General features: G+C 37.0%; 59 protein-coding genes, 3 tRNA genes and 3 rRNA genes (1 of these 65 running past the window's edge). 61 read left to right on the top strand and 4 right to left on the bottom strand.

Going from position 1 to position 57,671, the window contains the following annotated elements:
* The 38 genes from rplV to TSYNT_RS03280 all read left to right on the top strand — a co-directional run.
* A protein-coding gene (rplV, locus tag TSYNT_RS03465; RefSeq protein WP_083497634.1) for a 50S ribosomal protein L22 crosses the window boundary here: on the top strand, positions 1-47 show its final stretch. Its footprint begins 292 nt before the window's first position; the window shows 47 of its 339 coding nt (coding positions 293-339); its start codon lies beyond the left edge, outside the window; it ends in the stop codon at positions 45-47.
* Positions 48-50: 3 nt separating this feature from the next.
* Entirely contained in the window at positions 51-740 is a 690-nt protein-coding gene (rpsC, locus tag TSYNT_RS03460) for a 30S ribosomal protein S3 (protein WP_059031763.1), read from the top strand.
* Positions 712-1,146, top strand: coding sequence for a 50S ribosomal protein L16 (gene rplP / locus TSYNT_RS03455; protein WP_059031762.1), 435 nt, complete (start codon positions 712-714; stop codon positions 1,144-1,146). Before rpsC ends, rplP begins: the two co-directional genes overlap by 29 nt.
* Positions 1,136-1,351: a 50S ribosomal protein L29 gene (rpmC, locus tag TSYNT_RS03450; RefSeq protein WP_059031761.1), complete on the top strand. Its 216-nt coding sequence runs from the start codon at positions 1,136-1,138 to the stop codon at positions 1,349-1,351. The genes rplP and rpmC overlap by 11 nt, the downstream gene beginning before the upstream one ends.
* A gap of 19 nt (positions 1,352-1,370) precedes the next feature.
* A complete protein-coding gene (gene rpsQ / locus TSYNT_RS03445) occupies positions 1,371-1,631 on the top strand; it encodes a 30S ribosomal protein S17 (RefSeq protein ID WP_059031760.1) in 261 nt (86 codons plus the stop codon).
* Positions 1,632-1,649: 18 nt separating this feature from the next.
* Positions 1,650-2,018, top strand: coding sequence for a 50S ribosomal protein L14 (rplN, locus tag TSYNT_RS03440; RefSeq protein WP_059031759.1), 369 nt, complete (start codon positions 1,650-1,652; stop codon positions 2,016-2,018).
* 62 nt (positions 2,019-2,080) lie between these two features.
* The gene (gene rplX, locus TSYNT_RS03435) at positions 2,081-2,404 is read left to right on the top strand and encodes a 50S ribosomal protein L24 (protein ID WP_059031758.1); all 324 of its coding nucleotides are present in this window, start codon (positions 2,081-2,083) and stop codon (positions 2,402-2,404) included.
* Between the two features lie 19 nt (positions 2,405-2,423).
* Positions 2,424-2,960 (top strand): 50S ribosomal protein L5, encoded by a 537-nt coding sequence (rplE, locus tag TSYNT_RS03430; protein ID WP_059031757.1) that lies wholly within the window; start codon positions 2,424-2,426, stop codon positions 2,958-2,960.
* Between the two features lie 19 nt (positions 2,961-2,979).
* Entirely contained in the window at positions 2,980-3,165 is a 186-nt protein-coding gene (locus TSYNT_RS03425; RefSeq protein ID WP_059031756.1) for a type Z 30S ribosomal protein S14, read from the top strand.
* A 32-nt stretch (positions 3,166-3,197) separates the two neighbouring features.
* A complete protein-coding gene (rpsH, locus tag TSYNT_RS03420; protein ID WP_059031755.1) occupies positions 3,198-3,596 on the top strand; it encodes a 30S ribosomal protein S8 in 399 nt (132 codons plus the stop codon).
* A 24-nt stretch (positions 3,597-3,620) separates the two neighbouring features.
* A complete protein-coding gene (gene rplF, locus TSYNT_RS03415; protein WP_059031754.1) occupies positions 3,621-4,160 on the top strand; it encodes a 50S ribosomal protein L6 in 540 nt (179 codons plus the stop codon).
* Positions 4,161-4,179: 19 nt separating this feature from the next.
* Positions 4,180-4,545, top strand: coding sequence for a 50S ribosomal protein L18 (gene rplR / locus TSYNT_RS03410; protein ID WP_083497633.1), 366 nt, complete (start codon positions 4,180-4,182; stop codon positions 4,543-4,545).
* Between the two features lie 15 nt (positions 4,546-4,560).
* The gene (gene rpsE / locus TSYNT_RS03405; protein WP_059031752.1) at positions 4,561-5,070 is read left to right on the top strand and encodes a 30S ribosomal protein S5; all 510 of its coding nucleotides are present in this window, start codon (positions 4,561-4,563) and stop codon (positions 5,068-5,070) included.
* Positions 5,071-5,094: 24 nt separating this feature from the next.
* Positions 5,095-5,535 carry a 50S ribosomal protein L15 gene (gene rplO / locus TSYNT_RS03400; RefSeq protein WP_059031751.1) on the top strand — a complete coding sequence of 147 codons (441 nt, stop codon included), beginning with the start codon at positions 5,095-5,097 and terminating at the stop codon, positions 5,533-5,535.
* On the top strand, positions 5,536-6,789 hold the full coding sequence (gene secY / locus TSYNT_RS03395; RefSeq protein ID WP_059031750.1) for a preprotein translocase subunit SecY: 1,254 nt from the start codon (positions 5,536-5,538) through the stop codon (positions 6,787-6,789). It abuts the gene before it with no gap.
* A gap of 12 nt (positions 6,790-6,801) precedes the next feature.
* The gene (locus TSYNT_RS03390) at positions 6,802-7,452 is read left to right on the top strand and encodes an adenylate kinase (RefSeq protein WP_059031749.1); all 651 of its coding nucleotides are present in this window, start codon (positions 6,802-6,804) and stop codon (positions 7,450-7,452) included.
* A gap of 4 nt (positions 7,453-7,456) precedes the next feature.
* Positions 7,457-8,203 carry a type I methionyl aminopeptidase gene (map, locus tag TSYNT_RS03385; RefSeq protein WP_059031748.1) on the top strand — a complete coding sequence of 249 codons (747 nt, stop codon included), beginning with the start codon at positions 7,457-7,459 and terminating at the stop codon, positions 8,201-8,203.
* A 12-nt stretch (positions 8,204-8,215) separates the two neighbouring features.
* Positions 8,216-8,515: a KOW domain-containing RNA-binding protein gene (locus TSYNT_RS03380; RefSeq protein ID WP_059031747.1), complete on the top strand. Its 300-nt coding sequence runs from the start codon at positions 8,216-8,218 to the stop codon at positions 8,513-8,515.
* 16 nt (positions 8,516-8,531) lie between these two features.
* Positions 8,532-8,750, top strand: a complete 219-nt coding sequence (gene infA / locus TSYNT_RS03375) for a translation initiation factor IF-1 (protein WP_059031746.1) — start codon at positions 8,532-8,534, stop codon at positions 8,748-8,750.
* A 24-nt stretch (positions 8,751-8,774) separates the two neighbouring features.
* Positions 8,775-8,888: a 50S ribosomal protein L36 gene (gene rpmJ, locus TSYNT_RS03370; RefSeq protein WP_059031745.1), complete on the top strand. Its 114-nt coding sequence runs from the start codon at positions 8,775-8,777 to the stop codon at positions 8,886-8,888.
* Positions 8,889-8,909: 21 nt separating this feature from the next.
* Complete coding sequence (rpsM, locus tag TSYNT_RS03365) at positions 8,910-9,281, top strand: 30S ribosomal protein S13 (protein WP_059031744.1); 372 nt, start codon at positions 8,910-8,912, stop codon at positions 9,279-9,281.
* Positions 9,282-9,306: 25 nt separating this feature from the next.
* A complete protein-coding gene (rpsK, locus tag TSYNT_RS03360) occupies positions 9,307-9,690 on the top strand; it encodes a 30S ribosomal protein S11 (RefSeq protein WP_059031743.1) in 384 nt (127 codons plus the stop codon).
* A 20-nt stretch (positions 9,691-9,710) separates the two neighbouring features.
* Complete coding sequence (gene rpsD / locus TSYNT_RS03355) at positions 9,711-10,337, top strand: 30S ribosomal protein S4 (protein ID WP_059031742.1); 627 nt, start codon at positions 9,711-9,713, stop codon at positions 10,335-10,337.
* A gap of 51 nt (positions 10,338-10,388) precedes the next feature.
* Positions 10,389-11,339: a DNA-directed RNA polymerase subunit alpha gene (locus tag TSYNT_RS03350; protein WP_059031741.1), complete on the top strand. Its 951-nt coding sequence runs from the start codon at positions 10,389-10,391 to the stop codon at positions 11,337-11,339.
* 12 nt (positions 11,340-11,351) lie between these two features.
* On the top strand, positions 11,352-11,684 hold the full coding sequence (rplQ, locus tag TSYNT_RS03345; RefSeq protein ID WP_059031740.1) for a 50S ribosomal protein L17: 333 nt from the start codon (positions 11,352-11,354) through the stop codon (positions 11,682-11,684).
* 38 nt (positions 11,685-11,722) lie between these two features.
* Positions 11,723-12,553, top strand: coding sequence for an energy-coupling factor transporter ATPase (locus TSYNT_RS03340; protein WP_174221083.1), 831 nt, complete (start codon positions 11,723-11,725; stop codon positions 12,551-12,553).
* The gene (locus TSYNT_RS03335; RefSeq protein WP_059031738.1) at positions 12,538-13,401 is read left to right on the top strand and encodes an energy-coupling factor transporter ATPase; all 864 of its coding nucleotides are present in this window, start codon (positions 12,538-12,540) and stop codon (positions 13,399-13,401) included. The genes TSYNT_RS03340 and TSYNT_RS03335 overlap by 16 nt, the downstream gene beginning before the upstream one ends.
* Positions 13,394-14,188 (top strand): energy-coupling factor transporter transmembrane component T family protein, encoded by a 795-nt coding sequence (locus tag TSYNT_RS03330; RefSeq protein ID WP_083497632.1) that lies wholly within the window; start codon positions 13,394-13,396, stop codon positions 14,186-14,188. Before TSYNT_RS03335 ends, TSYNT_RS03330 begins: the two co-directional genes overlap by 8 nt.
* Positions 14,189-14,201: 13 nt before the next feature.
* Positions 14,202-14,933 carry a tRNA pseudouridine(38-40) synthase TruA gene (gene truA / locus TSYNT_RS03325; RefSeq protein WP_059032315.1) on the top strand — a complete coding sequence of 244 codons (732 nt, stop codon included), beginning with the start codon at positions 14,202-14,204 and terminating at the stop codon, positions 14,931-14,933.
* Between the two features lie 65 nt (positions 14,934-14,998).
* On the top strand, positions 14,999-15,433 hold the full coding sequence (gene rplM, locus TSYNT_RS03320) for a 50S ribosomal protein L13 (protein WP_059031736.1): 435 nt from the start codon (positions 14,999-15,001) through the stop codon (positions 15,431-15,433).
* 17 nt (positions 15,434-15,450) lie between these two features.
* On the top strand, positions 15,451-15,840 hold the full coding sequence (gene rpsI, locus TSYNT_RS03315; RefSeq protein ID WP_059031735.1) for a 30S ribosomal protein S9: 390 nt from the start codon (positions 15,451-15,453) through the stop codon (positions 15,838-15,840).
* Between the two features lie 652 nt (positions 15,841-16,492).
* A complete protein-coding gene (locus TSYNT_RS03310) occupies positions 16,493-17,314 on the top strand; it encodes a heteromeric transposase endonuclease subunit TnsA (protein WP_059031734.1) in 822 nt (273 codons plus the stop codon).
* A complete protein-coding gene (locus TSYNT_RS03305) occupies positions 17,298-19,361 on the top strand; it encodes a Mu transposase C-terminal domain-containing protein (protein ID WP_059031733.1) in 2,064 nt (687 codons plus the stop codon). Before TSYNT_RS03310 ends, TSYNT_RS03305 begins: the two co-directional genes overlap by 17 nt.
* Positions 19,342-20,724: an ATP-binding protein gene (locus TSYNT_RS03300; protein WP_059031732.1), complete on the top strand. Its 1,383-nt coding sequence runs from the start codon at positions 19,342-19,344 to the stop codon at positions 20,722-20,724. The genes TSYNT_RS03305 and TSYNT_RS03300 overlap by 20 nt, the downstream gene beginning before the upstream one ends.
* A complete protein-coding gene (locus TSYNT_RS03295; protein WP_059031731.1) occupies positions 20,721-21,998 on the top strand; it encodes a TnsD family Tn7-like transposition protein in 1,278 nt (425 codons plus the stop codon). The genes TSYNT_RS03300 and TSYNT_RS03295 overlap by 4 nt, the downstream gene beginning before the upstream one ends.
* A gap of 437 nt (positions 21,999-22,435) precedes the next feature.
* Positions 22,436-22,687: a hypothetical protein gene (locus TSYNT_RS03290; protein ID WP_059031730.1), complete on the top strand. Its 252-nt coding sequence runs from the start codon at positions 22,436-22,438 to the stop codon at positions 22,685-22,687.
* 138 nt (positions 22,688-22,825) lie between these two features.
* Positions 22,826-23,029 (top strand): hypothetical protein, encoded by a 204-nt coding sequence (locus TSYNT_RS03285; RefSeq protein WP_059031729.1) that lies wholly within the window; start codon positions 22,826-22,828, stop codon positions 23,027-23,029.
* A gap of 142 nt (positions 23,030-23,171) precedes the next feature.
* Complete coding sequence (locus tag TSYNT_RS03280; protein ID WP_059031728.1) at positions 23,172-25,820, top strand: hypothetical protein; 2,649 nt, start codon at positions 23,172-23,174, stop codon at positions 25,818-25,820.
* Positions 25,821-25,868: 48 nt separating this feature from the next.
* On the opposite strand, the gene TSYNT_RS03275 is transcribed toward TSYNT_RS03280, so the two are convergent.
* A complete protein-coding gene (locus tag TSYNT_RS03275) occupies positions 25,869-26,540 on the bottom strand; it encodes a hypothetical protein (protein ID WP_059031727.1) in 672 nt (223 codons plus the stop codon).
* A 512-nt stretch (positions 26,541-27,052) separates the two neighbouring features.
* Between TSYNT_RS03275 and TSYNT_RS03270 the strand changes: the two genes are divergently transcribed.
* The 12 genes from TSYNT_RS03270 (at position 27,053) to hydF (ending at position 43,116) form a co-directional block, all read left to right on the top strand.
* Positions 27,053-27,970 carry a ParM/StbA family protein gene (locus TSYNT_RS03270; protein WP_059031726.1) on the top strand — a complete coding sequence of 306 codons (918 nt, stop codon included), beginning with the start codon at positions 27,053-27,055 and terminating at the stop codon, positions 27,968-27,970.
* 5 nt (positions 27,971-27,975) lie between these two features.
* Complete coding sequence (locus TSYNT_RS03265; RefSeq protein WP_059031725.1) at positions 27,976-28,257, top strand: hypothetical protein; 282 nt, start codon at positions 27,976-27,978, stop codon at positions 28,255-28,257.
* A gap of 1,344 nt (positions 28,258-29,601) precedes the next feature.
* Entirely contained in the window at positions 29,602-29,796 is a 195-nt protein-coding gene (locus tag TSYNT_RS03260) for a helix-turn-helix domain-containing protein (RefSeq protein ID WP_059031724.1), read from the top strand.
* A 67-nt stretch (positions 29,797-29,863) separates the two neighbouring features.
* A complete protein-coding gene (locus TSYNT_RS03255) occupies positions 29,864-33,079 on the top strand; it encodes a DNA methyltransferase (protein WP_059031723.1) in 3,216 nt (1,071 codons plus the stop codon).
* 14 nt (positions 33,080-33,093) lie between these two features.
* Positions 33,094-36,297 (top strand): DEAD/DEAH box helicase family protein, encoded by a 3,204-nt coding sequence (locus tag TSYNT_RS03250; protein WP_202859718.1) that lies wholly within the window; start codon positions 33,094-33,096, stop codon positions 36,295-36,297.
* A gap of 418 nt (positions 36,298-36,715) precedes the next feature.
* Positions 36,716-37,051 carry a hypothetical protein gene (locus TSYNT_RS03245; protein WP_059031721.1) on the top strand — a complete coding sequence of 112 codons (336 nt, stop codon included), beginning with the start codon at positions 36,716-36,718 and terminating at the stop codon, positions 37,049-37,051.
* 176 nt (positions 37,052-37,227) lie between these two features.
* A complete protein-coding gene (locus TSYNT_RS03240; RefSeq protein ID WP_059031720.1) occupies positions 37,228-37,581 on the top strand; it encodes a hypothetical protein in 354 nt (117 codons plus the stop codon).
* Positions 37,582-38,009: 428 nt separating this feature from the next.
* Complete coding sequence (locus TSYNT_RS03235; RefSeq protein ID WP_059031719.1) at positions 38,010-38,423, top strand: hypothetical protein; 414 nt, start codon at positions 38,010-38,012, stop codon at positions 38,421-38,423.
* A 221-nt stretch (positions 38,424-38,644) separates the two neighbouring features.
* Positions 38,645-39,238 carry a site-specific integrase gene (locus tag TSYNT_RS03230; RefSeq protein ID WP_083497631.1) on the top strand — a complete coding sequence of 198 codons (594 nt, stop codon included), beginning with the start codon at positions 38,645-38,647 and terminating at the stop codon, positions 39,236-39,238.
* Positions 39,239-39,319: 81 nt separating this feature from the next.
* A complete protein-coding gene (locus tag TSYNT_RS03225) occupies positions 39,320-39,982 on the top strand; it encodes a hypothetical protein (RefSeq protein WP_059031718.1) in 663 nt (220 codons plus the stop codon).
* A gap of 849 nt (positions 39,983-40,831) precedes the next feature.
* Complete coding sequence (gene hydE / locus TSYNT_RS03220; RefSeq protein WP_059031717.1) at positions 40,832-41,881, top strand: [FeFe] hydrogenase H-cluster radical SAM maturase HydE; 1,050 nt, start codon at positions 40,832-40,834, stop codon at positions 41,879-41,881.
* Positions 41,882-41,886: 5 nt separating this feature from the next.
* The gene (gene hydF, locus TSYNT_RS03215; protein WP_059031716.1) at positions 41,887-43,116 is read left to right on the top strand and encodes a [FeFe] hydrogenase H-cluster maturation GTPase HydF; all 1,230 of its coding nucleotides are present in this window, start codon (positions 41,887-41,889) and stop codon (positions 43,114-43,116) included.
* A 20-nt stretch (positions 43,117-43,136) separates the two neighbouring features.
* Here the strand turns inward: hydF and TSYNT_RS03210 are convergent, their stop codons facing one another.
* Positions 43,137-44,525, bottom strand: coding sequence for an MATE family efflux transporter (locus tag TSYNT_RS03210; protein WP_059031715.1), 1,389 nt, complete (start codon positions 44,523-44,525; stop codon positions 43,137-43,139).
* Positions 44,526-44,778: 253 nt separating this feature from the next.
* Between TSYNT_RS03210 and TSYNT_RS03205 the strand changes: the two genes are divergently transcribed.
* On the top strand, positions 44,779-45,666 hold the full coding sequence (locus TSYNT_RS03205) for a DMT family transporter (protein ID WP_059031714.1): 888 nt from the start codon (positions 44,779-44,781) through the stop codon (positions 45,664-45,666).
* 131 nt (positions 45,667-45,797) lie between these two features.
* Entirely contained in the window at positions 45,798-46,478 is a 681-nt protein-coding gene (locus tag TSYNT_RS03200; RefSeq protein ID WP_059031713.1) for a phosphoribosylaminoimidazolesuccinocarboxamide synthase, read from the top strand.
* An 80-nt stretch (positions 46,479-46,558) separates the two neighbouring features.
* Here TSYNT_RS03200 and trxB read toward each other — a convergent pair whose 3' ends face one another.
* The gene (trxB, locus tag TSYNT_RS03195) at positions 46,559-47,476 is read right to left on the bottom strand and encodes a thioredoxin-disulfide reductase (RefSeq protein ID WP_059032311.1); all 918 of its coding nucleotides are present in this window, start codon (positions 47,474-47,476) and stop codon (positions 46,559-46,561) included.
* 153 nt (positions 47,477-47,629) lie between these two features.
* On the opposite strand from trxB, the gene argF reads away from it, so the two are divergent.
* Positions 47,630-48,595 (top strand): ornithine carbamoyltransferase, encoded by a 966-nt coding sequence (gene argF, locus TSYNT_RS03190; RefSeq protein ID WP_059031712.1) that lies wholly within the window; start codon positions 47,630-47,632, stop codon positions 48,593-48,595.
* Between the two features lie 47 nt (positions 48,596-48,642).
* Here the strand turns inward: argF and TSYNT_RS03185 are convergent, their stop codons facing one another.
* The gene (locus TSYNT_RS03185) at positions 48,643-49,875 is read right to left on the bottom strand and encodes a patatin-like phospholipase family protein (RefSeq protein ID WP_059031711.1); all 1,233 of its coding nucleotides are present in this window, start codon (positions 49,873-49,875) and stop codon (positions 48,643-48,645) included.
* A 374-nt stretch (positions 49,876-50,249) separates the two neighbouring features.
* Here TSYNT_RS03185 and greA point away from each other — a divergent pair, with 374 nt between their 5' ends.
* The 8 genes from greA (at position 50,250) to TSYNT_RS03145 (ending at position 57,643) form a co-directional block, all read left to right on the top strand.
* Entirely contained in the window at positions 50,250-50,726 is a 477-nt protein-coding gene (greA, locus tag TSYNT_RS03180; protein WP_059031710.1) for a transcription elongation factor GreA, read from the top strand.
* A gap of 17 nt (positions 50,727-50,743) precedes the next feature.
* Complete coding sequence (gene lysS, locus TSYNT_RS03175; protein ID WP_059031709.1) at positions 50,744-52,213, top strand: lysine--tRNA ligase; 1,470 nt, start codon at positions 50,744-50,746, stop codon at positions 52,211-52,213.
* 343 nt (positions 52,214-52,556) lie between these two features.
* Positions 52,557-54,081, top strand: a 16S ribosomal RNA gene (locus tag TSYNT_RS03170).
* A gap of 68 nt (positions 54,082-54,149) precedes the next feature.
* Positions 54,150-54,225, top strand: a tRNA-Ala gene (locus TSYNT_RS03165).
* Positions 54,226-54,244: 19 nt separating this feature from the next.
* Positions 54,245-54,321 (top strand) — tRNA-Ile (locus TSYNT_RS03160).
* A 108-nt stretch (positions 54,322-54,429) separates the two neighbouring features.
* Positions 54,430-57,391, top strand: a 23S ribosomal RNA gene (locus TSYNT_RS03155).
* Positions 57,392-57,435: 44 nt separating this feature from the next.
* Positions 57,436-57,547: ribosomal RNA gene (gene rrf / locus TSYNT_RS03150) — 5S ribosomal RNA — on the top strand.
* Together the 16S, 23S and 5S rRNA genes with 3 tRNA genes alongside form the textbook arrangement of a ribosomal RNA operon.
* Positions 57,548-57,568: 21 nt before the next feature.
* A tRNA-Asn gene (locus TSYNT_RS03145) sits at positions 57,569-57,643 on the top strand.
* The last annotated feature ends 28 nt before the right edge of the window (positions 57,644-57,671 follow it).

Here is a 57,671-nt window from a genome sequence, read left to right as displayed (position 1 = left end):
AAAAAACCAGCCATATAACTATAGTTCTTAAAGAAAAGGAGGGATAAATTTTGGGACAGAAGATACACCCTCATGGGTTGAGAGTCGGAATAATTAAAGATTGGGATTCAAAATGGTATACTAAGAAGGACTTTGCCGATCAGCTCCTTGAAGACTACAAAGTAAGAAAATATATTAAAAATAAGCTATTTACATCAGGCGTATCAAGGATCGAAATCGAAAGAGCAGCTAATCGCATAAGAATAACCATAAACACTGCAAAACCGGGCATGGTAATTGGCAGAGGCGGAAGCGGAGTAGATGAACTCAAAGGCGAGATAGAAAAAATGACCGGCAAACAGGTTTCTATAAATGTAATTGAAATTAAAAATCCTGATATGGATGCACAGCTCGTTGCTGAAAATATTGCTTCACAGTTGGAGCGACGCATATCTTTTAGAAGAGCTATGAAGCAAGCTATATCACGGGCCTTAAAGTCTGGGGCAAAGGGTATCAAAACAATGGTCAGCGGCAGACTCGGCGGTGCAGAAATTGCAAGGTCTGAGATGTATCACGAGGGGACCATTCCACTTCAAACTTTAAGAGCCGACATTGATTACGGTTTCGCTGAAGCCCATACTACTTATGGGAGAATAGGCGTTAAAGTTTGGATATATAAAGGCGAAGTCCTTCCAGTAAAGCATAATCCCGAGGAAGGGGGAGAAGTAAGCGATGTTAATGCCGAAGCGAGTGAAGTATAGAAAACAGCAGCGTGGAAGAATAAAAGGATACGCACATAAAGGTAATAAAGTGACATATGGCGAGTATGGGCTTCAAGCGTTAGAGCCGGCATGGATAACCAGTCAGCAAATAGAAGCGGCACGTGTTGCCATGACTCGTTTTATTAAAAGAGGCGGCAAAGTTTGGATAAAGGTATTTCCTGACAAGCCTGTTACAAAAAAACCTGCTGAAACACGTATGGGAAGCGGAAAAGGCTCACCTGAGATGTGGGTTGCAGTTGTAAAGCCGGGCCGTGTTATGTTTGAACTTGCCGGAGTATCGGAAGAAATTGCTAAAGAGGCCATGACACTTGCCTCTCACAAGTTGCCTATAAAAACAAGGATAGTAAAACGCTTAGAATTGGGCGGTGATTTAAATGAAGCTTAAGCAGATTCGCGACCTTAGCGATCAGGAATTATTAGAGAAAGAAAAGGACTTAAAGGGCGAACTGTTTAACCTCCGATTTCAGGCAGCCACCGGCCAGCTTGATAATCCTATGAGGATTCGCGAAGTAAGGAAAACTATAGCGCGGATAAAGACAGTCCTTACAGAAAGACAAAATGAAAAGCTAAGAATGGGCAGCCAAAAATGATTTAGAAGGAGGGATATAGGTGGCCGAACGTAAAAACCAGCGAAAAGTCCGGACCGGTGTAGTAGTAAGCGATAAAATGGATAAGACCATAACAGTTGCCGTAGAAAGACTGATGAGGCACCCACTATATGGGAAAACCATAAAAAGAACAAAGAAATTTAAGGCTCATGACGAAAATAACGAATGCAAAGTAGGCGACATTGTGACAATTATGGAAACAAGACCCTTAAGTCATGACAAACGCTGGAGATTGGTAAAAATTGTGAAAAAAGCCCAGTAGAGAAGGGAGGTTTTTGGCATGGTGCAAGTTCAGACAAGACTTAATGTGGCTGATAATACAGGTGCGAAAGAAATAATGTGTATACGAGTATTGGGCGGTTCAAAGCGCAAATTTGCATCTATCGGTGACGTTATTATAGCATCAGTTAAGAGTGCAACACCCGACGGCGTTGTTAAAAAAGGAGACGTCGTGAAGGCTGTTGTTGTAAGAACAAAAAAGGGATTACAACGCAAAGACGGTTCATATATAAGATTTGACGAAAATGCTGCAGTTATTATAAGCGATGACAAAAATCCTCGCGGTACACGTATATTTGGACCGGTTGCCAGAGAGCTTAGAGAAAAAGATTACATGAAAATTATTTCCTTAGCCCCGGAAGTGTTATGATATATTCTAGGAAAAGATAGAAGACCGCGAAACGCAAAGCTCGGTATGAGGAGGTGTGTTCTTTGGAAAAAGTCCATATAAAAAAGGGTGATACCGTTTACGTTCTATCGGGAAAAGATAAAGGTAAAAAAGGAAAAGTAATTAAAGTTTTTCCGAGAAAGAAAAGTGCCATAGTCGAGGGAGTGAATATGGCGACAAAGCACCAAAAGCCCACGGCCGGCATGCCTCAGGGCGGAATAATGAGGATGGAACTGCCTATAAGCACTTCGAAACTAATGCTTGTGTGCAATAAATGCAATAAACCTACCAGGTTTGGTCATACAATTCTTGCCGACGGATCAAAAGTTCGAGTATGCAAACGCTGCCAAGAGGTTATAGACAGATAGACAGGAAGGAGGTAGTCTCGTGTCAAGATTAAAGGATAAGTACTTAAATGAAGTTGTACCTGCGCTGATGCAAAGATTCAGTTATAAAAATATCATGGAAGTGCCCAGAGTCGAAAAGATTGTTATAAATATGGGTATCAATGATGCTCGTGAAAATGCAAAGGCAATTGAATCAGCTACCGGCGACTTAGCAATGATAACAGGCCAAAGACCTGTAGTCACAAAAGCCCGCAAGTCAATAGCGGCATTTAAATTGCGTGAAGGTATGCCTATAGGAGCTAAAGTTACCCTTCGAGGCCAGAAAATGTACGATTTTCTAGATAAACTTTTTAATATAAACCTTCCAAGAGTAAGGGATTTTAAGGGAGTATCTGCTGATGCTTTTGACGGTAGAGGAAACTATACCTTAGGAATCAGGGAGCAGCTGATATTTCCTGAAATTGATTATGATAAAATAGATCGCGTCAGAGGTATGGATATTACAATAGTAACTACGGCGAAAACTGATGAAGAGGCTCGGGAACTTTTAAAGCGTCTTGGTATGCCTTTTGCATAAACAGGAAGGAGGAAAGAGTTTGGCTAAAAAATCTTTAATTGCCAAGCAAAAACGTGAACCTAAATTTACAACGCGCAAATACAACAGATGCAAGATTTGTGGCAGGCCTCATGCATATTTGCGCAAATACGGTGTATGTCGTATATGTTTTAGAGAGCTTGCACATCGCGGTGAAATACCGGGAGTTAAAAAGGCCAGTTGGTGAGCGCAAGTCCGATATGAAGGGAGGTTGTTTCATTGGCTATGACAGATGTTATTGCAGATATGTTAACTCGTATTCGTAATGCTAGCGACGTGGGTCATCCTGAAGTGGAGGTTCCATGTTCAAATATGAAAAAAGCTATAGCTCAAACCTTACAAAATGAGGGCTATATAAAGGGTTTTGAGATTATAGACGACGGTAAGCAGGGAATTATAAAAATTTACTTAAAGTACGGTCCGAACAAAGAAAAAGTCATAACAGGTATTAAAAGGATATCGAAACCCGGACTTAGGATATATGCAAACAAGAATGAAATTCCACAGGTTATGGGTGGAATGGGGACAGTAATTCTTTCTACGTCCAAGGGAATTATGACTGATAAAGAGGCGCGAAAGGCGCAAGTCGGCGGCGAAGTAATCTGCTACGTATGGTAAGATGAATGACTAGGAGGTGAAGACATGTCTAGAATTGGCAAGATGCCGGTTGATATACCTAGTGGGGTTGAAGTTGCCATAAATGGTAATCAAATAACGGTAAAAGGTCCTAAAGGCAGCTTAAGCCGTGTTTTGCACAAAGATATGATTATAAAAAAAGAAGACTCAAAAATCATTGTTGAAAGGCCGTCAGATGAGAAAAATCACAGGGCGCTTCACGGATTAACCCGTTCACTAATAAATAACATGGTAATGGGTGTCGTAAATGGCTTTGAAAAAAGGCTGGCATTAGAAGGTGTAGGCTATAGGGCGGCAAAACAAGGAGATAAACTGGTTTTGACTGTCGGATATTCTCACCCAGTAGAATTTGACCCACCTGAAGGTATAGAATTTGAGGTGCCGGCAGCAAACAGGATAGTAGTCAAAGGCATAGACAAGGATTTAGTAGGCCAAATCGCAGCAAATATCAGAGCTGTGAGGGAACCGGAGCCTTACAAAGGCAAGGGCATTAGATACGAAAATGAAGTTGTAAGGCGTAAAGAAGGCAAGACCGGAGCAAAATAAGCGATAGGAGGGAATGAATGTGCTTAAAAAGGAATCTCGCAATGTTGCCCGTAAGAGAAGACATGCAAGAGTTCGAAAAAAGACCTTTGGCACAAGCGAAAGACCGCGCTTATGTGTATATAAGAGCGAAAAACATATATATGCGCAGATTATTAATGATGAAACAGGCCATACTTTAGTTGCAGCTTCGACACTGGATCCTGCGATTAAGGACAACGTTTCCGGCGTAAACATAGAGTCGGCCAAATTAGTCGGCGATCTAATCGGTAAAAAAGCTCTAGAGAAAGGCATAAAAAGCGTTGCATTCGACCGCAGCGGTTATATATATCATGGCCGTGTAAAAGCCCTGGCTGATGCCGCAAGAGAAGCCGGGTTAGATTTCTAGAAAGGAGGCAAAACTTTGCAGCACAAGGATAATAATATAGAAGAAAATGAGTTTACAGAAAAAATTGTTTCCATAAATCGAGTTGCCAAAGTTGTAAAGGGAGGAAAAAACTTCCGTTTTGCAGTACTTGTAGTGGTCGGAAATAAGAAAGGCAAAGTGGGAGTGGGCACCGGAAAAGCTCAAGAAATACCTGAAGCTATCCGCAAAGGTATCGAAGATGCTAAAAAGAATCTAATTAATGTTCCGGTATTAAATGGCACTGTCCCTCATGAAAGTATTGGGACTTTTGGAGCCGGCAAAGTCCTCTTAAAACCGGCACCCGAAGGAACCGGAGTTATAGCAGGCGGACCGGTAAGAGCAGTTGTAGAATTAGCAGGAATCACCGACATAGTAAGCAAATCATTGGGTTCTGCCAATGCCAGAAATATGGTAAATGCAACCATAGAAGCACTAAAACAAATGAAAAGAGCGGAAGAAGTAGCAAGACTTCGCAATAAAAGCGTAGAAGAAATTCTCGGATTATAAAACCTAAAAGAGGAGGTGCAGCCAATGAGATTGCATGATCTTTATCCTGCCGAAGGCGTCAATAAAAAAAGTAAAAGAGTTGGCAGAGGAATCGGCTCAGGCCACGGCAAGACTTCCACAAGAGGCCATAAAGGACAGAACGCTCGCAGCGGCGGCGGTGTAAGGCCGGGATTTGAGGGCGGTCAAATGCCTCTTTACAGACGTATTCCGAAGCGCGGTTTCAATAATATATTCAAAAAAGAAATCTCAGTAGTGAACGTGGAAGATCTTAACGTTTTTGAAGAAAATACAAAAGTTACTCCGGAACTTTTAATCGAAAAAGGAATTATAAAAAAGGTTAAAGACGGAGTAAAGGTGCTCGGCAATGGAGACTTGAAAGTTAAAGTAGATGTTCAAGCAAACGCTTTTTCAAAATCAGCGCAAGAAAAAATAGAGGCGCTTGGTGGGAAGGCAGAGGTGATCTAGATGTGGGATGCCCTGAAAAATGCCTGGAAAATACCGGATTTAAGGAATAGAATAAAATTTACTATCTTCATGCTAATATTATTCAGACTTGGAACCTTTGTACCGGTGCCCCGCATGGACCCGGCTGCAGTCAAACAAATGGTTGAAAAGGGTGCCTTACTTGGGTTTTTTGATATAATATCAGGCGGTGCATTCAAACAGTTTTCAGTCTTTGCAATGAGCATTACACCATACATTAATGCTTCCATTATAGTTCAGCTTCTTACTATAGTTATTCCAAAGTGGGAAGAGCTGGCAAAAGAAGGGGAAGCGGGACGTAAGGTACTTGCTCAATATACGAGGTATGGCACTGTTATTTTGGGGCTTATCCAGGCTACAGGACTTTCAATAGGCTTTAGAAGCGCCATGAAACCCGGTATCCTCAGCAATATAGTAGTGATACTGAGTCTTACGGCAGGAACGGCATTCTTAATGTGGCTAGGTGAGCAAATTACTGACAAGGGAATAGGCAACGGTATTTCACTGCTTATTTTTGCCGGAATTGTATCAAGACTGCCTTCCAGCATTTTTCAAGTTTATTCTCTACTAAAAGTTGGAACGCTTAACATTATAATGCTAGCGATATTCCTTATATTTGCATTGGCAGTAATCGTAGCGGTTATCGCGGTTCAAGAAGCAGAGCGCCGGGTGCCGGTGCAATATGCTAAACGAGTAGTAGGAAGAAAGGTTTATGGCGGCCAGTCCACTCATATACCGATTAAGGTAAATGGTGCCGGCGTTATACCTATAATTTTTGCTATGTCGATATTAATGTTTCCCAGCACTTTAGCCGGATTTTTCCCAAATAACAAGATAATGGTAAGCATAGCACAGTTTTTAAGCCCCAGCGGATGGCTCTACGCCCTGCTCTACGCCGTGCTAATTATATTCTTTACTTACTTCTATACAGCGATAACATTCAATCCTGTAGAAGTTGCTGAAAACATGAAAAAATATGGTGGGTTTATACCTGGAATAAGACCGGGAAGGCCTACAGCCGAGTATTTAAATCGTATAATGACTAGAATAACATTGGTCGGATCAATATTTCTTGCAGCTATCGCTTTGATGCCATATTTAATAACAGCTATTACAGGAGTAAACATTTCCTTTGGAGGTACAGCCCTTTTGATAGTTGTGGGTGTCGCACTTGAAACCATGAAGGCTATAGAGGCTCAAATGCTTATGAGGCACTACCAAGGATTCTTAAAATAGGAGTGATCAGCGTTGAGAATTGTTTTGCTGGGTCCGCCGGGAGCAGGCAAGGGAACGCAAGCAAAAAAGATAGCAGACAAGTTTGGCATACCCCATATCTCTACCGGAGATATACTAAGGAAAGCTATAGCAGACAAGACCTTATTGGGCAAGCAAGCTGCTGAGTACCTTGAAAAAGGACTTTTAGTGCCTGACGACCTTGTGATAGCTATGGTAAAATCAAGGTTGGATATGGAAGACTGTAAAAACGGTTTTTTACTTGATGGATTTCCAAGAACCGTAAAGCAGGCTGAAAGTCTAGATGATTACATGCAAGAAAAGGGTATACAATTGGATATTGTGCTGAATATAGAAGTAAAGCAAGATACACTTATCGAAAGATTTACCGGCAGGCGAGTGTGCGAGCAATGTGGTGCAACATATAATATAAAATCCAGTCCGCCAAAAGAACCGGGACTTTGCGACAAGTGCGGCGGAAGGCTTATTATCCGTGATGATGATAAGCCTGAGACAGTAAAAAAGCGTTTAGAGGTATATGAGACATCGACCGCTCCGCTTATCGGCTACTACAAGGAGAAAAATTTACTGATTAATATAGACGGATCCGGGTCAATTGACGATGTTTTTGAAGATATTTTAGAACATCTAAAAAAGGTGAATTAAGGTCATGATTATAATTAAATCCCAGCGCGAAATAGAGCTTATGAGAAAAGCCGGAAAGATTACCGCGCTGACACTAGAAGAAGTTAAAAAACATGTACGTCCCGGAATTACTACATTGGAGCTTAACAGAATCGCCGAAGACTTTATTTTAAGCCACAATTGCCTCCCGACTTTTAAAGGATATCACGGATTTCCGGCAGCTATATGCACTTCCGTAAATGAGGAAGTGGTACACGGAATTCCGGGGCCAAGAGTGCTTAAAGAAGGCGATATCATAAGTATAGATGTAGGCGTGATATTTGAAGGCTATAATGGCGATGCAGCTCGAACCTTTCCTGTAGGTCAGGTAGAAAAAGAGGCCCTTAGACTCGTAGAGGTTACTAAGCAGAGCTTTTTTGAAGGGATTGCTTATGCAAAACCAGGATACAGGCTTTCGGATATATCCCATGCGGTGCAAAAATACGTAGAGGCTAATAATTTTTCGGTAGTGAAAGATTATGTGGGTCATGGCATAGGAAGAGATATGCATGAAGATCCACAAATACCAAATTTTGGTCCGCCCGGAAAAGGGCCTAGACTTAGACGCGGGATGACTCTTGCAATAGAGCCCATGGTCAACATGGGAGGATATGAAGTATATACGTTGGATAATAACTGGACGGTAGTAACGGAAGACGGCAGCCTTTCGGCTCATTACGAAAATACCATTGCAATTACTGACGGTGAGCCCGAAATACTGACTATGATTTAGGCAGGTGTTTATATGCCGCAGCTCATGTTGGGACAACTGGCAAGATCTACTGCCGGTCGTGACAAGGGGCGGTTAATGGTAGTGATTGATATAATAGACGATGAATATGTCTATGTTGCGGATGGGGATTTGCGCAGGGTAGAAAACCCCAAGAAGAAAAAAATAAAGCATTTGCAGCTTATGAACAAGCGACTTGACTTTGTGGCGGAAAAACGCAATAATAGGCGAAAAATTTATAATGACGAAATTAGAAAAGCCCTGAAAGAAATTGCAGATGGCAGCTTTGACAGCCAGACATCTGCGCATATGTAAGGAGGCGTGTGCGACCTTGTCGAAGGAAGATGTTATTGAAGTTGAGGGTACCGTTTTAGAACCACTCCCCAACGCAATGTTTCGGGTAGAACTGGATAACGGTCATGTTGTTCTAGCCCATGTTTCCGGAAAAATTCGCATGAACTATATTAGGATTTTGCCCGGAGACAGGGTTACTGTGGAGTTATCTCCATATGATCTGACCCGGGGCCGCATCAAATACCGCTTCAAGTAGAAAACGGTAAAAGGAGGAAATCCTATGAAGGTAAGACCATCGGTAAAGAAGATGTGCGAAAAGTGCAAGATAATTAAACGCAGAGGCAGAGTAATGGTTATATGCGAAAATCCAAAACACAAGCAAAAACAGGGCTAAACAAAAGGAGGTGTGTGGTAAGTGGCGAGAATAGCCGGAGTTGATTTGCCAAGAGAAAAGCGTGTAGAAGTAGCACTCACTTATATATATGGTATTGGTGATACAACAGCGAAAAAGATCTTAAAAGAAGCTAACGTAAATCCGGATACCCGAGTAAAAGATTTAACCGAACAAGAAATAAGCAAACTTAGAGATATTATTGAAAAGCAGTATAAAGTTGAAGGCGACCTACGAAGAGAAGTAGCAATGAATATTAAGCGCCTTACGGAAATTGGCTGCTATAGAGGTATTAGGCATCGCCGGGGACTACCGGTGAGAGGTCAGAGAACAAGAACAAATGCAAGAACGCGCAAAGGCCCCAACAAGGCAGTAGGGGCAAAGCGTAAGGCATAAATAAAATATGCGGAGGTGAAAAATCATGGCAAAACCTACGAAAAAGCGCAAGGAAAAAAAGCGCATAGAAAAAGGGAGTGCACACATTCACTCAACTTTTAACAATACAATAGTAACGATTGCAGATGAGGCAGGCAGGCCCATAACTTGGGCTAGTGCCGGATCAGTCGGATTTAAGGGCTCGCGTAAAGGAACACCGTTTGCAGCTCAAATGGCAGCAGAGGCAGCTGCAAAGCAAGCCATGGATTACGGAATGAGGTCTGTTGAGGTATTTGTAAAAGGACCGGGTGGTGGCAGAGAAGCTGCTATTCGTTCACTGCAGGCTGCAGGCCTTGAAGTAAACATGATTAAAGATGTAACACCTATTCCTCACAACGGTTGCAGGCCGCCGAAGAGAAGAAGGGTTTAATATGGAGGTGGATAAACACAATGGCTAGATATAAAGACGCTGTTTGCAGGCTGTGCCGCAGAGAAGGCATGAAGCTATATCTTAAAGGTGATCGTTGCTACAGCCCGAAGTGTGCCATGGATAGGCGCGGGTATGCTCCGGGTCAGCACGGACAATTGCGACGTAAGCCTTCAGAATACGGACTACAGCTTAGAGAAAAGCAAAAAGCAAGAAGAATATATGGAATCATGGAAAAACAATTTGCTAACTACTATGAAAAAGCCGTCAGCCAAAAAGGCGTTACCGGTGAAAATCTTCTAAGGCTTCTTGAAACAAGGTTAGATAATGTTATATACAGAATGGGCTTTGCCGCATCAAGACCCCAGGCACGTCAGTTGGTAAGATACGGCCATGTAGAAGTAAATGGTAAGAGAGTTACAATACCATCTTATCAAGTAAAAGAGAAAGACGTTGTTGCAATTCGAGAAAAAAGCCGTAATCTTGACTTTTTCAAAGAAATAGCCGAACAAGGTGCATCTAAAGTAGTGCCGGCTTGGCTTTCAGTGAATTTTGATACTCTAACAGGCGAAGTTCTATATTTACCTAAGAGAGAAGACATTGATGTTCCAATTCAGGAACACTTAATAGTCGAGCTTTATTCCAAGTAATTAATTAACCCTCATCGGAAACCAATAATTTTAAGGAGGGTACTTTATTAGATGATAGATATTGAAAAGCCGAGGATTGAATTGATAGAATCAAGTGAAGATGATACCTATGGGAAAATCGTTGTAGAACCTTTAGAAAGAGGTTACGGAACGACTCTTGGCAATTCCATGCGCAGAGTCCTTTTGTCTTCTTTGCCCGGAGCTGCTGTAACATCTATAAAGATTGATGGAGTGCAGCATGAATTTTCTACTATTCCGGGAGTTGCTGAAGATACTACTGAAATTATAATGAATATAAAAGGACTTGCAATTTTACTACATGGAGACGAGCCAAAGCTGCTTCGCATCGAAGCCCAAGGAGAGTGCGAAGTAAAAGCAAAAGATATTATTGCTGATGCAGATGTTGAGATAATGAATCCGGATTGGCACATTGCTACTTTAGAAAAAGATGGCAAGCTTTTTATGGAACTTACGCTTGAGAGAGGCAAAGGCTATGTTACAGCCGATAAAAACAAAAAGCCCAACCAACCCATTGGAGTAATAGCAATAGATTCTATCTTTACCCCGGTACACAAAGTCAATTTTAATATAGAAAACACGCGCGTAGGACAAAGAACTGATTATGACAAACTTATTATGGAAATCTGGACAAATGGCACAATAAAACCTGAAGATGCGGTAAGCGCTGCGGCTAAAATATTAATTGAACATTTTAGCCTTTTTACCGGTCTTACCGAAAAAGTTCAGGTAAGCGACGTGCCGCAAGAAGAAGAAAAAGACGATAAAGAAAAGATACTTGAAATGCCTATAGAAGAACTGGATCTTTCAGTTCGCTCATACAACTGCTTGAAACGCGCCGGAATTAACACAATATATGAACTTACGCAAAAAACGGCAGAAGATATGATGAAAGTGCGAAATCTCGGTAAAAAATCGCTGGAGGAAGTGGAAGCGAAACTCAGCGCTTTCAATCTTTCGCTAAAACAACCGGAAGAACAGTAAGGAGGCGAAGAGATGAGAAAACTTGGCAGACCAAGCGGACATCGCAAAATGATGCTTAAAAATCTAACCACCGACCTTTTAAAATATGGCAGAATTGAAACTACGGAAGCTAGAGCGAGAGAAGTCCGCCGTGTAACTGAAAAAATAATAACACTTGCCAAAAAAGACGATTTGGCGTCAAGACGACTAGTTCTTAAGCAAGTATTAGATGAAACTACAGTAAAAAATCTATTTGAAAATATTGCACCAAAGTATAAGGATCGAAATGGTGGTTATGTGCGCATAATAAAATCAGCTCCGCGAAGGGGCGATGCTACTCCTACCGCTATCGTAGAATTGGTGTAGGCAAGTTACAATATTTACATGCAAAGGGGGCGGTGAGGATAGCCGCCGAAATAGTTGCAGTGGATGTTTATTATCAATACGCCGTCAGCAGCGATTTAGCTTTAAAAGACATAAACTTAAAGATTAATCCAGGCGAATTTGTGGCAATTATAGGGCCTAACGGGTCAGGCAAATCCACACTAGCTAAACTTTTTAACGGTCTTTTTGTGCCAACACAAGGGGATGTTTTTGTTGCCGGTTTTAATACAAAAAACCAGGAAGATATTTGGGAAATCAGGCGAAGAGCAGGAATGGTGTTTCAAAATCCTGACAACCAAATCGTTGCAACAATAGTGGAAGAGGATGTAGCTTTTGGACCGGAAAATCTTGGTATTCCCCCTGAGGAAATACGCCGACGTGTTAAAGAAGCCCTGGAAATCGTGGAGCTTACCGAGTATGCTGACAAAGCTCCCCATCTTTTATCAGGCGGACAAAAGCAGCGCGTGGCTATAGCGGGGATAATTGCAATGAAACCAGATTGCATAATCCTCGATGAGCCTACCGCTATGCTGGATCCGGTGGGGAGAAAAGAAGTAATATCAACCGTTAAAAGGCTCAACAAAGAAGAGGGCAAAACCGTAGTTCTTATCACTCATTTTATGGAAGAAGCAGTACAAGCTGATAGGATTCTCGTCATGGAAAAGGGTAAAATTGTCATGGAAGGCAAGCCCAATGAGATATTCAGCCAAGTAGATAGACTAAAAAAAATCGGCCTTGACGTACCTCAAGTTACAGAGCTTGCATATAAGCTGTCAAAAGATGGCATTCCTATTAGAAAAGATATCCTATCAGTAGAAGAAATGGTGGATTGCTTATGTCGATTGATGTAAAGAATTTAACGCATATATACATGCCCAATACACCTTTTGAGTCTGCGGCGATCCAAGATATAAATTGGAGCGTAAAGGACGGGGAGTTCTGGGGCCTTATTGGTCACACCGGCTCAGGCAAATCCACCCTTATACAGCACTTGAACGGTCTTTTGAAACCTACTTCAGGACAAGTTTTAGTAGACGGCGTAAATATATATGATAAGGGCGTAAGCTTAAAATCTATCCGGCAGAAAATAGGACTTGTTTTTCAATATCCGGAACATCAGCTTTTTGAAGAAACTGTTGAACGAGATGTGGCATTTGGTCCGAAGAATATGGGGTTAAGGGAAGATGAAATTTCAACTAGAGTTAAAGAGGCCTTAGAACTTGTTGGCCTTTCCTACAAGGAAATTAAAGATAAATCTCCCTTCGAACTTAGCGGAGGACAAATGAGGCGAGTTGCAATAGCCGGAGTCCTTGCCATGAAACCCGAAACCCTTATATTGGATGAGCCTACAGCAGGCCTTGATCCTAAAGGGCGAGATGAGATTTTAGAAGAGATTGTAAGACTGCGAGATAAAGAGAAGATAACAGTAATACTTGTCTCTCACAGCATGGAAGATGTGGCAAAGCTTGTTGACAAACTAGCTGTTATGTATCGCGGCCGGATAGTTTCCCAAGGCCCGCCCAGAGAAATATTTCAAGACTATAAAGGTCTGGTAGAAATAGGCCTAGGCATACCTCAGATAACAGAGCTGATGATAAAGCTAAAAGAAAATGGCAAAGATGTTGCAACTGATATTTTGACAGTAGATGAGGCAAGAGCAGAAATTATCAAGAAAGTTAGGAGGAAGGGCCTTGCGTGAGATAACGATAGGACAGTACATTCCGGGAAACTCCATAATCCATCGCCTGGATCCCAGAACAAAGATAATAATAACTCTTGCTTACATGATTCTGCTGTTTGTTATCAATAATTTTTACGGATATATTTTTCCGGTTGCATTCATAATCTTGGCTACTGTGCTTTCCGGTATCCCTGTAAGATATCTGCTTAAAGGCTTAAGACCCCTTATATTTATAATTGTACTTACTTTTGCGCTAAATATGTTTATGACACCAGGCCGCGTAATCTACCAAATAGGACCTCTTGATATAACATATGAAGGTATATCCCAGGCATCTTTTATGGCGATTCGCCTTATCTTACTGATTATCGGCACGTCTATTTTAACATTAACTACATCACCAATTGCTCTAACTGATGGTATAGAACTGTTGCTTTCGCCTTTTAAAAGATTTGGAATGCCCGCTCATGAATTAGCTATGATGATGACCATAGCCTTAAGGTTTATACCTACGCTACTAGAAGAAACCGATAAAATTATGAAAGCGCAAATGGCAAGGGGAGCAGACTTTGAAAGCGGCAATCTTATAAATCGGGCAAAGAATTTAGTTCCACTGCTTGTGCCACTGTTTATAAGTGCTTTTAGGAGAGCAGATGAACTAGCAATGGCTATGGAAGCTCGGTGCTATAGAGGCGGAAAAAACAGGACCCGCATGAAAGAATTGAAGATGACATTTCTTGACATAGCAACATTTATAGTTTTTGCCTTGATTGCCGGTGGCAGCGTTGCTACCAGATTCATATAGCAGGTGCGGAAAAGTGAACGTAAAAATATTGTTGGAATATGAAGGAACATGCTACAGCGGATGGCAGAGACAGAAAAATGCACTGTCAATACAAGAAGTGTTGGAAAAAGCAATTCAGTCTATTACAAAAGAAAAAGTGCGCGTTATAGGCTCTGGCAGAACTGACAGCGGAGTCCATGCCTTAGGGCAAGTTGCAAATTTTAAAACTTACACAAAAATACCCATAGAAAAATTGCCATATGCAATAAACAGCAAATTGCCGGAAGATATAACGGTTAAACATGCCCAAATAGTGCCTGAAGATTTTCATGCTAGATTTTCGGCAAAAAGCAAAGTCTACTCATATTCGATATACAATGCCAAATTTCCGTCACCCCTTCTAAGAAGGTATGTGTATTTTTTTCCATTACCGTTAAACTTAGAAGAAATGAGAAGAGCGGCTGACATACTTATAGGAGAGCATGATTTTAAATCGTTCATGGCATCAAATAGCAGCGCTAAATCTACAGTGCGCTGTATTAAAAGATTTGAAATTTTAAAAAGAGGAAATCTCATCACACTACAAATTGAGGCAAATGGCTTTTTATACAATATGGTAAGAATAATTGCAGGCACCTTAGTCGATATTGGCATAGGTAAAACAAAGGCAGAGGACATGATTTCCATTTTAAATTCAAAGGACAGGTCAAGTGCTGGAAAAACTCTTCCGGCGCAGGGACTATGTCTGATGAAAGTTATATATTAATGGCAGTCTTGACATGAAAAAATGCCTATTATACAATAACCTTATGGTAAAAGGGAGGGGAAAAGATGAGCACATTTATGGCAAAAAAGGAAGAAGTCAAGCGGGATTGGTATGTGATAGACGCAGCAGGCAAACCCCTTGGCAGAATTGCGGCACAGGTGGCTACAATTTTAAGAGGCAAGCATAAACCTATATATACACCCCACGTAGATACAGGAGACTATGTTGTTATAGTAAATGCGGATAAAGTAATTTTAACCGGCAAAAAAATGGAAAATAAGGTATATTACCATCATACAAATTATCCCGGGGGCATTAAGTCGGAAAGCTTTGAATCACTTATAAACAGAGCCCCTGAACAAGTTTTATATAAAGCTGTTTGGGGTATGCTACCACATAATACATTAGGGCGCAAAATGATAAAGAAATTAAAGATTTACAGTGGCGACAAACATCCTCATGAAGCTCAGCAGCCTAAAGCTTTGAATATTGAGATATAGAGAAGGGAGGTTTATAAATGAAGCAAGCAGTCCTTGCTACCGGTAGAAGAAAAACATCAGTTGCAAAAGTTTGGATTATGCCGGGAACTGGCAAGATAATCGTAAATAAGAAACCAATCGATGAATACTTCGGATTTGAAACGCTAAAAGTCGAAGTAAAGAGACCATTAGAGAAAATCAATGGATTAGATGAATTTGACGTTATTGCAAGCGTAAAAGGCGGAGGTTATACAGGTCAGGCAGGCGCAATCCGCCATGGCATAGCCCGCGCTCTTTTAAAAATCGATGGCGATTTTAGGCCTATTCTTAAAAAGGAAGGATACTTAACAAGAGATCCTCGTATGACGGAAAGAAAGAAATACGGTCTTAAAAAAGCTCGCCGCGCTCCACAATTTTCAAAGAGGTAAGAGATGTCGACTTACAAAAGAGTCGGTTCAAAATTACAAAGTTTGTTCACGAAAGATACAGAGCGTCAGACTGGGAAACCAGCCTGGCGCATTTTATTTGTGCAAAAAGAGATCCCCCCGCCACAAACATTCCCGAAATCCAACAACCAATAATCCCCCGTAGCCCAGTAAAATCAATATATATAAAAATATAAGTAAATACCTCCCCTATGCATATCGCACTTACATCTCATATAATTGTTCCAATTTTTCCACGAGCAAACTTTGTCATTCTTCACTGCTCACGAGCAAACTCGCTTGTCATTTTCTCATTTTTTATATCTTTTTTTATATTTTTTAAGGTAATAAAACCAGCGAGCAAACTTTGTCTCTCAAAGTAACTTATGGGCGAGAAGCATTGCAACCACTCGCTTACCAGACGAGCAAACTTTGTCACTACGTGAGCAAACTTATTTGTAACTGAACATAGTAATAAATAAAAAATGGCACAAAAATAAGGGTAAATTTCAGAAAAAAATTTCATAGTAACCAAACGCCAATATTCAGCCGTTTAATAGGTTTTCTATATAAAATAAAGCATTATCCCTGTTGAAAATCCCAGTATACTACGTTAACATCACATCCAAGAAGTATGAAAGAAAGGAAGGTTTATATGGCCAAAAGAGATACTTCTTGGACTATGGCAAAGTATAAAAGATTCCTGTCTGAAAACCGTGGTGCAGGTCAATTAGCCTCCTATAAGCCTTGGTTATCCATACAAGACTTCCCGTCAAATGGTAGGGTGTCACGCATAAAAGGCTGGAAGACAAACAGAATACATCATTTCTTTTCAGATATTCAAACCAGATGTTTTTATATGTTTGAATGGGATGATGAAATAGTAGATATTAGAGAACATTATCCACTTTTAGATTTAGTAGAGGTGGTAAAAGACAATAAAGACCTTAAACAAGAGTTTTTTACTAATAAAGAGCCTCCATATATACTAACAACTACATTTCTACTAACTTTACGAAATCACAAATATATTGCAAGGACAGTAAAATCATCGAGTGAGTTAGGGAAAAAGTCGGTGCTAGAAAGACTGGAAATAGAAAGAAGATATTGGGCAGCAAAACAAATTGATTTTGGCATAATTACCCAAAAAGAAATACCTACTAAAATGGTAAAAAACATAGAGTGGATACACTCAAGTTTGTATACCTATGAAGAAAGAGGCTTAACAGAAAATTCATTAGAGAATTATTGCAACATTCTAATTGATAAATTTAGAGATAATAAACATTCAATCAGAAAAATAACTTCTGACTTTGATAAAGAAAATAATGTATCAGATGGAACAGGCTTATTCATTTTTAAATACCTTCTAGCATCTAAACATATTTACATTGATATGAATGAATTAATAGATATAACAGAAAGTCGTCCTAAAATTATTATTGATTGGGGTGCTAGGTATGCTTCCAATCAATAGTGTAATCTTATACGAAACAAGTCAAGGCAAAATATATTACCGAATACTGTATTACTATAAAGATATCATCTATCTAATTGATATTTATGGTAACTCAATGCCTATTACAGTTTCAGAAACATTTATTCAGAGTGGGTTAAATGATGGCACTATACATGTTTTGGAGAATGAACCATATATGATTATCAAAGATGAAGAGGCTATCCCACCTAAACATAAGGCCATAAGAGATAAGGCCTATAATGCCATTAAAGAGATTGTTGCAATTGAGCCTGATATTTACATTGCTGAAAAGAGGGCTAAACTTGTCAGAGAATACGTTTATAATGTGCATGAAGCAACTGTAATGAGATATTTAAAACGGTTTTGGCAGAGAGGTATGCACAAAAACTCTTTACTTCCTGATTATCATAATTGTGGCGGGAAACAAGGAAACAAGGAAAAAAATAATACTTTTGTCATTACACCCGAAACGATAAAGATTTTTAATACAGCACTTAATAGGTTTTATTACAATTCTTCAAGAAAGACTTTAACATTAACCTATGAACTTATGATCAAGGAATACTTTAGTGAAAATGGGGTGGTAAATGATGCCATTCCTACATTAAGGCAATTCAGATATTGGTTTAATAAGGAGAGAAGCATTAAAAAAGAAGTATCTACTCGTCAAAGTCCAAAGCAATATGAATTACAACATAGGGGGCTTACAGGATCTTCTACTGAAGAAGCATTTGGACCAGGAGCAATATTTCAAATAGATGCAACAGTAGGAGATGTTTATTTAGTATCCCAATATAATCGGAATTGGATTATAGGAAGGCCTGTTATTTATACTGTTATGGATGTGTTTTCACGTTGTGTCGTAGGAATTAATATATCTTTGGAAGGGCCTAGTTGGATTGGAGCGAGTATTGCATTAATTAATGCTGCGTCAGACAAAGTATCCTTTTGCAGGAAGTACGGTATAGAGATTGGCAATGATGAGTGGAATTACTGCAGCACCCTGCCTGAAGCAATTATTGCAGATAGAGGAGAATTGGAAGGGGAAAACATAGAATCTTTAATATCAGCATTTGGAATAAAAATATTAAATACTAGCCCTTACAGAGGTGACATGAAGGGTATCATAGAGAGGTATTTTAATACTATAAACCAACATACCAAGCCTTTCATGCCCGGTGCAATTAAAAGTCAATATCGTGAAAGAGGAGAGCAAGATTACAGACTTTCAGCAGCCCTTGATTTAAGGCAGTTTACTCAAATTATAATAAAATGTGTATTGTATCATAATAATCATCACTATTTATCTAACTATACCAGAAGCGAAGATATGATTGCAGATGGTGTAGAACCAATACCCAAGTTAATCTGGGAATGGGGTGTTGCTAATAGAACAGGAAGGTTAAGAACTGTTGATGAAGATTTATTGAAATTAAATCTACTGCCAAGAGACAAAGCAACTGTGACACAGCACGGGATTAAGTTTAAAGGGATGCTATTTGGTTCTAAAACCTCATTAAAAGAACGATGGTTCGAGAAAGCAAGAAACAATGGATCTTGGAAAGTTGACATATCATATGATCCAAGGGATATGAGTTTTATTTATATCAAGTATGAAGATGGGAGAAAATTTGATAAGTGTTTTTTATTAGAACATCAGTCAAGATATAAAGAAAAATCTATTGAAGAAGTAACTTATCTAATGGAATATGAAAAAATGCAGGCAAAAGCCTCAAAAAAAGCAGAATTGCAAAATAAAATAGACTTATTAAATGACATAGAAGAAATAATTGAACAAGCGAAAGAAGAGACAAAAAATGAAGTTGAAGAAGGCATAAGCAAAAAGAGACGCATTCAGAATATCAGAGATAATCGCAATTTTGAGAAGCAGCAGGAGAGGAAACAAAATATTATCGAAATAAGATCAGAAGAACCAAATATAGTAGTTGAAGAAAAAGCCTATGGTAATGCCGAGCAAAATTTGGTCGAATTACTATTAAAGGCACAGAAGAAGGGAAAAGACCGTGCTGGATTTGATACATAATGCCCAATACAAAGAGCAGATTATTTCAGAATATAAAGGTAATCCATTTATAGAGGCATTGCCTCAAATCACATCTTCTGAAGAGGTAGTATCAAAGTTAGCAAATTTTCCTCCCTATAATAAAGAAGAAAGACAGTTAGATAATCAATATAGAGCCCATCTAGTGGGACGTCTTTATGATGTCTTTCAGCCGCTAATGATTCATTTAGATTTGGAAAGCAGAATTAGTAGGGTTATAAGACAGGGTTATGTAGCAAGAAATGTATTGGAGAAGTCATTTGTTTCAAACAATTATCGTAGCACTGCAGGCTCCTTTACTTTACTTGGAGTATCAGGTATGGGGAAAACAACAGTTGTGAATAGAATATTATCAATGTATCCACAAGTAATCGTTCACTCGAAATATAAAGATATCCCACTATCACGATATCAGGTAGTATATTTAAGACTTGAATGCTCCTACGATGGAAGCATTAAAGGACTTTGCCTATCATTTTTTAGCAAGGTTGATGAGATATTAGGGACAGACTATTATTCACGATTTGGTAGTGGTAAACTTTCAGTTGATAATATGCTCGTTGCCATGAGTAATATTGCTAAAAATATTTCATTAGGGCTTTTAGTAATTGATGAGATACAAAACCTTAGCAAGTCTAAGTCTGGAGGAGCCGATAGGATGCTGAATTTTTTTGTTACTCTGGTTAACACTATTGGCTTACCAGTATTATTAATAGGAACTCCTGAGGCTATGGGAGTATTGCAAGGGAAGTTCCGACAGGCAAGAAGGGGTTCAGGACAAGGAGATTTGGTATTTGAAAGGTTAGATAATGATATTAACTTCAAACTACTTGTAAACGCAATATGGGGCTATCAATGGACGAAAAGGCCTACTGCTCTGACTGATGAATTAATAGATACCCTATATGATCAATCCCAAGGAATAATTGATATAACAGTGAAACTTTATGCCCTTGCTCAAACAAAGGCAATTTCAAGTGGGGTTGAGATTATAACTCCTGAATTAATCAAACAAGTTGCTGACGAAAGTTTAAGGTTGGTAAAGCCAATGCTAAATGCATTAAGAACAGGTAATGTAATGGAAGTAGCAAGATATCCTGATATATATACTGGGAATATTGATATAAGTTATGAATTGCCTAATCGGAATAGGTTTATAATACCTACCACTTCCAGGCCATCTGTAGTAGAAAACAATGAAAAGCAAATAAAAGTTAAAACCAAGAAGATACCTCCAAGTGCAGAAAATGATATTAGAGTTATGGTGCAGAATAAGGGGGAAGGGCTAACGGCTTATGATATATTGAAAAATCATGGGTTAATTAAAGGATTTGAAGTTATATGATGACTTTTTTTCCTACACCGTATCCAGATGAAATACTATATAGTGTTTTTGCCAGATATCATGAAAAAAGTCCAAATTTTAATGGAAGTGAAACTGCCAGGGATCTGTTTAATGTAAAGCGTATAGTTTGTAGCCTGGAATTCCCAACATTATTAGCAAATTTAGTCCGAAATATGCCTTTAAACAGTCCTTTTGATGTAGATAGGCTAATACTTGAACATACCTTATTTCCGTATTATACAGTCTTTTTAAGCCTTGAGAACAGGGGAATAATTAGACGGTATATGTTGCATGGGGATGTTGAAATATACAACAAAATAACAGGAATAATAAACCCACTGGCTGAAAATAAATTTCTAAGATTTTGTCCAAAGTGCAATAAAGAAGATATGGAGAGATATGGCGAATTATATTGGCATAGGGTTCATCAGATAAGAGGCATCTATATTTGTCCTCACCATAAAATACCTATTTATAATAGCAGTGTATCATTTGAGGACAATAAATATAAATATATAGCAGCAACGGAAAGAAACTGTGTTGTTGAAACTGAGGTTGTGTATGAGCCAAAGACCTATGAAAAATTACTGATTATTGCAGAGGATATGAACTGGATTTTGAATAATCCTGAAATTAAAACAAAAATAAAAGAGCAGTATCTAAATCAGTTAAAGATATTAGAGTATGCTACAGTGAATGGAGGTTTACGCCAGAAAAATCTTATTACTGATTTTGAAACCTTTTGGGGCAGTGAGATACTTCAGATGACTCACAATACAATTAGGAAGACTAATAACAGTAATTGGCTTTTAAAAATGGGATGGAATAAAGCAACTATCGAAGATCCATTAAAACATATATTATTTATGAGATTTTTAGGTCTATCACCAGAAGTGTTATTTAATCAAAATGTAGGATACCTACCTTTTGGGAAAGGACCATATCCGTGTTTAAATCCTGTTTGCAAACAGTATAAAAAACATATAATTGAGAATGTAGAAATAAAAAATAATTATAAAACCAAGAGTCCAATAGGATATTTTACCTGTCCAGAATGTGGTTTTTCTTATTTGCGACGTGGTCCAGATAAGAGTATAGAAGATAGATACAGGTATTCTAGGATTGTGGATTTCGGGGATTATTGGAGAGAGGAATTAATACGGCTATTAAAGTATAACAGCGTGCCAACGGTTGCAAAATTAATGGGGACAAGCCATACTACTGTTTACGATTTTATAAAGCGGTTGAATGTTACAAAGCAATTAAATCAGTAATAGAATAATTGGACATATATATTGAAAAATATCGATATGAACATTTGACAAATAAAAAATGTTAAGTTATTATCTAAGCGTAATATACTACAGATTTACTATGTGATAATAAAACTTTTATCAATAGGTTGATAAATAACTTTACAAGATATGTAAATAAACTGTAATGCTATTTATAAAGAAATTGTGGTAATATATCTAATACATAAAGTATATATTATTTATTTATCGATTAGGTACAGAAAATTAAATAATTAATAATCATAGAATTCTAACAGAGCAAAATTAATTCAGTGTTTTTGCAGCACTGGCATTTTGCTCTGTTTTTATTTTCTAAAAGGAGGTGTGACCTAGTATGAAAATAAAAATATTAATGAATTCTAGAGGAAATATTGTCTATGAAAAAAGAAACTAATATTTCTTAAGGAGGTAATAGAATGCGTGATAAGATAAGTGTTGATGATTTACTTCTCTATATAATGAGAAGAATGCAAGATATAGAAAATTGTGCAAAAGTTATTAGTGATAAAAAAGATAAAAAGTTTCTTATTCTCAAAAAAAGATATGATAAAATATCAAATCAAATGGAAATTATTGACTCTATATATTGTGAGTATATTATGTATATTCAAAATCTAACTTCCAATATAATCTCAGAGGAAAAAACAATCAGTAATATTGAAACTTAAGTTAATTATTTATAGAGAAAAAAGGGACAAAAGCATTATCATTATACAAATGTAAGACTTTTATTCAAAAGCAAAGGAGGAAAAATAGTAGTTATTATTGCAATAAACCCTCCTAATGTAAGAAGGGAGGTGACCTTAGTGACAGAAAAATACAGGTGTGAAGTTCCATATATAGAGTCCTACTTTGATGATGATTTTATCGACATAAATCCGTATACAGGAGAAGAAATGGGAGTTTATAACCCATATACTGGAGAAATTATTCCACTAAGAAAGATGAGAAGACGTAAACATAGCAATCCTTATGAATATGAAACTCAGGGATTTGAACCATATGAATAAATCAAATCAGGGGCAACAATAAAACTAATAAAAAGACTTAATATAACATAAAGAAAGTATCTTAATAAAGCACATTTAAAATACATACCAAAACACTAAAATACAGCATGCCCCTTTGTTTAATAACAAAGGAGGCATGAAAATGATGATTAAATTATGTTTAGATACTCAAAAGTTTAGTAAGAAGCCGACAGAAGAAGAGATTGCAAAAATAGCAGCACGAATTGGATGTCATGTCAAAGAAATTTCTGTAAAGGATTTTGCTAAAAGCATAATAATACCAAATGGCAAAACTTATTCACCATCTGTTTTTAAAAATGGGCAGAGAAGTATTAAGAACTGGATAAGTCAACAAATATTTGTTGTTGATATTGAAAATGATTCGCTGGAAAATGTGTTAGATACTTGTGAAAGGGTTAATCTATTCCCTTCATTTATATACACGCCCTTTAATTCAGATAGTGGGTTTAAAATGGTTTTCGTTATGGATGAGGTGATTCAGGATATCAGGGTTCGCAACCTAGTAATTAGATCACTGTTGGAAGTTTTTCCACAGGCTAAAACAGAAACAAGGGATCCTTCGAGAATAATATACGGTGGCAGGGAAGTTATTTATGAAAACTTTTCATATGTAGAATCAATACCGAATCTTATATTTGCTGCATGTTCAGTAATTAGAAATAGTACTAATGCATCGAGAAACATGTATAATTTTTGCAGAGATATTGGAATTGACATGGAGAATGGTTATCCAAAGTTTTTTACGTTTCATGATGAAAAAGATATGCCTGAAGTTAATAGTAGCAATGTTTATGTATCAATGACTAAAAAGTGTAAGTCCTTTATTAATAATATATATAATAGTACACTTTTTAGTCATATGGGGTATGTAATCTATTTCTGTTACAATAATACGCAGGATTGTTTTTTTGAAAAGGAAAATGACTTTGCCCCCCGTTTTGATATTAAGAAGGAAAATACTGAGACATATCTTATAAAGGATTACCCCTTTGAAAACCTATATAAAAATTGTCAATTATACCGGGAAGCAATAGATGGCGAGTATTGGTTACACCACAATGAAATGTTTGGTCTCATGTCCAACCTTTTGAAAATAAAAGGTGGAGTAACGAAAGTAGATAAGATTCTAAACAGCCGTGAAGAATATAAAGTGAAAAACTATAGTTGGTTGGTTATGAAGAATCAAATTCTTAAGGGTAAATATGCTCCTTCTAGGTGCGAAAGTTATTGTCCATTTATTAAAGACTGTAAACATGGAATTAATATGATAGAACAAGGAAAATTATTCAAGGGAAGAATTCAAGTAGTTGGTAAAAGAAAAACTAAAAGTATAGAAGAGGCAAGAAAAGAATTATCTAATATTGTTAGTAAAATAATTGCCTCTCCACAAAAGGGGATTTATGTTATAAAGGCACCGGCAGGGTTAGGGAAAACTGAAGAATACATAAATGCTTGTATAGATAATAAATTGACGATAGCAGTGCCTACACATAAATTAAAGGACGAGGTAAGCGAGAGATTGACAAAAGCAGGAGTACACCATTATGTTGTACCACAACTTCCTGATATTGAACCTGAAAAACGCAATAAGTTAGATAGGCTCTATGATACAGGCTCTTTTAAAGGAGCAAATATGTATTTAAGACAATTAGCAAAGGAAAATGAAGTCATAGCACAATATATTAAGGACTTGAGGCGAGTAAAAAAATCTGAGAACCAAACTATCTTAACTACTCACCAAAGAATATTTTTTGAAAAGGACTTCAATGATACTCTAATAATAGATGAAGATATTGTTCTAAATGGAATGTTCCCAATTTCATCTATGTCAATACAAGACATGGCTATACTTAGCCAACTGGTGTATTTAGATCCGGAATTTTCGCCTTTAAAGAAGTTAACCGATTTTATGTTTAAGTTAATTACCGAAACACCTGAAGGAATGGTACTAAAGACACCAAACTATTTTATGCTTTGTGCAAAAGAAGTTGAAAAATTAGTTGTAAAAAATGACCTAATAACGACAAATGTGCTAGGATTTTTAAATTCAAGTCATTTTGTCAAAGTGACTGGGCGAAATGGTAATGAGCAGGTACTTTTTATAAACAAAAGAGATTTGCCTGATAAAAAGGTAATTATTTTTAGTGCAACTGCCAATGAAAAGATTTATAAAATGGTTTTCGGTCAAAATATGAAATTTTATGATATTGGGGATGTGGAACACATAGGAGAGATTTGGCAAGTTCCTATAAGAGCCTTTAGTAAATTATCCATTCATAGAAATAATAAAGAAATGATGGATATTGCAAATGCTTTAATAAATAGATATAACCCCAATAGTAAGGTTATCACTTATAGGGGCTATTTTAATGATATAAGTGAACCAAGTATGTCATTTTGGAATAGTGCGGGGCGTGATAATCTAAAAGGTCAAAATATCACTGTAATAGGAACTCCCCATATTAACCCCTATAGTTATCTGCTATTTGCAAGTGTTTTAGGCCTTGATGTAAGGCTAAATGAAAGCAAGGTAATGTATCAGCCTGTTTCAAGGGGAAACTACAACTTTTACTTCAATACTTACAGCAGCAATGATTTATTACGGGAAATCCAATTTTATATGATAGAGTCTGAACTTGTTCAAACTGTAGGAAGGGCTAGGGCTATAACGGAACATTGTAAAGTTCTGGTCTTAAGTAATTATCCCGTCCCTGGAGCAGAGTTCATTTCACTAACACAAAGAGAGGTAAAAAAATTTATCAGGATATAGTTTAACTATTTGGGATTAATATAGTCCCCAAGGTATCAGGGGACTATATTAATTATTCAAGGCTTCAGTTTTACTAAAACATTTTATTAGTTCTTGTACAAAATCGAAGGTTCGATCCCAAAGAGCAAACAACATTTCTTTTGTTTCTTCAGGAACTTCATCAATTTCCTTGTCTTTCAACTGATTGTAGGTTTCTTCAATCCATAGCCTTTCGTCTTTGATGGAAGACAGATTTTTTCTAGTGTTAAAAAGGCTTTCAGGTGAATTAATCTTTCTGTCACAGGCCTCATTAATGAGATAATTATAGTAAAAAACTGAAGTGAAGAATTTACCACTTAGAATAACGGCATGAAAATATACGTCTTCTTCATCAGTTTCATAAAAACCAGAATTAATAAGTTTTGTAACCCATAATATATTGCGAACCAGTTCTTCTTGTTCCCAATAATCGATTTTTAATCGTTTTAAATATCGATGGAAGATTTTTTTCGCCCTTGTATAAGTCTTGTTATAATGCTTGATAAATTGTGACCACTCTTTTTCACAATGAACAGAGAAGCCTTCACCCATTTCTATCTGATTTATCAAATCCTGCATAGATGATAATAAGATAATGCAAGTTTTTAGGATGAAGAAATCATGTGAATCATAATCTTTTTCAGTTAGGTTGCTATTGAGTATAGCATTTTGCAAATCCTCTAAATTTAATGGAAATGCCAAAAACATACCTCCTTTATTTTTTAGTGTACATCATCCTAGCACAGACAATGGAGGATATCAACCATTATATGTAAATATATAGGGCTCCATTTACCGTTCATGCATGCTATAATATGAGCAACACTCTCCTTCGAAGTTAATATAGATACTGAACCCCTGCAGATTGTTTTTGTAGTGATGCCTTTGGCAGATAAACCGGAAAACAACGCAGGGGTTTTTACTTTTTTGGGAAAGTGAAACCAGATAAAAATTAATGCAAAAACAAGGAATCCAATATCGTTTGTTGAAATATAGCATGACAAATTTTATTTACTCTAGACAGTTAGGGAAAAATGTTGCAGGTGTTCTAAGCCTGTAATTCATTTTTCCTTTTATTTTTCGAAGAAAGGAGGATGCAAATACATTGTAATTACTTGAGGAGGTGACATCTCATTATTAAGAACCCCACAGGAACTAAATATTATTGATAGTTCTTGTGGGGAACCATTTATCAAAAATAGGAGGGAAAATCTATGGGTTATATTATAGGAATAGACCACGGAAACAAGGCAATAAAAAGCATTGTTAATCAGTATAATTCGGGCTTTACTGTTTCAAGCACCATACCTATTACAAAAGAAAGACTATTGGTATTTGAAGGCAAGTATTACTCTATCTCAGGTGAAAGATTTCCTGTAATGGTTGATAAGACTGTAAACGACAACTTCTTTATTCTATCATTGCCTGCCATTGCAGAAGTACTAGAGAAGAAGTATCAAGGGGTTAATAAGGGAGAGATCATTTTAGCATGTGGCTTGCCTATTATGTATTATGGAAAACAAAAGGATAAATTTAGAGAGTATTTTATAAGAGATAATATATCATTTACCTATGGAGGGAAGCAATATGAAGTGTCAATTAAAGATGCATATGTTTATCCTCAGGGCTATGCAGCGATAATGCCTCATTTTACTCACTATAAGGATGTATCAAGACTTAATGTTGTAGATATTGGCGGATATACCATTGATGTTTTCACTGTTGAAAAAGGGCTTTTAAACATTAAATCTTGCATAAGTTTAACTACTGGGATTGTAACTCTATTAAACTCCATAAAACAGGAAATCCTGTCTTTAGGGATAGAAATTCATGAGGAGCAGATTGAGGATACAATTCTAGGAGAAAACATCTCATTTTTTCAAAATGAAAATATTAAGGCATTAATTGAAGACAAAACACAAATATACGTTGAAGAACTGTTGGATAGATTGAAAGAGTACGGCTTTGAGATGAAAATAAATCCGACAATATTTGTTGGAGGAGGTTCATTGCTTTTGCAAAAACACATTGAAAATAGTCCTAAAATAGGATATGTAGAAGTTTTAGATAGTTTTGCAAATGTAAAAGGCTTTGAACTTCTGGCAAAACAGGCAGTTAGTAGGGACAGGTGATATTCTTGGATGAAATTAAAAGATTGAACCTATCTTTCAACCTACAAAGAGAAAATGATCGGATTGCTTACAATATTATCAGGTCAAAAAGACAGAAAACTGCCTATATTATCAAAGCCGTATTAGCCTATGAAGGTGTCACCCAAGAGGAGAGGGAACTAAAAAGGATTAAAAGGGCACTTAGAGAAGTTATCAAAGAGATGAAACTTACAGCAGATAAGCATTGCGATTTTACAGAAGGAAGCCAAATTCCTGATGAGGTCTTCCAAATATTTGACAGTATCTAAAAACTGGCCATTGACAGGCCGGTTTTTTCTATTTTAGGAGCGGAAATAGCAATTAGGCCCATGATATAATGGAGCAAAAAAAGGGATGAGAAAAATAGAAAAATGGTTTTTAGAAAAGGATAAAATACTAATATTCCCCAATGGACAAACTATACCAAGCCATTTAAAATATTGGAGAATTCTATGGTTTAATTTATACACTGGAGAAGACTTTTAGTATTGAATTAAAAAAGGATAGTAGGATTATGGCATATCAGGCATGTAAGACAAAACAAGCGTTCATATCGTAAAAATAGCGACATCAACAAGAACATGTGTGATTGTAGGAGGTGATATTAGTTCAAGGTTTTAATAATAACGTTTATTATTTCAATCTTCCTTATAGTAAGTGCTTCCATACAACTTTATAATATGTTAGGAAATAAATCTTTAATTATTTTTGGTTTGGCAGCAATATCATTAATTAGATTGATAAAAGTAGCATTAGAAGGTGAAAAAACAGATAAGTAATAGTATTGTGCATTCACAATTATTAACAGATATTAACCAATAATAATCATTATTAACCATTATTACTGGTTGTTATCCATTATTAAACCTTAATAAGTTTATATAAACATGTTTCATAACGGTTAATAATGGTTAATAACGGCTAACAATAGTTAATAATAGTTAATAACCATTGTTAGTGGTTATTAATGGACATAAACTGTTAAGGGCTATTACTAACATTTATTAATCTTCTGAAGCATATTGGAGTTGATTTTCCTAACTATTAAATTCTGTCCGAAAAAAATCGCTATAGAGGATGACTATGTTATAAATAAAATAAATAAAAAGAATAAAATAAAAAGTAATAGAAAGAAAATGATATAAAATTACAACAGGGTTATTTAGGGCTAAATCAGTATAAATCGGTTAAAATAGACTTTTTTAAAAATAACCATTTTGTTTTTAAACGCAAAACGGTTATTTTTTTTGCTCAATTTTCGATGTGTTCCTAAAACAAGTAGAAGATTACATCATAAAAAACTCACTAAACCAAATAAAATAGATTTAATAAGGAAAAAGAAGAAAAAAATTGAATAAAAGAGATAAAAAATCTAATCTCCTAGTAATCGCAGGAATTCAACTATAACAATATATGAAGATTGTATTCATTTAATCATAATAAAAATATAACATGAAAAACAAACATAATAGTCCATTTTAGGTAGATTGTGTTCTGGAGAATTTTAGTAGATTTATTTAATCTCTACTTAATAATAGTGTTCATATAAAATTGACTTTGTTCGCACTTGGGAATATAATAAAATTAGTAACTTTCATCTGTGAGGGATTTCTATGGAATATATGTCTGCACGAGAAGCGGCTAACTTATGGGGGATTAGTAAAAGACGTGTACAAAAATTATGTAGCAAAGGTAGAATTGAGGGGGCTATAAAAGTAGGCATTGTATGGGCGATCCCAAAAGGAGCAAAAAAGCCCGTTGATGCAAGGTATAAGTCTATTACCAAAAAGACAAAGAATGACGGATGATTTTTGCAAATAGTTAATAATGAAATAGGAGATTATTAGTTCAAATTAATATATAGGAGGCATGAGAATGAGTGATAAATTAAAAAGATTTACAGATTTGCTTAAAGAGATGTTTGAAATGGATAAAGAAGATTTAGATTTCGGAATTTATCGTATAATGAAACTACGTAAGAATGAAATTGAAAATTTCATTGATAATGATTTACCAATTAAAGTTAAAGAGATCTTATCATCTTATGCAAAAGATAACTCGGAAATTAGGAAAAAAATGAAAAAAATTGAGGAATCATGTAATGAATTAGGAGTATCTATTGAAGAATTACCTGAAACTAGTGAGAAGAAAAAGGAGTATATGGAATTAAAAAAATCCTTAGAAAGTGGCAAAAGTTTGGCAGAAATTGAAACAGATGTATATTCAAAACTTTATGACTTCTTTAGCCGATATTATGATGAAGGAGATTTTATATCTAAAAGAAGATATAAGGAAGGGGTATATGCTATTCCTTATGAGGGGGAAGAAGTTAAACTATACTGGGCAAATCATGATCAATACTATATAAAGACAAGTGAGTATTTTAAGAATTACTCATTTGTTTCTCAAGGGATAACAGTAAATTTTAGATTAGTGGAAGTTTCTACGGAACAAGATAACAATAAGGAAGCCAAAGATGAAAAACGCAGGTTTGTTTTGTTAGATGAAAATTTCCTTGAAGTAGGTAATGATGAGATCAATATGTACTTTGAATTCAAAGTACATACTGCTAAGCAAGATACTCTTGTAAAATCTGCTTATGAAAAAATCAAGAGTGAAATTTCAAAATTAGATAGTAAATACTTAAATGCACTACTAATTCCAGCACCAACTGAAAAGGATAAAAATAGAACTCTTCTAGAGAAACATCTTACAACTTATGTTGCTAAAAATACGTTTGATTACTTTATTCATAAAGACCTCAAAAAGTTCTTAAAGCGTGAACTAGATTTTTATATTAAATCGGAGGTAATGAAGTTAGATGATATCGGAACTGAAAAAGAAGAGCGAGTAGAAAGTTATTTATGTAAAATACGAGCAATCAAAAATGTTGGTGAAATCATTATTGACTTTTTAGCGCAAATTGAAGATTTTCAAAAGAAATTATGGCTGAAAAAGAAATTTGTTGTGGAAACTAATTGGTGTATTACTCTAGATTTAATTGATGAGAAATTTTATTCTGAGATTGTCGCTAACCAAAAACAAATAGATGAATGGATTGAATACTATAAAATAGATGAAATTAAAAATAACAATGAACAAATTGCAATTGATGATGTTCAACAAATTTCATTTTCAACTCCATTAACTGTGGATTTTTTAAAGCAAAATAGAAACTTAGTACTTGATACAAAACATTTTGATAGAGATTTTAAGGAGAGACTTATTGAAAGCATTGATAATTTGGATGAAAAAACAAATGGATTATTAATACATAGTGAAAATTTTCAGGCTTTAAAGTTATTAGAAGAAAAATATAAAGGGAAAGTACAATGTGTATATATTGATCCGCCTTATAATTCACCTTCAAGTGAAATTGTGTACAAAAATAACTTCAAACATTCCACTTGGCTTTCACTTATGGAAAATAGATTGACACTTAGCAAAAAGTTTAATACTGAAGATGGTTCAACAATTGTTGCTATAGATAAATATGAGCATACGAGACTAGTAGAATTATTAAGACAACTTCATCCTAATAATGACATGGTTTCTGTAGCGGTTGAACATAACAAGAAAGGTACACAAGGGGATCATTTTTCTTATTCTAATGATTTTGCGGTCTTTTCTATTTCGAATAAGTTGAAAAAACTAAATAGTAAGTTGTTGCCAGAAAATGAATGGGAATACTCAAACTTTAGAAACTGGGGAAGTGAGTCTCTTAGAACAGATGCTGCAAATTGCTTTTATCCGATATATGTGCAGAATGGTAAGATAATTGGTTGTGGAGATGTGTGTGATGATGATTATCATCCACAGAGTCCGAATGTAGTAATAAAGAGTGGTAATGTAGAAATGTATGTAAATAACAATAAGGATAAACAAATTTTTACTGCAACAGAAGAAAATCCAATTATAGCCATTTATCCTATTGATGATAATTTAATTGAAAGAAAATGGAGGTATGCATTTCAAAGTATAAATGAAATTTTTGAATATTTAGTAATTGAAGAATCCAGGAAATCAAATTTACAAATATTTATGCCTAAATATTCAGAGCAATTTAAGACAATGTGGTATTCTCCTTTGTATAATGCTGGAGATTATGGAACTAAAGTATTAACATCTATGAATTTTCCTAAGGACCTTTTCCAGTTTCCTAAGTCTGTTTATACAGTAAAAGATTGCATTTATGCTGTATCAAATAATAATTCTATTATATTGGACTATTTTGCAGGCTCAGGAACAACTGCTCATGCTGTTATTGATTTGAATCGTGAAGACAAAGAAAACGGTAATCGAAAATATATACTTGTTGAAATGGGCAATTATTTCAATACAGTTACTTTACCTCGTATAAAAAAGGTTATTTATTCAAAAGACTGGAAAGATGGTTCACCTACAAATAGAGATACAGGTATAAGCCAGATTGTTAAATATATCCGTTTGGAGAGTTATGAAGATACTCTTAATAATATTAATTTCACACGTAACGAGCAACAACAGAGCATATTTGATAGCAATAAAAATCTATTTGAGGAGTATCTTGTTTACTATATGTTCGATATGGAAAGTAAAGATAGTGTGTTAAATCTTGACAACTTTGCAAATCCATTTGATTATAAAATGCGAATCACAACAAGAAATGTAATGACAAATAAAACGATAGACCTTGTTGAAACTTTCAATTATTTAATAGGTTTGGATGTGGTATCGCAAAGTAGAATTTTAAGGTTTAATACTCGTCCAATACCTTATAATGAAAAAGAGCCTGATACATATGATGGGGCTGTATTACTTGAAAGTGAAGAGGATGGCGAATATTGTTTTAAAACTGTTGAAGGTAAATTACCAAATGGGCAGTCTGCTCTTGTTATTTGGAGAAATATTACAGGCGATGCCATTAAAGATAATGCAGCACTAGATGCTTTTTTCAATCATTTTCACAAAAATAAAAATAGAAAATATGATGTTTATTTTGTAAACGGAGATAACAATCTTGAAAATTACCGTAAAAATGGTGAAAATTGGAAGGTCAACTTAATAGAAACTGTGTTCAAAAATAAAATGTTTGATTATAAGGATATATAAAGGAGGGAAGTATAGTGCCTAGGAAATCAGTAAAGAATCAAGATTTAAATGAGAGATTAATTCTTAACAAATATTTCCTCTTACTTATCGGGGAAGATAGTATTTCTAATATTGATAATGGAATTAAAGATGATGATTTAGAAGGATATGATGAAGATAACATTTCATACTATTACTACTATATTTCTCCTAAATTTGCAAAATACAGCAATATATCCAAGGATAAATTACTTGAATATGATCAGAATTTATATAGACATGTCAAACGAATTGGTGAGAAAAGAGGAGGCATCAAACTTAAATATTACCAATATATTGCATTACTTTTTACTGAAATCTTTTTAGATAAGTATTTTTTTGATACTGAGAATTTTTTGGATGAATTAAACCAATTTGTAAACGAATATAATGAGAAGAATCCACAGCAACCGATTAAAGAGTATACAAAGGAAAATCTTAGCAGGCTTGCGTATATGTGTGCTACAGGAAGCGGAAAAACATATATAATGCACATTAATATTTTGCAATTTCAGCATTATTATAAGAAAGCCAAAAAGATTAACCCTGATTTTGAAATTAATCGGTATATTGTGCTTACTCCAAATGAAGGTTTATCTAATCAGCATATGGAAGAAATGGAATTATCGAATATCCCTTATGAGTTATTTCATAATGATTTATTGTACAATGAAGATGCTGTTATCATTATAGATATTAATAAATTAAAGGAAGAAGGAAAGATTAAAACTGTATCAGTAGATTCTTTTTTGAAAAATAATGTTTTATTTGTAGATGAAGGTCATAAAGGTCTTGGTGGAGAGGTTTGGCTTGATTATAGAAATCGGCTATCAGAAGAGGGATTTGTTTTTGAGTATTCTGCAACTTTTAAACAGGCATTAAAAGGAGAAAAAATTAAGAAAGATGAAGAGAGTATAGTCGATATATATGGAAAATCAATTATTTTCGATTATTCATATAAGTATTTCTACAACGATATGTATGGAAAAGAATATAGAATATATAATCTGGAGGAAGATGAGAACGAAAATAAAAATACACTTTATCTAATAGGCTGTTTACTTACTTATTACCAACAATTGAAACTTTTTAATGTATACTCGAAAGAATATGAGCCATATAATCTAGAAAAACCTTTATTGGTATGTGTTGGTAATAGCGTTAATAAAAGAAGTAATTTAACAAAAGGAGAAGAGGAAGTTTTATCTGATGTCCAAAAAATATTAGTTTTTATTGATGAATTTACAAGTAATTACAAGAAAAGCATTGAAAACATTAGATTAGTCTTAAATGGTGATACTGGATTAATGCAAGGAAATAGAGATTTATTCTATAATGACTTTACATTTTTACAAGATGTATTCAAAGGAGATGTAGATGCACTTTATAAAGATATACTTAATTTAATATTTAACTCAGATGCTTCGGGGAGATTATACATTGAAGATTTAAAACAGGTAAACGGAGAGATTGGGTTAAAAATAGGTGATCAAAATGAATATTTTGGCGTTATTAATGTTGGCGAAAGTAATCAATTAATTAAAAATTGCGAATTGGTAGGAATGGTAACTAGTTCAAATGAATTTATTACAGAAAGTCTATTTAGAAATATAAATGATGAATCATCAAAGATAAATATACTTGTTGGTTCAAGGAAATTCACTGAAGGTTGGAACAGTTACCGTGTTTCGACTATGGTATTTTTTAATTTTGCTCGTGAAGAAGGTTCTCTGGCAATACAACTTTTTGGTCGAGGAGTAAGACTTAAAGGATATAAGAACTTATTAAAGAGAAGTGAAGCCTTTAGGAAAGAGAAGGAGCCACCTAGATATATTAATAAACTTGAAACGTTAACTATATTTGGAGTTAGGGCGGATTACATGAAAAGTTTCAAACAGTTCCTCGAATATGAAGAAGTACCTGTTGATAAAGTATCTAGGGAGTATAAACTGCCTACTGTGTATAAAGAGAGGCTTGAAAGGGCAAAGAAGAGTAATCTAAAGGTAATCACCTTGCCTCACAATATAAATTTTAAGAAGAAATCTAAAAGGCTGCTTATAACTGAACCAACCGGAGATTTTTATAATTATATAGTCAAAAATAAAATTAAACATGATGTATATTCGAAAGTACAGGCGTTAACATCTAATAATAATAATGAAATTGCTACCGATAAACATAATGATTATCTATATGAGAATATTTTATCATTTATTGATATGAGTGAAGTATTAGCCGAGTTACAAAGGTATAAAAGTGAAAAAGGGTATTATAATATTATTATAAGTAAAGATGAATGTATTAAGATACTTTGCAACAAAGATTGGTATGTTTTATATATACCTGAAAACGAATTAAAACTAGACAGTTTTGATAAGATTGTAGTTATTGAAGACATCTGTATGTCTTTATTAAAAAAGTATATAGATACATTTTATAAGTATCACAAAAAGGCTTGGGAACAACCATACCTAAAATATGAAACAATAAATGAGAATAATATTAAGAACAATCTGGTTAAAGAATATCTAATTACTCTATATGACCGTTCAAAGGAGGACTTTGATAGTTTTGAAAGGTTTATACATAATTTATCAGGAATGCTGAAGGGGGACCAGGAATTAATCCCACAATCAAAATTTGAGTTTACCGCATTTGACTATTATAATCATTTATATGTACCACTTGTCAGTATAAAAGATGGATTTAAAATAGAGGTTAGGCCTGTTGGATTAAATAAAGATGAAAAAAGATTTATTGATTTATTAAGGGAATATGTAAATAATAACCCATCTTTGTTTTCTGACTATAAATTATACTTACTCCGCAACAAGGCTAAGGTAGGAATAGGATTTTTTGAAGCAGGGAACTTTTATCCTGATTTTATATTATGGGTTGCAAACGATAAGAAACAATATATTAATTTCATTGATCCAAAGGGAATTATGATGCTTGATAAAAATATCAACAATGAAAAAATAATGTTTTTTGAGACAATCAAAGAATTAGAAAAACAACTGCAAAAGACTGACAATTCTGTGGATATCGTTTTAAACTCATTTATAATGTCGGGTACAAGTTTTTCTGATGTTAAAGTTAAGTATGGAGTAAACAACAAAATGGAATATGAGAAAAGGAATGTATTGTTCTTAGAAGACGAGGATTGCATAGAAAAAGTTTTTAATAAAATTTTAGGCTAATTAGGCTGATTAAATAGATAGAGTAGTTGCTCAGATTTTGAGGACTACTCTTTTTAATTATGTAAAAGGAGTTTCATTTTGATATTTTATATTGAAGTTTATAGGTTGCAAAATTATTAAGGTTTTGAATTAAGAGGTTATTTATGGGACATAAAAAACTTATATTAGGTCGACTGGTGATATTGGGTTTAATGATCCTTCTGCCAAAGCCCTATATAAATGGAGTTAAATATAATTTCTGCAAGATTAAAGTCAAAGACAAGATTCAGTCTTTGGCTTTTTATTTTTGTTGCAGATGTAAAATAAAAGGATAAAAATATTATACTTCCATGCAATAAATGGATATCAAGTCTAGAAGTTATAAGAAAGTGATGGTACACTGTACACATTTAAAAAATAGAGAACTGGAGGGAATATTATGCATGAAATTAAGGATTTAGATGCTTTAGAAATATCCAAAGCACTATTGGATACTTATAAATGTGTTCATGGTTTTGGGTTTAATGGACATTTTATATCAATAATACCAACAAAAAAATATTATTATTTAGCCTATAGGCATAGGGATAATCCTGATGAACACAGGCTTTTTAAATTTATTGAAGTTAGGGAGTTATATGAAGAAGATGAAATTAAAAATGCTTTATTGGAGATTAGAAAAGAGTATGGCCATGACCATGAAAAAAGTGAATATGATGAGGATTACAAGGAGGTGATAGATTATTTGATAAATAGCGGAGAATATAAGGTGTAGGAAAACTATTCAATATATTATAACCTAAAAATTTGACAGAATGAGTAGTTTGAAATATCATTATAAGTGATAATAAAATAATCTTAAATCAAAGTAAACTAACATAGCAAATTTGCCCGGAAAATAGGGTTTTGCCGTGTTAGTTTTTTGTTTATTTAGAAAGGAGAGATGTTTTAATGAGAAGGGTTAATGTTTATGAAAGTGAATTTTGCAATAAGATTGTTGCCAGAGTAAAATATAATGAAAAATTAGATTACTGGGATGGACGCAACCGGGGTAATGGAGGATTAGGTAAGCATAAAGGCATTACTAAGTTAAAGGACGGCAGGTTTGTTATTATTATAGGTTCTCAAATGCAAGGCTCAAAAGACTATGCCTATATAGTAAGTAAAGAAGAGGCGTTACAGGAAGTTTTAAAATCAGGTAATCTGGAACTATTGGAGGATAAAAAATTTGCTGAACTAAAAACTCTGTATGAGAAATTATGTGATTTAGAAGAAATTGATGAGGCAGAAACTATTGCAGAGTAAAGAAACGGTTACAAAGCACAATGTAGAGGAGTCGGGCGATAAGCCTAGGCTCCTCTTTGTATTACAACTGCTATCCTGTATTAACACAATCTATATTTTGTTATGCTTAGCCTGCAAAGAGACTGGGTTAAAAAATTTTTCAACATAATATAAATTATGCTGCCGTTGTCCGCTTTTACCCGAGGATCAAGAGATGATTAATACAAAATATCAACATAGTTTAAGAGGAAATTGCAATATTATTTGAAGACATAATTTATGGAGTGTTATTTAGTAATAAAACATCTGTTAATGATAGAAGTTTCAATGTAGTTAACACAGTTTTATCGCTATTGATTAGCAGCAGTTGTTAGCCATAGAATTGCTAAAACAGATTACACCATAATATGGTATTATAAAGAAAATATCATTTATAAGGGGGAGAAAGGATGTCGATTCCAAATTTGCAAATTGTGCTCAAAACAATCAGAGAAAATTATAATTGCTCGCTAACAACCATTAAAGGTAAACGAATTATGTTTGAAGGAGTGAGCAATAACAAGAAATTAGTTCTTTGTACTCCATCTTCAAAGTTGCATTCTCAAGGTAAAGGCTGGTTTGATCTCACAACTAAACAAGTCGAACTTCTAGATGATTCAGACATTTCGATACTTGCAGTTCGGTTAGAAGGAGGAAAAGTATATTATATTAACTTTAAAGATCTTAGAAGGTTAATGGAACCAGAGATGATACTTGAGAACCCAAGAGAAGGTAAACACTGGAAGTTTTATGTTTGGCCAAGTTATTTAAAAGTTCAAGGTAATGAAAAAGAATTTCATATTCAACCTGAAGTTGTTTACTAAGAAGTAGATACCCTTCCATTTGATAAAATTTATAAGAGTCAGGTGATAATCCTGACTTTTGTATTTAAATAATTTTCTATTCGAGTGTAACACAATTACATTATGTTACTGTCACTGAAGTGCTATGAACCTTGAATACAAGAGGGTTATAGCACTTTTGTTATAATTGAATCATTTGAGTGTAATTTAATGGGCTGAAATATGCTTGTGAGAGTGATATAATGAGATTAGAAAATACTTCCAGAGGAGATGATGTTGTGGCATTAGTTCAGCCAATAAAAGATAGACAAAAAATTGCGGAACTTAAAATGGAACTCCTAAAAAGAAATTACAAATATTATATCTTATGTATTATTGGATTAAATACTGGATTAAGAATTGGAGATATAATTCCTTTAAAAGTAGAAGATGTAAGAAATAAAAGCCATATAACCTTAAGAGAAGAGAAAACAAATAAAATTAAAGTATTTCCTATTAACCCTCAATTACGAAGTGAGTTAGATAAATATACTTCTGGTATGGAAAATCACGAATATCTTTTCCCAAGTAGGCAAAGAAATAGAGATGGAGTAAGATCTCATATAACAAGGGTACAAGCCTATAGATATATTAAAAATGTAGCAGAGGAATTAGGAATAGAAAACTTTGGTATACATTCCTTTAGAAAGAGTTTTGGATATTTTTATTATCAGGAAACAAAGGATATAGTGAAATTGATGCAGATATTTAATCATAGTTCTCAAAATGTAACAAGAAGATATATTGGATTGACTCAGGAAGAGATTGATGAGAGTTTGGAGAATTTCTTTTTATAAATGTTATTATTAATATTATTTTGAAGCAAATTTTTAATCTGAATAAACATATTTATCTTATAAATGAAAGGGGAAAGGAACGTGGGATACGAATTAATAACAGTAAACAATTGTAATACAATTAAAGAGATCCTAATAAACACTGGATTAATTGGTAATATAGAAATTACAAGCCAAAACTTAGATTTAGACCTTGTTATAGATTCAGTTTCTATACCTATTAAAGATGAAGATTTTATAGATATGGAAAAGGTATATTTTATGTTTGAAGAAAGCACATCTGTATTAAAGATAAAAGAACGCGAGTATGAGTTGTTTTTCAATCTAGGAGAATGGGGTTCTAGAGAAAGAAGAATCCCAAATTCACATTTAGTTCTGGGAACTAATCCAATCAAATTTGGTAGCGATTATTTCTGTCAAATTGAGTTGTCACAAGCAGTTGAAGATGAGGAGAATATCTATATCATTAAGAATATAAGTAAGTTGGCAGGTGAGGGTGCTATATCTAGACTCAATAACGGATTAGGTAATGATAAGGCTAGAAAACACAAACGCAGAGAGGAACTTATTGAAAGATTAGACTTAGAAGTGATCTCATATGATGATAATGATTGGTGTTGTGTATATAAGATAGATAAGGATAAATTAAATAATGAGACTTACTATGAAGAAATCTTTCATGAATTTATGTACTCATTCCTTATGTATGCATTAACTATTGAAAGTATTGTTGCTGAAGAATAAACCTTATAATCTGGTAGATTTTAATTCAAAGATCGGTATTATTTTATGAAAGATATAAAATGAGCATTTGGAGAGATTTACAAATAATATGATTGTGTCGACTTACAAAAGAGTCGGTTCAAAATTACAAAGTTTGTTCACGAAAGATACAGAGCGTCAGACTGGGAAACCAGCCTGGCGCATTTTATTTGTGCAAAAAGAGATCCCCCCGCCACAAACATTCCCGAAATCCAACAACCAATAATCCCCCGTAGCCCAGTAAAATCAATATATATAAAAATATAAGTAAATACCTCCCCTATGCATATCGCACTTACATCTCATATAATTGTTCCAATTTTTCCACGAGCAAACTTTGTCATTCTTCACTGCTCACGAGCAAACTCGCTTGTCATTTTCTCATTTTTTATATCTTTTTTTATATTTTTTAAGGTAATAAAACCAGCGAGCAAACTTTGTCTCTCAAAGTAACTTATGGGCGAGAAGCATTGCAACCACTCGCTTACCAGACGAGCAAACTTTGTCACTACGTGAGCAAACTTATTTGTAACTGAACAAGAGAAGGACAGAGTCCTTCTTTTTTATTTTTCTCAAAGCTTGCTCATTGACAACATGTTTATTTGATATGTATAATTAGACTGTAAATCTTATGCGTTAGAGATTAACTGATGCAGAAGATGACAAAAAAGTCTAAAAGGGCCTGACTGCAAGGAATTTCTGAGCAAAAAGGCGAAGGACCATATTAAATATTTCACAAAGAATAAGTTTGTTTATCCTAAATTGTGAAATGTAGAACATATGAAGACCTTCGGCTTAAGCCGAAGGTCTTTTGCTCAGAGGGGGCAATTAATGAATATATATAATCTTATAGATGACATTTGCCAGGGATATACTCCGACTAAAGAGGAAGTAGAAGCATTACTTTGTACTTATGAACCTTATAATTCATATCTTTTTTCGGCAGCTCAAGCAATTACTAAAAAGTACCATGATAATATTATTCACATAAGGGGCATAATAGAATTTTCAAATTATTGTAGATGCAGCTGCGCATACTGCGGTCTTAATGCCGCAAATAAAAAGTTAAAGCGCTATAGAATGGAACCTAAAGAAATAGTAGAAACCGCAAAGGAAGCTTATGATGCAGGTTATCGAACATTAGTGCTTCAATCAGGAGAAGATTTATGGTATACGCGAGAAAAAATCTCTGAAATAATTAAAGGAATAAAGTCAATTGGTGATATTGCAATAACACTTAGTGTCGGAGAAAGGGATTATGAAGACTACAAACAATGGAGAAAAGATGGTGCCGACAGGTTCTTGCTAAAGCATGAAACTATAAATGAAAACTTATATAATAAACTTCATACCCATTCAAATCTTGAAAACAGAATAAGGTGCCTAAATAATTTAAAAGAATTAGGATATCAAGTAGGAGACGGATTTATGGTTGGATTGCCAGGACAGACTTTAGGAGATATTGCAGAAGATATCCTGTTTTTAAATAGATTAGATGTAGACATGGCCGGTATAGGGCCTTTTATTCCTCATCCCCATACTGAGCTTAAAAGCGCAGAGGCTGGAAGCAATGAAATGACAATAAAAGCTGTAGCTATAACGAGACTTATTTTGAAAAAAGTGCATTTGCCGGCAACAACAGCTCTTTGGACACTAAATACAGAAGACGGCAAGAAGGCGTTTGACTCCGGAGCAAATGTTGTAATGCTGAAAGTTGAGCCCTACAAATATCGCAGACTTTATGAAATATATCCGAAAAATTTAGGAAACGAAAACAGTATTAAGCAAGAAAGGTTGAGGATGGAAGAATTAATTTTAAGTTTGGGTAAACAGGTTGCACAAGACCGGGGAGATTCTATAAAATTTCTTGAAGGGCAGTGATTTTTATGAATGATACACCAAGAGGCAACAGATTGCATATAGGGCTTTTTGGTAGGAGAAACGCCGGTAAATCGAGCCTGATAAATGCTATAACAGGCCAGGAAACGGCATTGGTTTCAGATTTTCCAGGGACAACTACAGACCCTGTTTATAAGGCAATGGAGCTTTTGCCGATAGGACCCGTGGTATTCATTGATACTGCAGGGTTAGATGATACGGGAAGTTTAGGCGAGCTTAGAATAAAGAAAACATTACAGGTTATGGATAAAACAGATATAGCTCTTATGGTATTTTCTGCGGAATATTCGGATTTTGACCTGGAAAAAAAGTGGTGCAATGAACTTATAAAGAGGAATGTCCCCATTATTGGTGTAGTAAATAAAATCGATGAACGAGATATCGATATTACAGAGCTTGAAAAAAATTTTGATTTCCCTTTCATAAAGGTAAGCGCTGATAAAAGAATAAATATAGGTAAATTAAAAGAAATGATTCAAGAAAATGCTCCTTTTGACTTTGAACTTTCCACATTGCTGGGCGATATATTAACTCCAAAATCCATTGTAATATTAGTTATGCCTCAAGACATTCAAGCACCTAAAAACAGACTGATTCTTCCGCAGGTACAAACAATAAGAGACATATTAGATAATAATTGTATGGCGCTTGCCGTAAAGGAAACAGAACTTAGAGAATTGCTTGCATCACTTAAAAGAAAGCCTGATTTAGTGATAACAGATTCGCAGGTTTTCAACATAGTAAGCAAAATAGTTCCTGAAGATGTTCCGCTTACTTCGTTTTCTATTATTATGTCTAGATATAAGGGTGAAGTAGGAGTTATGGCAATGGGTGCTAAAGCTATTGATGAGCTAAAGCCCGGCGACAAAGTTTTAATTGAGGAAGCATGCACCCATCATCCTCTAAAAAATGATATAGGCAGACAAAAACTGCCTGCACTTCTTGAATCAAAAGCCGGCGGCAAACTAGATATAGAGATAAAGATTGGCCAAGATTTTCCAGAGGACCTTACACCATATTCTCTAATACTTCACTGTGGCGCCTGCATGCTCAATCGAAAACAGATGATAACAAGAATAATAAGAGCAACAGAGCAAGGCATCCCGATTACAAACTATGGAATGGCCTTTGCCCATGCTCAAGGAATCTTAGACAGAACTACGTGTATGTTTACAGCCAAAGAAAAAAATAAGCAAACTGCTATAGAAACCATGTAAACAGCCTTTTAAAAAGTTTATCATAATTCGTTTATAAGGGCTTTTTCCTTCCAATTACCCTTCCTGTAAAAAATAAAGGTAATTATAGCACCTGATACCCAAGCAACTAAAAGAGAAATGAATATGGACTCAGGCCTACCATTGGGATACTCCGGACTTCTGGTAAGGTATGCAATACCATAAGCCACAGGTACACGAAGAAAAATAGTAGTGATAAGCGAAATCCACATAGGAGTCATGGTATCCCCGGCCCCTCTCATTACGCCGGAAAGAACTTGGGTCACAGCCATTGCAACATAACCGACTGCCAAAATTCGCATCATATGCATACTTAAATCTACCAATTCTGCTGTATTAGTAAAAATCTCCATCAGGTATCTGCCAAAGGTTAAAATAGTTATAGTAATAACAATTGATACTCCTACGGCAATTGCAAGTCCCTGTCGAGTGCCTTCTTCAACTCTTTCGAGTTTTTTTGCCCCTACATTTTGACCGGTAAAAGTAGTCATTGCAATTCCAAAAGTAAAATTGGGCATCATAGCAAATCCGTCTACGCGCATCACAATTACATTGCAGGCTATAACCATTTCTCCGAAAATGTTTGTGAGAGACTGAACTGTTACCATTGCAAGAGAGAAGATAACTTGTGTCAGCCCTGAGGGTAAACCCAGCCTTAGAAGCTGCGCTACGTATTCTTTTTGAGGCTTCATTACTTCAAGATTAAGATCAAAAACCTCATGCATATTTTTGAGCTTGATTGCACATAAAATTGCCGAAATGACCTGTGCAATTACAGTAGCAAGGGCTACACCGGGCACCCCCATATTAAGTCCTGCAACAAAATAGATATCCAAGAAAATATTAAGGACAGTGGAAATTAGCAAAAACACCAAAGCTGATAACGAATCTCCAAGTCCCCGCAAAATTCCGGAGAGTATATTAAAGTATGAAAACCCCCAATTGCCAACAAGCAGTATTAAAAGATAGTCTGCACACCAATCCAATATGGAAGGCGGAGTGTTGATAAATGAAAGCATCGGACGCACAACAATAGGGCCTATTATCATGATCATTGTGGCTGTTACCGCTGTCAGCGTCAAACATACACCAATAGAACGGGAAAGCTTTTCCCTATCCTTGGCACCAAAATATTGAGAAACCATTATACCGGCTCCGGTAGATACTGCTACAAAAAACACAAGCAAAAAATTGTAAATCGGCATAGCGCTGCCTACAGCAGCTAGGGCATTATCGCCTACATACCTTCCTATAACTATTGAATCTACAGTATTATAAAGCTGCTGAGCAATGTTTCCTATCAGCATAGGAATCGAAAACTCCAAAATTCTCTTCCATGGCTCTCCTACGGTCATATCGCGCGGCGAAAAAAGATCTGCAAGTTTTGCCATTTCTTCAACCCCTTTCTACAATAGTTGTGAGTATTGTTAAAATTTTTATCTCGTTTATACCTGTAAATACAAAAATCATCAAAACTAATTTACCGAGCTTCGTTTTTCCCGATGGGCGCAATTTGCTTACAGCATCTATTATATCAATGTAAATACAATAAATGCAACCGCATAAAATTTAAAGGAAAAGAGCAAACTTTTTAAAAATATGATATGATATTTCAAAATAACTTATACTCCGAGGGTGCATACAATGACTAGTTCTAAAACCCATATATATTTAAATCTTCTCAGCGTAGCTTTTTTCTGGGGCACTTCCTGGGCCATATCTAAGATTGGCCTGCGCGACTTATCTCCGGTACATCTTGCAGTATTAAGGTTTATGGTTGCTTCAGCCATATTTTTATTTATGGTAAAAACTTTTCATAAAAATTACACTATAGAAAAAGAAGATAGAAAATGGTTGTGGATATTAGGATTTTTAGGAGTAACCCTGTATTTTTTCATCCAGTATTTCGGCCTTAATATGACTACGACAGTAAACGCCTCAATTTTAATTGCGACAAGTCCGATTTTTACAGTTCTTTTGGCATCGATGATTTTTCATCAAGAAAAAATATCTCCCTTAGATATTTTGGGTACAATAATAGCGTTCTTAGGCATATTTTTTGTATTTACCGCAGCCAGGGGGATGTCTATTAGTAGAAGTACTATTTTAGGCGACTTATTACTGCTTTCAAATTCATTGATCTGGGCTCTTTTTACAGTTTTAGGAAAAAACTTAGTTGACAAATATGATCCATTTGTTGTAATGGCATATATAAATATATATGCAGCGATAACGGTACTGCCGATAGTATTTACCCCCTCCTTCATTAGCTCCGTAAAGTCGGCTTCTTATACTACTTGGGCTGCGATAATATATCTTGCGGTATTTTGTTCCGTATATTCCTATTATATGTGGTACAAAGGGATAAAAATTATCGGAGCTTCAAAAACCGCAGTGTTTAACTATATAAATCCGATGATAGCCGTGATAATTGGCATTTTACTTCTAAAAGAAGAATGGAATATTTATACACTTATCGGCGGTATTCTTGTATTCATTGGAGTCTATATGGTAACTTCTAGCAAATCTTAGGATAAAACACGAATGATCTTAATATATTTTTAAATATTTTTCGTGATTTGTATGTATTTTATTGAAAGTATATGGTAAAATATCTGTATCAGATTACTCGTTCAAATTTTAAATTAACGGAGGTTTTTAGGGTGGAAAAAATTAAAGAAGGGAAAACGAAAACAGTTTTCGACGCAGGCAATGGGAATATCCTCCTAAAGTTTCGCGATGATGTAACTGGAACAGACGATGTGGTAGATCCTGGAGCCAATACTGTTATAGGAAAAATAGAAGGCAAGGGCAATGCCTCTCTTCGCCTATCCAAGCATTTTTTTGAGCTTTTGAAAAAAGCAGGTATCCGCACCCATTATATCGATGCGAATCTTGATGAAAACACGATGCTGGTAAGGTGTGCAAAAACGTTTGGCGACGGTATGGAATTTGTGTGCCGTTTAAAAGCAGCAGGGAGTTTTGTAAGAAGATATGGCAGATATGTAAAAGAAGACCAGCCTCTAGATTATCTTGTGGAGATAACATTAAAGGATGATGAAAGAGGGGATCCGCTTATAAACGAGGAAACACTCATTCAGCTAAAATTAATGACAAAGGATGAAATAAGCCAAGCTACAAACCTTACAAAAAAGATTACAAAATTAGTTGAAGAAGAATGTAGCAATTATGATCTGGAGTTAGTGGATGTCAAATTTGAATTCGGGGTAGTAGACGGTGAAATTGCCGTAATTGACGAGATTTCCGGAGACAATATGAGAGTTAGAAAGAATGGAAAGCCAATCCTTCAAAAGGAATTGTGCGAGATAATTTGCGGTAACTGAAAACAGATACCAAGATTAAAATGCGAACTAAAAGCGACCTGTTAGAGTTATGCAGGCCGCTTTTATGACTTATAAATCAACTATTGCATGCTTTCAATAAACCTTCCTGCTTCTACCGCAGCTACCGCTCCATCGGAGGCTGCGGTTATAACTTGACGCAAAGGTTTTTGGCGAATATCGCCTGCTGCAAAAATCCCCGGCACATTTGTCATCATGTGTTCGTTTGTTATAATATAGCCTTGATTGTCAAGAGAGATGATATCTTTTACAAAATCTGTCAAGGGAGTCTGACCTATTGCGACAAATATTCCGTCTACAGAAATAGACTCTAATTCTCCCGTCTTTACGTTTTTGACCACTAATTCATTTACTGTATCCTTGCCGCGAATTTCATCCACTACCGAATCCCAGATAAAGGAAATTTTACTGTTTTGAAATGCACGCTCTTGAAGGATTTTTGTAGCTCTTAATTGATTTCTGCGATGTATAACATAGACTTTGCTTGCAAACCGAGTTAAAAACAGCGCTTCTTCAATGGCGGTATCTCCTCCGCCGACAACCGCAACTGTCTTATTTGCATAAAAAGCCCCGTCACAAGTTGCACAATATGAAACACCCCTGCCGGTAAACTCAATTTCACCCTTTACGCCCAACTTTTTCGCTGATGCTCCGGCAGCTAAAATAACGGTTTTTGCTTCTACGTTATCATCATTATCAAGGATAATATTAAATATATTATCCTCCTTTACTATTTTTACAGCACCGTTATTTAAAATTTTGGCGCCAAATCTTTCAGCCTGCGATTTCATAGCCTCAGCAAGCTCGGCACCGCCTATGCCATCGGAAAACCCAGGATAATTTTCTATACGGTAAGTCATTGCAGCTTGGCCGCCTGGATACATTTTTTCAATAATGATTGTGGAAAGCTTAGCTCTTGCCGCATAAAGCCCTGCTGAAAGACCGGCTGGTCCGGCACCTATTATAGCTACATCGAAAATCATCTTATACCTCCTTTTTTAAAGCTATTCTGCTTAAATAATAATATATTTGACGCACTTTAGCAAAAAAAATTTAGTTTTTATATAAAAAGGTATTGCATAATAATACATTTTAATGTATAATTATGAAAAAGAACGAAAGAGGCTGATCTTATGAGCATAAATCCATGGTTGAATACAGAAGTTAGCTTGTTAAAGGGAAAAGATCTGTTAAGTTTATATGATCTTAGCAACCTTGAAATAGACGAAATACTTACTAAATGTGAAACGCTTAAAACAATGCATAAATTGGGAGCGGATTATCAGCCGCTAAAGGGCAAAACCCTAGGCATGATTTTTGAAAAGTCTTCTACCAGGACAAGAGTATCTTTTGAAGTTGCAATGTGGCAGCTAGGCGGACATGCACTGTTTTTGAGCAATAGGGATATCCAACTTGGCAGGGGAGAGACCATCCAAGATACAGCCCGAGTGCTGTCAAGGTATTTAGACTGTATAATGATAAGGGCATACAGCCATGAAGATGTTAAACTCCTTGCAAAATACGCTGATATACCCATTATAAATGGTTTAACCGACTATGAGCACCCATGCCAAGTGCTGGCAGACTTATTTACTATTAAAGAAAAGAAGAAAAAACTTAGCGGATTAAAACTGGCATTTATCGGAGACGGAAAAAATAATATGGCAAATTCTTTACTTTATGGATGTGCAAAAGTAGGAATGGACATAGCCGTAGCTTCTCCGAAAGAGTTTTTACCGGATAAAGAAGTAGTTGAAAAAGCAAGTATTGATGCAATGATGAACGGTTCAAAAATTACACTGACAGAAGATGTATTTGAAGCGGCTGACGGTGCTGATATCCTTTACACTGATGTGTGGACAAGCATGGGCCAGGAAGAAGAAACTGAATACAGGAAAAAAGTTTTTGCAGGCTATCAAATAAACCAAGAAGTACTTTCTGCGGCAGACAAGAATGCTATCGTTATGCACTGCCTACCTGCACATCGAGGCGAAGAAATAACCGAAGATGTGATGGAGGGAGACCATTCCGTGATATTCGACGAAGCCGAAAACAGGCTTCACGTGCAAAAGGCTATTTTAGCTCTTATAATGGCATAAAATTATTGTAAAAAGATGGAAGGCTTAGGCGGGCCTTCCTTTATTTTTTACGCATTATTTTTTAATTGTAATTTAAGCTCTTCAATAAAAACATCCACTATCTCCGGCAATAATTGGTCTTTTACGGTTTTTAGTACAAGATCAGACTTTCGCAATATGCGGGGGATTTTATTTGATATCCCTTGAGAATTTTTCTGATGCCGTGATAGTACTGTTTGCAAAAACTCCTCAAATTCGTATATTCTAAATTTCTCGATTTCAGCAGTGCGAGCTGCTCTTTCTAAGATATCAATAATTATATCCTTATAAGTGGCTTTAGGACCCAGATCTAAAATGTCAGCTATACGCGGAATGACTTTTTCAAAAAGCAGCCGGTAGCAAGGGATTTTTTCATTAAGCCCTATAATTTCAGCAAGCTGCGAAACTGTCCTTGGGTTCATGTTAAAGAAAAAACGCGCATAATAATCTTCCGGATATGATTCTTTGATATAATAGTGTGTGCCGGAATACTTATTTATCACTTTTAAAGTATCATAATAACCTAATTGAAGATTTACTCTTGCTCTTTCTGCTGAAAAGTCAAGGAGGCCACCTAAATCTTCAGAAGGTTCAATTACAATTAGATTTAATTTCTTCCTATTTACTCCGCGCACACGCCCTAAACCATGTAATCTAATTACTATAATATCCTTATACCCCTTTGCAGCGAGCAGACCGACAGGGAGATTATCGAAAACACCACCATCGATGAATAATTTACCATCAATTTTTTCCATTTTAAATATAGGAAGATTGGCACTGGCCAGTAAATAGTCAGCTAGTTTTCCATAAGGGATATCTTCTATATAAATCTCAACCGGTTTTAGGTCAGTAAGTTCAACCGTTACTATACCAAAATCTTTTCCTGAACTTCGAATTTTGTCCTCCGATACGTTTTCTGATATAAGTTTGCGAAGAGGTGTAATATCAAGACCTCGCTCTGAGAAAAGCTCTCGCAATTTTTTTACTGCAAAAATTAAATTCTCCGGACGCACTTCTTTGTTTCTAATTGCCTCTATCTCTTTTTCATCAATATTATTTATTATTTTATCAAAAGAAATATCGTACCATATATTCCAAGCCTTTTCGAAGTCGCCTTGTAGTATCATAGCACCGTTTAAAGCACCTACCGATGTGCCGGCCACGCCGCCTATATCAATATTTAGTTCCCTGAGAGCCTTCCATGCGCCTATTTGGTAAGCACCTTTAGCACCACCGCCTTCAAGCACTAGACCGAACAAAACAATGCCCCCGTTTCTTTTGTTGACTTTAAAAATTAACCACTTATTATTATAGTCTAATTTTTAGATATATACCATATCTAACATTTTCAGAAACCGATGGGAATTTTTAGAAAATAAGCATAAAAAGCTCCTTGACATTAATACCATGCTGAATTATAATATTTTAGAAGCTGTAAGTGCTATGAAAAGGCTATAATTATTTCAATATTTGGGCTTTGTTATACCTCTTCATAAATAATACATATTGAAGAGGATTATTAACATAAGCTCCATTTTTGTTATAAACAATAGCTTAGTGCGATTGGCCTGGAAGCACAGTATGCTGATAAACCAAAGTCAATTTTTTCAAAATCACGAGGGGAGAAAATCGTATGTCAAAAAAAGAAGTTGTCCTTACCCAGGAAGGCTTAAAAAAAATGGAAGAAGAACTAGAATACTTAAAATCAGTTAAGCGCAGAGAAATCGCTGAAAGAATAAAGCAGGCCATCGACTTTGGCGATATCAGCGAAAACTCTGAATACGATGAAGCAAAAAACGAGCAAGCATTTATAGAAGCAAGGATTGCCCTTCTTGAAGAAAAATTACGGAATGCAAAGCTTATAGACGAACTAGATATAACTACTGATGTTGTAAGCGTAGGCTCCAAAGTTAAACTTAAAGATTTGGATACCGGAGACATTTTTGAATATACAATTGTAGGCTCAGCAGAGGCGAATCCGCTTGAAAATAAAATATCAAATGAATCACCGGTGGGAAGTGCCCTAATAGGCAAAAAAAAGGGTTCTATAGTAGAAGCTTTAGCACCTGTCGGAAAGGTTAGATATGAGATTATTGACATCACGAAATAAATAGTGGAGGTTTTTTAATGGACTATCTTAGCGAAAATGAAATCCAAAAAGTTAGACTGCAAAAACTTCAGGAACTTAAAGATATGGGCATAAATCCATATGGCGAAAGATACCCCCGCTCGAATACTTGCCAGCAAATCAAAGATAATTTTGATGAATTTGAAAATGAGGATGTAATTTTAGCCGGTAGAATCATGGCGATAAGGGGTCATGGCAAAGCGGCTTTTTTTGATATCCAGGACGACTCCGGGAAAATACAGGTTTACATTAAAAAAGACAATGTATCCGACGAAACATTTAAATTGTATAAACTTCTGGATATAGGAGATATAATCGGGGTAGAAGGCCGAGTTTTCAAATCTCAAAGAGGAGAAATATCTATCTCCGCTACAAATTTAAAAATGCTTGCAAAGTCATTAAGGCCACTACCTGAAAAATGGCACGGCTTAAAAGACACTGATACAAGATATAGGCAGAGGTATCTTGATCTGATAGTGAATCCTGAAGTAAAGCAGACATTCCTTACTAGAAGCAAGATAATATCAGCAATTAGAGAATTTCTAGATGAGAGAGGTTTTGTAGAGGTTGAAACTCCGATCTTGTCACCGATAGCCGGAGGCGCTGCTGCCCGGCCTTTTGTAACGTATCATAATGCATTAGACATGCAATTGTACTTACGTATAGCTACAGAACTATATTTAAAAAGACTTATAGTCGGCGGTTTTGAGAAAGTCTATGAACTCGGCAAAGATTTTAGAAATGAGGGGATTTCTGTTAAACATAACCCTGAATTTACAATGCTTGAATTATATCAGGCATATGCCGACTATAAAGATATGATGGAACTTATGGAAACACTTTTTGCACATATTAGTCAAAAAGTCTTAGGAACAATGAAAATAACCTATCAAGGTGAAGAGATTGACTTGACACCTCCGTGGAAAAGAATGACCATGGTTGAAGCTGTCAAACAATTTACTGGCATAGACTTTGATAGCGTAACATCAGATGAGGAAGCAAGAAAAATTGCAAAAGAACTGAACATAGAAGAGGTAAAAGACAGCGATACAAGAGGAAAGATACTTAACCTTATATTCGAGGAAAAGGTTGAACAAAATTTGGTTCAGCCCACCTTTATATATGATTACCCTTTAGAAATATCACCTCTTGCAAAGAAAAAAGAGGATAATCCAGATCTTACTTACAGATTTGAGGCATTTATTACAAGGAGAGAGATGTGTAACGCTTTTTCCGAGCTCAATGATCCGATAGACCAAAGAGAGAGATTTTTGCAACAGCTAAAAGAGCGCGAGGCAGGCGATGAAGAGGCTCATGTTTTTGATGAAGATTATATAGTTGCACTTGAACACGGTATGCCTCCTACAGGCGGGTTAGGCATAGGTATAGACCGCATGGTTATGCTGTTGACTGATTCTCCCTCTATAAGAGATGTGATTTTATTCCCAACTATGAGGCCAAAACAATAGCAAAATTTATTAAAAACAAGAGAATTATGCAGCTTATAAGAGAATGTATAAATTTTATCAATATAATCTCTAAATATGAGCCATAACAGCGAATATCAATGTTTGAAATGAATGCCGGTTTCATGGTATTATACTTGAGCAGTCACGGAAAACACCAAAAAACCTAGTAAGTCAGCACTTCAAAAGAAAATAAAAAAAGGTGTTGACAAACACAGAAGAATATGTTAAAATTAATAACTGTGACGTAAAGAACCTAGACAACTAAATCAGTGTTATGCCTGAAACGATAAACCATAATTCAATTCTTTTGTATCCAAGCTTTTAAAGCAACGATATAAAACATTAACATGAGAGTTTGATCCTGGCTCAGGACGAACGCTGGCGGCGTGCCTAACACATGCAAGTCGAGCGGAGTTTGGCCGGTTTTAATTTCGGTTAAAACCGGCCAAACTTAGCGGCGGACGGGTGAGTAACACGTAGGTAACCTGCCCATGACACGGGGATAGCTTCGGGAAACCGAAGGTAATACCCGATACCTTTACGCATCCAATGGTGTGTAAAGAAAGCGATTTAGCGGTCATGGATGGGCCTGCGTCCCATTAGCTAGTTGGTGAGATAACAGCCCACCAAGGCAACGATGGGTAGCCGGCCTGAGAGGGCGACCGGCCACACTGGAACTTAGATACGGTCCAGACTCCTACGGGAGGCAGCAGTGGGGAATTTTGCGCAATGGGGGAAACCCTGACGCAGCGACGCCGCGTGAGCGATGAAGGCCTTCGGGTCGTAAAGCTCAGTCATTGGGGATGAAAAGGACAGTACCCAAAGAGGAAGCCCCGGCTAACTACGTGCCAGCAGCCGCGGTAATACGTAGGGGGCGAGCGTTGTCCGGAATTACTGGGTGTAAAGGGCGTGTAGGCGGGGATGCAAGTTACCGGTAAAAACCCGTGGCTCAACCACGGGCTTGCCGATAAAACTGCATCTCTTGAGTGTAGGAGAGGGAAGTGGAATTCCCGGAGTAGCGGTGAAATGCGTAGATACCGGGAGGAACACCAGTGGCGAAGGCGGCTTCCTGGCCTATCACTGACGCTGAGGCGCGAAAGCTAGGGGAGCGAACGGGATTAGATACCCCGGTAGTCCTAGCCGTAAACGATGGTCACTAGGTGTGGGTGGTGGTCAAGCCATCCGTGCCGGAGCTAACGCAATAAGTGACCCACCTGGGGAGTACGGCCGCAAGGTTGAAACTCAAAGGAATTGACGGGGGCCCGCACAAGCGGTGGAGCATGTGGTTTAATTCGAAGCAACGCGAAGAACCTTACCAGGCCTTGACATATAGGTGGTAGAGACCGGAAACGGAATCGACCCTTGGGAAACCAAGGGAGCCTATACAGGTGGTGCATGGTTGTCGTCAGCTCGTGTCGTGAGATGTTGGGTTAAGTCCCGCAACGAGCGCAACCCTTCTACTTAGTTGCCAGCACTTAAAGGTGGGCACTCTAAGTAGACCGCCGTCGATAAGACGGAGGAAGGTGGGGATGACGTCAAATCATCATGCCCTTTATGGCCTGGGCCACACACGTGCTACAATGGCCTGAACAACGGGCAGCAAGGGAGCGATCCTAAGCTAATCCCTAAAAACAGGTCTCAGTTCGGATTGCAGGCTGCAACTCGCCTGCATGAAGTCGGAATCGCTAGTAATCGCGGATCAGCATGCCGCGGTGAATACGTTCTCGGGCCTTGTACACACCGCCCGTCACACCACGAAAGTTGGCAACACCCGAAGCCGGGATTAACCGTCGAAGGTGGGGTCAGCGATTGGGGTGAAGTCGTAACAAGGTAGCCGTATCGGAAGGTGCGGCTGGATCACCTCCTTTCTAAGGAGTATGACCGGGCATAACACTGTTTAGTTTTGAGAGACCATCCTCTCTCATATTTATTTTATGGGGGTGTAGCTCAGTTGGGAGAGCACCTGCTTTGCACGCAGGGGGTCAGGAGTTCGAGTCTCCTCATCTCCACCATACAGTAAGAAAAATTCTTGGGCTTGTAGCTCAGGCGGTGAGAGCGCACGCCTGATAAGCGTGAGGTCGATGGTTCGAGTCCATCCAAGCCCACCAATTAGCAGATTTTTTCATTTCTGTACCTTGAAAACTACACAGTGAGGAAAACAAAGCATCAAATCCAAATATCAAGTTCCAAATATCAATTTTTAACAATTTCGCATAGGTCAAGCGAATAAGGGCACACGGAGGATGCCTTGGCGTAAGGGGGCGAAGAAGGACGCAGCTAGCGGCGAAACGCTCCGGGGAGCTGCAAGCAAGTTACGATCCGGAGATTTCCGAATGGGGAAACCCACTTGAGGCGAACCTCAAGTATCCCATACTGAATCCATAGGTATGGGAGGCTAACCGGGTAAACTGAAACATCTAAGTAACCCGAGGAAAAGAAAGAAACATTCGATTCCCTCAGTAGCGGCGAGCGAACGGGGAAGAGCCCAAACCATATATGTGTAAGGCCGCTGCCGTTGCATATATGGGGTTATGGACTGCCAAGCCAACAGCGGTAGGCAGGCGAAGGAATAAAGTAGCAGAACTCTGCTGGAAAGCAGGGCCATAGAAAGTGAAAGCCTTGTATGCAAAACTTGATTTCCTAGCCGGCAGTTCCAAAGTACTGCGGGGCACGAGGAACCCCGTAGGAAGTCGGGAGGACCATCTCCCAAGGCTAAATACCACCTTACGACCGATAGTGAACTAGTACCGTGAGGGAAAGGTGAAAAGAACCCCGGGAGGGGAGTGAAATAGAACCTGAAACCGTGTGTCTACAACCGGAGGAAGCGAAAGCGACCTCGTACTTTTTGTAGAACGGACCGGCGAGTTACCGCGCAAAGCAAGGTTAAGGAGTTAAGCTCCGCAGCCGAAGCGAAAGCGAGTCTTAAAATGGCGCAAGTTTTGCGCGGTAGACCCGAAACCGTGTGATCTACCCATGGACAGGGTGAAGCGAGACTACCCTCTCGTGGAGGCCCGAACCACGTTGACGTTGAAAAGTCATGGGATGAGCTGTGGGTAGGGGTGAAAAGCCAATCGAACACGGAGATAGCTGGTTCTCCCCGAAATAGCTTTAGGGCTAGCCTTAACTTTACGCCCTCGGAGGTAGAGCACTGAATGGGCTAGGGGCCGAAAAGGTTACCGAACCCTATCAAACTCCGAATGCCGAGGAGCGATAGTTAGGAGTCAGACTGTGGGGGATAAGCTTCATAGTCGAAAGGGAAACAGCCCAGACCGTCAGCTAAGGTCCCTAAGTAAACCTAAGTGGGAAAGGATGTTGTACAGCGAAGAAAACCAGGATGTTGGCTTTGAAGCAGCCATTCATTCAAAGAGTGCGTAATAGCTCACTGGTCGAGTGGTGCTGCGCCGAAAATGTAACGGGGCTAAAGGTTTACACCGAAGCTGCGGATGCAAGCAACAGCTTGCGTGGTAGGGGAGCGTTCCTGCAAGGCAGAAGCACATCCGAAAGGCTGTGTGGACTTACAGGAAGTGAGAATGCCGGTATAAGTAGCGAAAGACAGGTGAGAATCCTGTCCACCGAATGCCTAAGGTTTCCTGAGGAAGGCTCGTCCGCTCAGGGTAAGCCAGGGCCTAAGCCGAGGCAGTGAATGCGTAGGCGATGGACAACTGGTTGATATTCCAGTGCCACCTAAGGCCGCTATGAGCAATGGGGTGACGCAGGAGGGTAGGCTGAGCACGCCGTTGGTAGAGCGTGCCCACGCGCAAAGGCAAGCCTGATAGGCAAATCCGTCAGGCCATGGCTGAAGCGTGAGGGGGAGTGAAATTTAAGTAACGAAGCAGCTGAACCCATACTGCCAAGAAACGCCTCTAGCAAGGCCAAGGGTGCCCGTACTGCAAACCGACACAGGTAGGCGAGGAGCGAATCCTAAGGTGAGCGGGACAACTCTTGTTAAGGAACTCGGCAAACTAACCCCGTAACTTCGGGAGAAGGGGTGCCTGAGTAGCTTTAGGTTAACCTAAGGCGAAAAGGCCGCAGTGAATGGGCCCAAGCGACTGATTAGCAAAAACACAGGTCTCTGCTAAGGAGAAATCCGATGTATAGGGGCTGCCGCCTGCCCGGTGCTGGAAGGTTAAGGGGAGCGCTTAGCCGCAAGGCGAAGGTGTGCACCGAAGCCCCTGTGAACGGCGGCCGTAACTATAACGGTCCTAAGGTAGCGAAATTCCTTGTCGGGTAAGTTCCGACCCGCACGAATGGCGTAACGACTTGGGCGCTGTCTTGACAAGAGACCCGGCGAAATTGTATTATGAGTGAAGATACTCAATACCCGCGACAGGACGGAAAGACCCCATGGAGCTTTACTGCAACCTGATATTGGATTTCGGCATCAAATGTACAGGATAGGTGGGAGGCACAGAACCGGGTTCGTCAGGATCCGGGGAGCCGCCCTTGGGATACCACCCTTTTGATGCTGAGGTTCTAACCGCACTCCGTTTTCCGGATGCGGGACATTGTCAGGTGGTCAGTTTGACTGGGGCGGTCGCCTCCTAAAAGGTAACGGAGGCGCCCAAAGGTTACCTCAGCACGGTTAGGAATCGTGCATTGAGTGCAAAGGCATAAGGTAGCCTGACTGTGAGACCAACAAGTCGAGCTGAGTCGAAAGACGGGCTTAGTGATCCGGCTGCACTGTATGGAATGGCCGTCGCTCAACGGATAAAAGCTACCCTGGGGATAACAGGCTGATCTCCCCCAAGAGTCCACATCGACGGGGAGGTTTGGCACCTCGATGTCGGCTCGTCGCATCCTGGAGCTGAAGTAGGTTCCAAGGGTTGAGCTGTTCGCCCATTAAAGCGACACGCGAGCTGAGTTCAGAACGTCGTGAGACAGTTCGGTCCCTATCCGTCGTGGGCGTTGGATACTTGAAGGGAGCTGCCCCTAGTACGAGAGGACCGGGGTGGACGGACCGATGGTGTATCAGTTGTCGCGCCAGCGGCACAGCTGAGTAGCCAAGTCCGGCAGGGATAAGCGCTGAAAGCATCTAAGTGCGAAGCCCTCCCTAAGATAAGGTATCCCATCCCATTAAGGGAGTAAGGTCCCGGGAAGACTACCCGGTAGATAGGTCGGAGGTGTAAGAGCCGCAAGGCTTTGAGCTGACCGATACTAATAGCCCGAGGGCTTGACCAAAATTTTCCTCACTGTGTAATTTTGAAGGTACAGCAAAATACATTCTCGGTGGCCATAGCGGAGGGGAAACACCGGTTTCCATCCCGAACACACAGGTTAAGCCCTCCAGCGCCGATGGTACTGGGCATTGCCCGGGAGAGTAGGTCGCTGCCGAGAATTTATTCATATCTAAACCGTTCCTCGATAGCTCAGCGGTAGAGCATTCGGCTGTTAACCGAAGGGCCGCAGGTTCGAATCCTGCTCGAGGAGCCATTTTTATGTACAAAAGTTTTAATACATA

It is taken from the genome of Tepidanaerobacter syntrophicus (assembly GCF_001485475.2).
Taxonomy (GTDB): Bacteria; Bacillota; Thermosediminibacteria; order Thermosediminibacterales; family Tepidanaerobacteraceae; genus Tepidanaerobacter; species Tepidanaerobacter syntrophicus.
This window is presented reverse-complemented; position numbering and strand designations above follow the sequence as displayed.

Coding starts and splice junctions, on each gene's coding strand:
- rplM (WP_059031736.1), top strand. CDS start 14,999: ATGAGCACATTTATGGCAAAAAAGGAAGAAGTCAAGCGGGATTGGTAT.
- TSYNT_RS03270 (WP_059031726.1), top strand. CDS start 27,053: ATGGGTTATATTATAGGAATAGACCACGGAAACAAGGCAATAAAAAGC.
- TSYNT_RS03295 (WP_059031731.1), top strand. CDS start 20,721: ATGATGACTTTTTTTCCTACACCGTATCCAGATGAAATACTATATAGT.
- TSYNT_RS03310 (WP_059031734.1), top strand. CDS start 16,493: ATGGCCAAAAGAGATACTTCTTGGACTATGGCAAAGTATAAAAGATTC.
- rplQ (WP_059031740.1), top strand. CDS start 11,352: ATGAGAAAACTTGGCAGACCAAGCGGACATCGCAAAATGATGCTTAAA.
- hydF (WP_059031716.1), top strand. CDS start 41,887: ATGAATGATACACCAAGAGGCAACAGATTGCATATAGGGCTTTTTGGT.
- rpmC (WP_059031761.1), top strand. CDS start 1,136: ATGAAGCTTAAGCAGATTCGCGACCTTAGCGATCAGGAATTATTAGAG.
- map (WP_059031748.1), top strand. CDS start 7,457: ATGATTATAATTAAATCCCAGCGCGAAATAGAGCTTATGAGAAAAGCC.
- TSYNT_RS03230 (WP_083497631.1), top strand. CDS start 38,645: ATGAGATTAGAAAATACTTCCAGAGGAGATGATGTTGTGGCATTAGTT.
- rplO (WP_059031751.1), top strand. CDS start 5,095: ATGAGATTGCATGATCTTTATCCTGCCGAAGGCGTCAATAAAAAAAGT.
- TSYNT_RS03280 (WP_059031728.1), top strand. CDS start 23,172: ATGATGATTAAATTATGTTTAGATACTCAAAAGTTTAGTAAGAAGCCG.
- TSYNT_RS03240 (WP_059031720.1), top strand. CDS start 37,228: ATGAGAAGGGTTAATGTTTATGAAAGTGAATTTTGCAATAAGATTGTT.
- TSYNT_RS03305 (WP_059031733.1), top strand. CDS start 17,298: ATGCTTCCAATCAATAGTGTAATCTTATACGAAACAAGTCAAGGCAAA.
- TSYNT_RS03255 (WP_059031723.1), top strand. CDS start 29,864: ATGAGTGATAAATTAAAAAGATTTACAGATTTGCTTAAAGAGATGTTT.
- greA (WP_059031710.1), top strand. CDS start 50,250: ATGTCAAAAAAAGAAGTTGTCCTTACCCAGGAAGGCTTAAAAAAAATG.
- TSYNT_RS03210 (WP_059031715.1), bottom strand. CDS start 44,525: ATGGCAAAACTTGCAGATCTTTTTTCGCCGCGCGATATGACCGTAGGA.
- TSYNT_RS03350 (WP_059031741.1), top strand. CDS start 10,389: ATGATAGATATTGAAAAGCCGAGGATTGAATTGATAGAATCAAGTGAA.
- argF (WP_059031712.1), top strand. CDS start 47,630: ATGAGCATAAATCCATGGTTGAATACAGAAGTTAGCTTGTTAAAGGGA.
- TSYNT_RS03290 (WP_059031730.1), top strand. CDS start 22,436: ATGCGTGATAAGATAAGTGTTGATGATTTACTTCTCTATATAATGAGA.
- rplF (WP_059031754.1), top strand. CDS start 3,621: ATGTCTAGAATTGGCAAGATGCCGGTTGATATACCTAGTGGGGTTGAA.
- rplP (WP_059031762.1), top strand. CDS start 712: ATGTTAATGCCGAAGCGAGTGAAGTATAGAAAACAGCAGCGTGGAAGA.
- TSYNT_RS03380 (WP_059031747.1), top strand. CDS start 8,216: ATGCCGCAGCTCATGTTGGGACAACTGGCAAGATCTACTGCCGGTCGT.
- TSYNT_RS03235 (WP_059031719.1), top strand. CDS start 38,010: ATGTCGATTCCAAATTTGCAAATTGTGCTCAAAACAATCAGAGAAAAT.
- rpsI (WP_059031735.1), top strand. CDS start 15,451: ATGAAGCAAGCAGTCCTTGCTACCGGTAGAAGAAAAACATCAGTTGCA.
- rpsK (WP_059031743.1), top strand. CDS start 9,307: ATGGCAAAACCTACGAAAAAGCGCAAGGAAAAAAAGCGCATAGAAAAA.
- TSYNT_RS03205 (WP_059031714.1), top strand. CDS start 44,779: ATGACTAGTTCTAAAACCCATATATATTTAAATCTTCTCAGCGTAGCT.
- hydE (WP_059031717.1), top strand. CDS start 40,832: ATGAATATATATAATCTTATAGATGACATTTGCCAGGGATATACTCCG.
- rpmJ (WP_059031745.1), top strand. CDS start 8,775: ATGAAGGTAAGACCATCGGTAAAGAAGATGTGCGAAAAGTGCAAGATA.
- TSYNT_RS03245 (WP_059031721.1), top strand. CDS start 36,716: ATGCATGAAATTAAGGATTTAGATGCTTTAGAAATATCCAAAGCACTA.
- rplN (WP_059031759.1), top strand. CDS start 1,650: ATGGTGCAAGTTCAGACAAGACTTAATGTGGCTGATAATACAGGTGCG.
- rpsD (WP_059031742.1), top strand. CDS start 9,711: ATGGCTAGATATAAAGACGCTGTTTGCAGGCTGTGCCGCAGAGAAGGC.
- TSYNT_RS03335 (WP_059031738.1), top strand. CDS start 12,538: ATGTCGATTGATGTAAAGAATTTAACGCATATATACATGCCCAATACA.
- lysS (WP_059031709.1), top strand. CDS start 50,744: ATGGACTATCTTAGCGAAAATGAAATCCAAAAAGTTAGACTGCAAAAA.
- secY (WP_059031750.1), top strand. CDS start 5,536: ATGTGGGATGCCCTGAAAAATGCCTGGAAAATACCGGATTTAAGGAAT.
- TSYNT_RS03260 (WP_059031724.1), top strand. CDS start 29,602: ATGGAATATATGTCTGCACGAGAAGCGGCTAACTTATGGGGGATTAGT.